The 55,827-nt window shown below is 61.0% G+C and carries 51 protein-coding genes and 5 pseudogenes (1 of these 56 running past the window's edge); 23 read left to right on the top strand and 33 right to left on the bottom strand.

Annotated elements, in window-relative coordinates; all coding sequences use genetic code 11:
• Window positions 1-572, bottom strand: the 5' portion of a protein-coding gene (locus tag ACVW0Y_RS15205) for a nicotinamidase (RefSeq protein WP_457439141.1). The gene continues 76 nt to the left of window position 1, outside the view; only the first 572 of its 648 coding nucleotides appear in the window; its start codon is at window positions 570-572; its stop codon lies beyond the left edge, outside the window.
• Window positions 573-792: 220 nt separating this feature from the next.
• Here ACVW0Y_RS15205 and ACVW0Y_RS15210 point away from each other — a divergent pair, with 220 nt between their 5' ends.
• Window positions 793-1,500 carry an NUDIX hydrolase gene (locus ACVW0Y_RS15210; RefSeq protein ID WP_457439142.1) on the top strand — a complete coding sequence of 236 codons (708 nt, stop codon included), beginning with the start codon at window positions 793-795 and terminating at the stop codon, window positions 1,498-1,500.
• A gap of 9 nt (window positions 1,501-1,509) precedes the next feature.
• Here ACVW0Y_RS15210 and ACVW0Y_RS15215 read toward each other — a convergent pair whose 3' ends face one another.
• From ACVW0Y_RS15215 to ACVW0Y_RS15255, 9 genes are all read right to left on the bottom strand, one after another.
• A complete protein-coding gene (locus tag ACVW0Y_RS15215) occupies window positions 1,510-1,794 on the bottom strand; it encodes a DUF971 domain-containing protein (RefSeq protein ID WP_457439143.1) in 285 nt (94 codons plus the stop codon).
• Window positions 1,794-2,771 (bottom strand): HEAT repeat domain-containing protein, encoded by a 978-nt coding sequence (locus ACVW0Y_RS15220; RefSeq protein WP_457439144.1) that lies wholly within the window; start codon window positions 2,769-2,771, stop codon window positions 1,794-1,796. The genes ACVW0Y_RS15215 and ACVW0Y_RS15220 overlap by 1 nt, the downstream gene beginning before the upstream one ends.
• The gene (locus ACVW0Y_RS15225) at window positions 2,768-3,622 is read right to left on the bottom strand and encodes an ABC transporter ATP-binding protein (protein ID WP_457439145.1); all 855 of its coding nucleotides are present in this window, start codon (window positions 3,620-3,622) and stop codon (window positions 2,768-2,770) included. Before ACVW0Y_RS15225 ends, ACVW0Y_RS15220 begins: the two co-directional genes overlap by 4 nt.
• Window positions 3,622-4,401, bottom strand: a complete 780-nt coding sequence (locus ACVW0Y_RS15230) for an ABC transporter permease (RefSeq protein ID WP_457439146.1) — start codon at window positions 4,399-4,401, stop codon at window positions 3,622-3,624. Before ACVW0Y_RS15230 ends, ACVW0Y_RS15225 begins: the two co-directional genes overlap by 1 nt.
• 100 nt (window positions 4,402-4,501) lie before the next feature.
• Window positions 4,502-5,914, bottom strand: a complete 1,413-nt coding sequence (locus ACVW0Y_RS15235) for an ABC transporter substrate-binding protein (protein ID WP_457439147.1) — start codon at window positions 5,912-5,914, stop codon at window positions 4,502-4,504.
• Window positions 5,915-6,158: 244 nt separating this feature from the next.
• Complete coding sequence (locus tag ACVW0Y_RS15240; protein ID WP_108096737.1) at window positions 6,159-6,404, bottom strand: 4Fe-4S dicluster domain-containing protein; 246 nt, start codon at window positions 6,402-6,404, stop codon at window positions 6,159-6,161.
• Window positions 6,405-6,453: 49 nt separating this feature from the next.
• Entirely contained in the window at window positions 6,454-8,190 is a 1,737-nt protein-coding gene (locus ACVW0Y_RS15245) for a fumarate reductase/succinate dehydrogenase flavoprotein subunit (RefSeq protein ID WP_457439148.1), read from the bottom strand.
• Complete coding sequence (locus tag ACVW0Y_RS15250) at window positions 8,187-8,936, bottom strand: GntR family transcriptional regulator (protein WP_457439149.1); 750 nt, start codon at window positions 8,934-8,936, stop codon at window positions 8,187-8,189. Before ACVW0Y_RS15250 ends, ACVW0Y_RS15245 begins: the two co-directional genes overlap by 4 nt.
• A 177-nt stretch (window positions 8,937-9,113) precedes the next feature.
• Entirely contained in the window at window positions 9,114-10,418 is a 1,305-nt protein-coding gene (locus ACVW0Y_RS15255; RefSeq protein WP_457439150.1) for a dicarboxylate/amino acid:cation symporter, read from the bottom strand.
• A gap of 355 nt (window positions 10,419-10,773) precedes the next feature.
• Here ACVW0Y_RS15255 and ACVW0Y_RS15260 point away from each other — a divergent pair, with 355 nt between their 5' ends.
• Window positions 10,774-11,772, top strand: a complete 999-nt coding sequence (locus tag ACVW0Y_RS15260) for an AraC family transcriptional regulator (protein ID WP_457439151.1) — start codon at window positions 10,774-10,776, stop codon at window positions 11,770-11,772.
• A 142-nt stretch (window positions 11,773-11,914) separates the two neighbouring features.
• Window positions 11,915-12,787, top strand: a complete 873-nt coding sequence (locus ACVW0Y_RS15265) for a pseudouridine synthase (protein WP_457439152.1) — start codon at window positions 11,915-11,917, stop codon at window positions 12,785-12,787.
• A 91-nt stretch (window positions 12,788-12,878) separates the two neighbouring features.
• Here the strand turns inward: ACVW0Y_RS15265 and ACVW0Y_RS15270 are convergent, their stop codons facing one another.
• The 5 genes from ACVW0Y_RS15270 to ACVW0Y_RS15290 form a co-directional block, all read right to left on the bottom strand.
• Entirely contained in the window at window positions 12,879-14,657 is a 1,779-nt protein-coding gene (locus tag ACVW0Y_RS15270) for an ABC transporter ATP-binding protein (protein WP_457439153.1), read from the bottom strand.
• Window positions 14,650-15,285 carry a DsbA family protein gene (locus ACVW0Y_RS15275; protein ID WP_457439154.1) on the bottom strand — a complete coding sequence of 212 codons (636 nt, stop codon included), beginning with the start codon at window positions 15,283-15,285 and terminating at the stop codon, window positions 14,650-14,652. The genes ACVW0Y_RS15270 and ACVW0Y_RS15275 overlap by 8 nt, the downstream gene beginning before the upstream one ends.
• Before the next feature lie 55 nt (window positions 15,286-15,340).
• Entirely contained in the window at window positions 15,341-16,279 is a 939-nt protein-coding gene (trhO, locus tag ACVW0Y_RS15280; RefSeq protein WP_457439155.1) for an oxygen-dependent tRNA uridine(34) hydroxylase TrhO, read from the bottom strand.
• A gap of 283 nt (window positions 16,280-16,562) precedes the next feature.
• Window positions 16,563-16,856: a BolA family protein gene (locus ACVW0Y_RS15285; protein ID WP_457439157.1), complete on the bottom strand. Its 294-nt coding sequence runs from the start codon at window positions 16,854-16,856 to the stop codon at window positions 16,563-16,565.
• A gap of 12 nt (window positions 16,857-16,868) precedes the next feature.
• Window positions 16,869-17,426: a DUF2059 domain-containing protein gene (locus ACVW0Y_RS15290; protein WP_457439159.1), complete on the bottom strand. Its 558-nt coding sequence runs from the start codon at window positions 17,424-17,426 to the stop codon at window positions 16,869-16,871.
• A 331-nt stretch (window positions 17,427-17,757) separates the two neighbouring features.
• Between ACVW0Y_RS15290 and ACVW0Y_RS15295 the strand changes: the two genes are divergently transcribed.
• The 3 genes from ACVW0Y_RS15295 (at window position 17,758) to ACVW0Y_RS15305 (ending at window position 20,878) form a co-directional block, all read left to right on the top strand.
• Window positions 17,758-18,771 (top strand): DUF2804 domain-containing protein, encoded by a 1,014-nt coding sequence (locus tag ACVW0Y_RS15295; RefSeq protein WP_457439161.1) that lies wholly within the window; start codon window positions 17,758-17,760, stop codon window positions 18,769-18,771.
• Window positions 18,772-18,870: 99 nt separating this feature from the next.
• Complete coding sequence (locus ACVW0Y_RS15300) at window positions 18,871-20,265, top strand: class II fumarate hydratase (RefSeq protein ID WP_457439163.1); 1,395 nt, start codon at window positions 18,871-18,873, stop codon at window positions 20,263-20,265.
• Window positions 20,258-20,878 (top strand): NAD(P)H-dependent oxidoreductase, encoded by a 621-nt coding sequence (locus ACVW0Y_RS15305; protein ID WP_457439165.1) that lies wholly within the window; start codon window positions 20,258-20,260, stop codon window positions 20,876-20,878. Before ACVW0Y_RS15300 ends, ACVW0Y_RS15305 begins: the two co-directional genes overlap by 8 nt.
• A 106-nt stretch (window positions 20,879-20,984) precedes the next feature.
• Here ACVW0Y_RS15305 and ACVW0Y_RS15310 read toward each other — a convergent pair whose 3' ends face one another.
• Window positions 20,985-21,938, bottom strand: a complete 954-nt coding sequence (locus tag ACVW0Y_RS15310; RefSeq protein ID WP_457439167.1) for a DMT family transporter — start codon at window positions 21,936-21,938, stop codon at window positions 20,985-20,987.
• 378 nt (window positions 21,939-22,316) lie between these two features.
• On the opposite strand from ACVW0Y_RS15310, the gene ACVW0Y_RS15315 reads away from it, so the two are divergent.
• The gene (locus tag ACVW0Y_RS15315; RefSeq protein ID WP_457439169.1) at window positions 22,317-22,553 is read left to right on the top strand and encodes a DUF6316 family protein; all 237 of its coding nucleotides are present in this window, start codon (window positions 22,317-22,319) and stop codon (window positions 22,551-22,553) included.
• A 134-nt stretch (window positions 22,554-22,687) separates the two neighbouring features.
• Here ACVW0Y_RS15315 and ACVW0Y_RS15320 read toward each other — a convergent pair whose 3' ends face one another.
• A complete protein-coding gene (locus tag ACVW0Y_RS15320) occupies window positions 22,688-23,872 on the bottom strand; it encodes a thiolase family protein (RefSeq protein ID WP_457439171.1) in 1,185 nt (394 codons plus the stop codon).
• Window positions 23,873-24,013: 141 nt separating this feature from the next.
• Window positions 24,014-25,501: a polyphosphate:AMP phosphotransferase gene (gene pap, locus ACVW0Y_RS15325; protein WP_457439173.1), complete on the bottom strand. Its 1,488-nt coding sequence runs from the start codon at window positions 25,499-25,501 to the stop codon at window positions 24,014-24,016.
• A gap of 114 nt (window positions 25,502-25,615) precedes the next feature.
• Between pap and mnmC the strand changes: the two genes are divergently transcribed.
• Window positions 25,616-27,604, top strand: a complete 1,989-nt coding sequence (gene mnmC, locus ACVW0Y_RS15330; RefSeq protein WP_457439174.1) for a bifunctional tRNA (5-methylaminomethyl-2-thiouridine)(34)-methyltransferase MnmD/FAD-dependent 5-carboxymethylaminomethyl-2-thiouridine(34) oxidoreductase MnmC — start codon at window positions 25,616-25,618, stop codon at window positions 27,602-27,604.
• Window positions 27,605-27,725: 121 nt separating this feature from the next.
• On the opposite strand, the gene gstA is transcribed toward mnmC, so the two are convergent.
• On the bottom strand, window positions 27,726-28,331 hold the full coding sequence (gene gstA, locus ACVW0Y_RS15335) for a glutathione transferase GstA (RefSeq protein ID WP_457439176.1): 606 nt from the start codon (window positions 28,329-28,331) through the stop codon (window positions 27,726-27,728).
• 123 nt (window positions 28,332-28,454) lie between these two features.
• Between gstA and ACVW0Y_RS15340 the strand changes: the two genes are divergently transcribed.
• Together ACVW0Y_RS15340 and ACVW0Y_RS15345 are read left to right on the top strand one after the other, a co-directional pair.
• Entirely contained in the window at window positions 28,455-28,850 is a 396-nt protein-coding gene (locus ACVW0Y_RS15340; RefSeq protein ID WP_457439178.1) for a winged helix-turn-helix transcriptional regulator, read from the top strand.
• Window positions 28,851-29,471 (top strand): HD domain-containing protein, encoded by a 621-nt coding sequence (locus ACVW0Y_RS15345; RefSeq protein ID WP_457439180.1) that lies wholly within the window; start codon window positions 28,851-28,853, stop codon window positions 29,469-29,471.
• Between the two features lie 36 nt (window positions 29,472-29,507).
• On the opposite strand, the gene ACVW0Y_RS15350 is transcribed toward ACVW0Y_RS15345, so the two are convergent.
• Window positions 29,508-30,137, bottom strand: coding sequence for a hypothetical protein (locus ACVW0Y_RS15350; RefSeq protein ID WP_457439182.1), 630 nt, complete (start codon window positions 30,135-30,137; stop codon window positions 29,508-29,510).
• Window positions 30,134-30,778 carry a class II aldolase/adducin family protein gene (locus ACVW0Y_RS15355; protein ID WP_457439184.1) on the bottom strand — a complete coding sequence of 215 codons (645 nt, stop codon included), beginning with the start codon at window positions 30,776-30,778 and terminating at the stop codon, window positions 30,134-30,136. Before ACVW0Y_RS15355 ends, ACVW0Y_RS15350 begins: the two co-directional genes overlap by 4 nt.
• A 479-nt stretch (window positions 30,779-31,257) precedes the next feature.
• Here ACVW0Y_RS15355 and ACVW0Y_RS15360 point away from each other — a divergent pair, with 479 nt between their 5' ends.
• The gene (locus ACVW0Y_RS15360) at window positions 31,258-31,980 is read left to right on the top strand and encodes a hypothetical protein (protein ID WP_457439186.1); all 723 of its coding nucleotides are present in this window, start codon (window positions 31,258-31,260) and stop codon (window positions 31,978-31,980) included.
• Between the two features lie 332 nt (window positions 31,981-32,312).
• Here the strand turns inward: ACVW0Y_RS15360 and ACVW0Y_RS15365 are convergent.
• Window positions 32,313-32,778, bottom strand: a pseudogene (locus ACVW0Y_RS15365) (AraC family ligand binding domain-containing protein); the annotation flags it as partial.
• 225 nt (window positions 32,779-33,003) lie between these two features.
• On the opposite strand from ACVW0Y_RS15365, the pseudogene ACVW0Y_RS15370 reads away from it, so the two are divergent.
• Window positions 33,004-33,978: pseudogene (locus ACVW0Y_RS15370) on the top strand (HAMP domain-containing protein); the annotation flags it as partial.
• A 132-nt stretch (window positions 33,979-34,110) separates the two neighbouring features.
• Entirely contained in the window at window positions 34,111-34,836 is a 726-nt protein-coding gene (locus ACVW0Y_RS15375) for a methyl-accepting chemotaxis protein (protein ID WP_457439295.1), read from the top strand.
• On the opposite strand, the gene ACVW0Y_RS15380 is transcribed toward ACVW0Y_RS15375, so the two are convergent.
• Window positions 34,837-35,169, bottom strand: coding sequence for a transposase (locus ACVW0Y_RS15380; RefSeq protein ID WP_457439188.1), 333 nt, complete (start codon window positions 35,167-35,169; stop codon window positions 34,837-34,839).
• Between the two features lie 166 nt (window positions 35,170-35,335).
• Between ACVW0Y_RS15380 and ACVW0Y_RS15385 the strand changes: the two genes are divergently transcribed.
• Entirely contained in the window at window positions 35,336-35,707 is a 372-nt protein-coding gene (locus ACVW0Y_RS15385) for a hypothetical protein (protein ID WP_457439190.1), read from the top strand.
• Window positions 35,708-35,888: 181 nt separating this feature from the next.
• Here ACVW0Y_RS15385 and ACVW0Y_RS15390 read toward each other — a convergent pair whose 3' ends face one another.
• Entirely contained in the window at window positions 35,889-37,940 is a 2,052-nt protein-coding gene (locus ACVW0Y_RS15390; RefSeq protein ID WP_457439192.1) for an autotransporter domain-containing protein, read from the bottom strand.
• 536 nt (window positions 37,941-38,476) lie between these two features.
• Between ACVW0Y_RS15390 and ACVW0Y_RS15395 the strand changes: the two genes are divergently transcribed.
• The 4 genes and pseudogenes from ACVW0Y_RS15395 (at window position 38,477) to ACVW0Y_RS15410 (ending at window position 39,626) form a co-directional block, all read left to right on the top strand.
• Entirely contained in the window at window positions 38,477-39,154 is a 678-nt protein-coding gene (locus ACVW0Y_RS15395) for an Asp/Glu racemase (protein WP_457439194.1), read from the top strand.
• A gap of 53 nt (window positions 39,155-39,207) precedes the next feature.
• A pseudogene (locus tag ACVW0Y_RS15400) lies at window positions 39,208-39,349 on the top strand (hypothetical protein); the annotation flags it as partial.
• A 36-nt stretch (window positions 39,350-39,385) separates the two neighbouring features.
• Window positions 39,386-39,538 carry a hypothetical protein gene (locus ACVW0Y_RS15405; protein WP_457439297.1) on the top strand — a complete coding sequence of 51 codons (153 nt, stop codon included), beginning with the start codon at window positions 39,386-39,388 and terminating at the stop codon, window positions 39,536-39,538.
• On the top strand, window positions 39,525-39,626 hold the full coding sequence (locus ACVW0Y_RS15410; RefSeq protein ID WP_457439196.1) for an SDR family oxidoreductase: 102 nt from the start codon (window positions 39,525-39,527) through the stop codon (window positions 39,624-39,626). Before ACVW0Y_RS15405 ends, ACVW0Y_RS15410 begins: the two co-directional genes overlap by 14 nt.
• 70 nt (window positions 39,627-39,696) lie before the next feature.
• Here the strand turns inward: ACVW0Y_RS15410 and ACVW0Y_RS15415 are convergent, their stop codons facing one another.
• Window positions 39,697-40,401 (bottom strand): MSMEG_1061 family FMN-dependent PPOX-type flavoprotein, encoded by a 705-nt coding sequence (locus ACVW0Y_RS15415; RefSeq protein ID WP_457439198.1) that lies wholly within the window; start codon window positions 40,399-40,401, stop codon window positions 39,697-39,699.
• 99 nt (window positions 40,402-40,500) lie between these two features.
• Here ACVW0Y_RS15415 and ACVW0Y_RS15420 point away from each other — a divergent pair.
• Window positions 40,501-40,755: pseudogene (locus ACVW0Y_RS15420) on the top strand (AraC family ligand binding domain-containing protein); the annotation flags it as partial.
• 150 nt (window positions 40,756-40,905) lie between these two features.
• A complete protein-coding gene (locus tag ACVW0Y_RS15425) occupies window positions 40,906-41,277 on the top strand; it encodes a helix-turn-helix domain-containing protein (protein ID WP_457439299.1) in 372 nt (123 codons plus the stop codon).
• Between the two features lie 150 nt (window positions 41,278-41,427).
• Here ACVW0Y_RS15425 and ACVW0Y_RS15430 read toward each other — a convergent pair whose 3' ends face one another.
• The gene (locus tag ACVW0Y_RS15430; RefSeq protein ID WP_457439200.1) at window positions 41,428-41,886 is read right to left on the bottom strand and encodes a GNAT family N-acetyltransferase; all 459 of its coding nucleotides are present in this window, start codon (window positions 41,884-41,886) and stop codon (window positions 41,428-41,430) included.
• 1,240 nt (window positions 41,887-43,126) lie between these two features.
• On the opposite strand from ACVW0Y_RS15430, the gene ACVW0Y_RS15435 reads away from it, so the two are divergent.
• Window positions 43,127-44,290, top strand: coding sequence for a methyl-accepting chemotaxis protein (locus tag ACVW0Y_RS15435; RefSeq protein WP_457439301.1), 1,164 nt, complete (start codon window positions 43,127-43,129; stop codon window positions 44,288-44,290).
• 1,466 nt (window positions 44,291-45,756) lie between these two features.
• Here ACVW0Y_RS15435 and ACVW0Y_RS15440 read toward each other — a convergent pair.
• Both ACVW0Y_RS15440 and ACVW0Y_RS15445 read right to left on the bottom strand, forming a co-directional pair.
• Window positions 45,757-45,885 (bottom strand): DUF3077 domain-containing protein, encoded by a 129-nt coding sequence (locus tag ACVW0Y_RS15440; RefSeq protein WP_457439202.1) that lies wholly within the window; start codon window positions 45,883-45,885, stop codon window positions 45,757-45,759.
• A gap of 471 nt (window positions 45,886-46,356) precedes the next feature.
• Complete coding sequence (locus tag ACVW0Y_RS15445; protein ID WP_457439204.1) at window positions 46,357-46,752, bottom strand: carboxymuconolactone decarboxylase family protein; 396 nt, start codon at window positions 46,750-46,752, stop codon at window positions 46,357-46,359.
• Window positions 46,753-46,827: 75 nt separating this feature from the next.
• Here ACVW0Y_RS15445 and ACVW0Y_RS15450 point away from each other — a divergent pair, with 75 nt between their 5' ends.
• Entirely contained in the window at window positions 46,828-47,634 is an 807-nt protein-coding gene (locus ACVW0Y_RS15450; RefSeq protein ID WP_457439206.1) for a cyclase family protein, read from the top strand.
• Between the two features lie 255 nt (window positions 47,635-47,889).
• Here ACVW0Y_RS15450 and ACVW0Y_RS15455 read toward each other — a convergent pair whose 3' ends face one another.
• Window positions 47,890-48,675, bottom strand: coding sequence for a substrate-binding periplasmic protein (locus ACVW0Y_RS15455; protein WP_457439207.1), 786 nt, complete (start codon window positions 48,673-48,675; stop codon window positions 47,890-47,892).
• Window positions 48,676-48,762: 87 nt separating this feature from the next.
• The gene (gene arcD / locus ACVW0Y_RS15460; protein WP_457439209.1) at window positions 48,763-50,190 is read right to left on the bottom strand and encodes an arginine-ornithine antiporter; all 1,428 of its coding nucleotides are present in this window, start codon (window positions 50,188-50,190) and stop codon (window positions 48,763-48,765) included.
• A 257-nt stretch (window positions 50,191-50,447) separates the two neighbouring features.
• Here arcD and ACVW0Y_RS15465 point away from each other — a divergent pair, with 257 nt between their 5' ends.
• Window positions 50,448-50,810 (top strand): DUF5064 family protein, encoded by a 363-nt coding sequence (locus ACVW0Y_RS15465; RefSeq protein ID WP_457439211.1) that lies wholly within the window; start codon window positions 50,448-50,450, stop codon window positions 50,808-50,810.
• Here the strand turns inward: ACVW0Y_RS15465 and ACVW0Y_RS15470 are convergent.
• The 3 genes and pseudogenes from ACVW0Y_RS15470 to ACVW0Y_RS15480 all read right to left on the bottom strand — a co-directional run bounded on the left by ACVW0Y_RS15470 (window position 50,788) and on the right by ACVW0Y_RS15480 (window position 55,712).
• A pseudogene (locus tag ACVW0Y_RS15470) lies at window positions 50,788-51,928 on the bottom strand (sigma-54 interaction domain-containing protein). The gene ACVW0Y_RS15465 and the pseudogene ACVW0Y_RS15470 sit on opposite strands and share 23 nt — an antisense overlap.
• 247 nt (window positions 51,929-52,175) lie before the next feature.
• Complete coding sequence (locus ACVW0Y_RS15475; protein ID WP_457439213.1) at window positions 52,176-53,375, bottom strand: LLM class flavin-dependent oxidoreductase; 1,200 nt, start codon at window positions 53,373-53,375, stop codon at window positions 52,176-52,178.
• A 27-nt stretch (window positions 53,376-53,402) separates the two neighbouring features.
• Complete coding sequence (locus ACVW0Y_RS15480; RefSeq protein ID WP_457439215.1) at window positions 53,403-55,712, bottom strand: TonB-dependent receptor; 2,310 nt, start codon at window positions 55,710-55,712, stop codon at window positions 53,403-53,405.
• Window positions 55,713-55,827 lie beyond the last annotated feature (115 nt).

The following is a 55,827-nucleotide window of genomic DNA, read 5'->3' on the forward strand; positions in this document are numbered from 1 at the left end:
GCCTGCGCGGCGCCATCTTCGCTAATTGCGCGGCAGGCGGGAAGCTGAATGATCACCTGAAAACCGGCTTTGGCCAGTTGCAAGGCGGTGGTTTTGACGCAGAAGTCCAATGCCAGCCCGCCGACTATCACCCGTTCCACGCCCCGGCTGCGCAGGTATTCAATAACCCCGGTGGACAGTTTGTCGTGCAGGTCGTGGTAGCAGGCACCGTAGGGATGCAGGTCCGGCTCGACGCCCTTCCACACGAAGTAGTCGTAGTCGTAGGGGGTCGGCAACTCGTCGAGCAAGGTGAAACCCTCGGTGCCCGGTACGCAGTGGCTGACCCAGGTGAGGTCGGCATGTTCGAGTTGCGTCGGTTGCAGCATGTCGGCGTGGGTTTTCACCACCCAGGGTGCTTGCGGGGTATGCGCATCTTTGCTGCCCACCCGCACGCTGGCCAGGCTGGCCATGTAGTTCAGCTCAGCGCCGATCAGTTCGCCGCCGGCCACCGGCAACTCGTCCGGGCACAGCGGCGTGAAGCTTTTCTGCGCATCGACATCGAAGGAAGCGGTTTTCATCGGCGAGCTGTTCATGGCGGTTTCTCCTGTGGACGAGCACAAAGTACACGTCGTGTACTTTTAAATCAACAGGAGAAGTTAAATAAGTCGTTTGCAGGGATCGCGGCTGAAGCCGCTCCTACAGAATCTACGGTTCCGTAGGAGCGGCTTCAGCCGCGATGCTGTTTATTGTTGAAAACAAAGTACACGACATATACCTTGTCAGCCGTTCCCCCAGCAGATTCGATGTTCAGCCATGCCAACACCCAGCGAAGAAAAAAGCGCCTACCTGCACACCGTTGACCTCTGCGTGCTGCGCTATTGCCGTGACGCTCACGAGCTGCAGATTCTGCTGATCCAACGCGACGCCGAACCCTTCGCCGCGCATTGGGCGCTGCCCGGTATCGTGGTCAACGGCAGCACCCTGGACCTCAGCCTGGACGACGCAGTAAAACGTCTGCGCGCCTCGAGCAAGGTTGGTATGCCGCTAGCCTATCTCGAACAAGTGGGCACGGTCGGCGACGCATTCCGCGATCCGCGCTGCTGGTCGTCATCGACCTTCTACCTGGCGATTGCCGGCGACCAGGCGCCGCTGACGGACAGCCAGGCGTTTTTCCCCCTCAGTGAAGTGGCCAGCGCCGCGATCAAACTACCCTTCGACCACAATCAGCTGGTGGCCGCCACCCAGGAGCGGCTGCTGTCCAAATCGACCTACAGCAGCTTGCCGCTGATGTTTCTCGGCACCGAGTTCAGCGCCCCCGAGGCGGTGACGATTTTCTCGCTGGTATTGGGCCGCCCGGTGCTGAAGACCAGCATGCGTCAGCGCTTGCTGAAGATGTGCGAGGCCGGCCATCTGCAAGAGACCGGACGCAAGAAGAATGGTGATGGCGGCCGTCCCCAGGCCACGCTGGAGAACCTGCAGCCGGCCAGCCTCTATCTGTTTGATCGCTGCTTTCTGGACTAGCGCCCTGCCCTACGCAACGCTCAGCTCTTGCAGATAGGCCCAGGGATAAATCCCGCGCTCATGGCCATCGCTGAACACCAGTTGCACACCGTAGCCCTGGGCATGGATGGCGGTCAGTTGCACCTGCTCGTCAACCAGCGCAATACGCCCGCCCAACCGCGCCGCGCGGCACTGCGAGCACGGGCAGGCAGCGCGCAGACGGGCATGGCTGAGTTCGACGCTGGCGCCCGTCGCCCATTCGATCTGCAACTGCCTCTCCTGGCGGCGATTGCGCAAAGCCAGTGGCGCGTCCATCAGTTCAATGCCTGCAGTTGCGCGATGGCGATCCGCACGGCTTTACGCACTTCCGGGTCGCTGTCCTGCTCTGCCGCTTGCAGGGCCGGCAACGCCTCGCGGCTCGCCAGTTCGCCAAGGGCCAGGGCCGCCTCTTTGCGCAGGTTGCTGATGGCGTGGCCGAGCACCTCGATCAAGGCCGCCAGGGCGCCGGCAAAGCGCAGCTTGCCTAGCGCCCGGGCAGCGCGCAGACGCACTTGCCAGTAGTCGTCCTGCAACGCGGTGATCAGCATCGGCCCGGCCTCGCTGAGGCCGACCTTGCCCAAGGTGGTGGCCGCTTCTTCACGCACCTGCCAGGCGCGGTCGGCCAGCGCCGTCTGCAACGCCGGCAGCACGCTGGCATCGCTGGCCAGCCCCAGCGCCCCGGTGGCGGCGCGGCGCACCTCGGCGTCGGGGTCGGCGCTGGCCAGGCGTGCCAGGTCGGGCAAGGCGCTGTGCTGCTTGAGCCAACCCAAAATACCCACCGCCTCGCGACGGACAAAGGCATCGCTGTCGTTCAAGGCGAGCACGGCTGCTGGTGCGCTTTCCGGTAAGCGCAGCTCACGCAGGGCGCGCAAGGCGCTGGCCCGTACAAAGGCATCGGCATGGACAGCCCAAGGCAAGACCACGCGGCCAGCCTCAAGGCTTTTCAGTTCACTCAGACTCTGCGCCGCCGCACCGCGCACCGCTTCATCGGCATCGGCCAGGGCGGCGCACAGGGCGCTGACCACCTCGGCCTCCTCCCAGGCTTCCAGCAAGCGTGCGGCTTCACTGCGCACCTCGGCGGCCGGGTCGTCGGCCAGGGCGCGGATCAGCCAGGGCAAGCCGTCCGGGTCTTCCAGATCGGCCAGGTCGATCAGGGCAATGCGCCGCACGCCGGCATCGGAACTGTCCAGGCGTGGCTGCAGGTCGAGAATCTCGGCATTTTCTGTAGAAAGGTCAGTCGTCAGGTCGGTCATAGGGCTATTCGCAATGGCGGGTGATCGCTGGGCAAACCCAGCGGGGTCAGGCGTGGCAACTCGCGCCCTTCTTCGTGGCGCAGCAGTTCCAGGCAGTGGCGTTTAAGGTGGGTAAAGGCCGGGCTGGTCAGCAGCTCGGCGCGGCGTGGGCGGGGAAAGTCCAGGCGCAGGTCTTCGATAAAACGCCCCGGGCGCGGGCTCATCACCAGAATGCGGTCGGCGAGAAACAGCGCCTCATCGATATCGTGAGTGACAAACACCACCGTGGTGCGGATGCGCCCCCAGATGTCCAGCAGCAACTCCTGCATGCGCCCACGGGTTTGCGCGTCGAGGGCACCGAAGGGTTCGTCCATCAGCAGCAGGCGCGGACGGTTGATCAGCACCCGGGCGATTTCCGCGCGCTGCTGCATGCCGCCGGAAAGCTGGTTGGGCCAGCGGGCGGCGAAATCCTGCAGGCCGACCAGGCCGAGAAATTCACGCGCCTGCTGACGCCGGGCGAGCTTGTTAAGGCCCTGCATCTTCAGGCCGAAGGCGACGTTGTCGAGCACGCTGCGCCAGGGCAGCAGGGTGTGGTGCTGAAACACCATGCCGCGCGCCGGCGATGGCCCGGCGACCACCTCGCCATCCACCCGCAGCACACCGGCACTGGGTTGCAGATGACCGGCCAGGGCACCCAGCAAGGTCGATTTGCCGCAGCCCGACGGGCCGAGAATGCACACAAATTCACCGGCGGCAATGCTGAAGTCCAGCGCCTGCACGGCTTCGAACGCCTGCGCGCCCTCGCCCAGGCGTATGGTCAGGCGCTCCACCTCGATACGCCCGGCCGACAGAAAACTCTCATGGCTGGTCATCAACCTCTCCCCCGGTACCAAGGCGTCAGCAGGCCGCCCAGGTGTTTGACCAGGGCGCTGCTGCCCATACCCAGCACGCCGATCAACAGCATGCCGACGATAATGTCCGGGTAGTTCTGAATGGTGTACGACTCCCAGGTGTAATAACCGATGCCGAACTGGCCGGAGATCATCTCCGCGGTCACCAGGCAAAACCACGAGGTGCCCATGCCAATGGCCAGACCGGTGACGATGCTCGGCGCTGCGCCAGGCAACACCACTTCGCGCAGAATCGCCCAACGCCCGGCACCGAGGCTGCGCGCTGAAGCGATCAGCCGTGGGTCGACGCCTTCCACGCCGTGCACGGTGTTAAGCAACACCGGAAACAGCGCGCCGGTGAAGGTGATAAACACCATCGACAGCTCGGACGAGGGAAACATCAGAATCGCCAGGGGAATCCAGGCCACCGCCGGAATCGGCCGCAGCACTTCCAGTGGCGGCAACAGCGTGTCTTCAGCCCACTTCCAGCGGCCGATAGCGACGCCCAGCACGACACCGAACAGCGCCGCTGCGAGGTAACCGGCGAACACCCGCAGCAGGCTGCTGGACAGGTGCGCCCAGAGCTTGCTGCTTTCCATCAACGCGACGGCAGCCTGGGCTACCGCGCTTGGAGTCGGCACGTAAGTAAAGGTCAGCAGGCCGAAGTCCAGACGCTGGCTGGCGGCCACCTGCCAGAACAGCAGGCAGAGGGCGAGCGAGGTCAGGCGCAGGGGCCAGCGCAAGAAAGTGGAACGGGGCATCGCGTACTCCTGCATGACTCTGGATCCCTGCCTGCGCAGGGATAACGGAGGTTTGGGGCAAGAACTCCGTCGCCCCAGCGCAGGCTGGGGCCCAGATTAGTTAAAGCCCTACAACTGCCTGCTGGTTAACGCTAACGAAATCCAGCGTTGTACCACCATGCTGCTGGGCGAACTGTTCAGCCTGGTCCTTGAGCAGGAACGCGCTGACCTCACCCTTGCCGTTACGCACAAACCACGCCTGGCTCGCCAGCAACTTGATCCCGCTGTCGGCCGCCTGGGCGTAGATGGCGCGGATGTCCTTGCCTTCTTTTTCCAGGTCCGCCAGGGCTTTCAGCGCCTCTTCCGGCGAGCTGTAGTGGCGCACTTTGTCTTCGCCGCGCACCCAGATCTGCGCCAGGCGCTTGAAGTCGGTGATCGGTTTGCCGGTGATCGCGTCGTTGGCCTTGAGCGATGCCGGCGCGTAGTTGGCCAGGGCCTTGTCGTAGTCCAGACCGGACTGTTGGAAGGCTGCGCGGATGTACTGGTCGTCAACGAATTGTTCGACGTCCAGGCCCTTGTCAGTCTTCTTCAGCAGCTTGAGGGTGTCGATGGCGGTGGCCACGGCTTTGCGGTACTCGGGCTTCCAGGTCAGGTCGCGGGTTTGCAGGCCCAGTGGGCCGTGGAACAGGTAATTGACCTCGGCTTCGACGCCGGTGACCTTCTCGATCAGCTCGCTGTATTTTTCCGGTTCAGCGGCGATCAGTTGGTCCGCTTCAAGGCTGGCGCGCAGGTAGGCGGTGACGATTTCCGGGTACTGCTTGGCATAGTCGCCAGCCACCAGGGCACCGTGGAAGGTCGGTGCGTTGGCTTGTGAGCCGTCGTAGATCTTGCGAGCGAAGCCGCGGTTGGGGAACAGCTCGGCGAACGGCACGAAGTCGGCGTGGGCTTCGATGCGGTTGCTGCGCAGCGCCGAACCGGCGATCTCCGGGGCCTGGGCGATGATCTTCACGTCCTTCTCCGGGTCCCAACCTTGCGCAGCGACAGCGCGCAGCAGCATGCCGTGGGCGGTGGAGGCGAACGGTACCGAGATGGTCTTGCCCTTCAACTGCGCCAGCGACTGCACCGCAGACGAAGCCGGCACCACAATGCCGTTGCCGCTACCGCTGGTGCTGCCCGACAGCACGCTGATAAACAGGCTCTGCTTGCCGGCATCACGGAACGCCACGCCGTTAAAGGAGCCAGGGAAGTCGGCCATGGCACCGAAATCCAGCTTGCCGGCGACCATCTCATTGGTCAGCGGCGCGCCGCTGGTGAAGTTTTTCCACTCGACCTGGTACTTGGCGTCCTTGTACTTGCCGTCGTGGGGCAGGTACTTGTCCAGCAAGCCCAGTTCACGGATCAACAGGCCACCGGTGGCGCAGTTGATGGTGGTGTCCTGGGTGCCGATGGCGATGCGGATGGTGTCGGCGGATGCCTGGGTTGACGCCAGGCCGACGGCCAGCGCGAGGCCGGCGAGTTTGCTACGCAAGTGCATGGGTGGTGCCCCTCGAATCATGGTTATTTGAATCGTCTCCGCCACGGTTCTGGTGGTGGGAAACGAGGGGTGTTGCAGGCAAGGCGTCCGTGGTTTGCGGATGGCGTTTTTTTTAATCCACCGTCATTCCTGCGCAGGCAGGAATCCAGAATCTCGCGTCTTGCATCGCTTTGCGTAACGCTGAAGATTCTGGGTCCCAGCCTTCGCCGGGACGACCTGTGTTTCTACGTATTAAGTTAGCGACTTAGCGCAGCAGATACGGAATCTCAACCTTCACCGCCCCCGTCGGGCAGTCCTTTTCGCAGGGCATGCAGTACCAGCATTCGTCGAAGGCCATATAGGCCTTCTGGGTGGCCGGGTTGATGGCCAGCAGGTCCATGGGGCAGACCTCGACGCAGACGGTGCAGCCCTTTTCGGCGATGCATTTGTCTTCGTCGATGGTCACCGGCGCATTGCTGCGGAAGAAGATTTCCTGGGGCTGATAGGCCATGACACGGTGTCCTCGGAGCCTCTGGCTCTCTCGTTTTCGCTACTGAAAATCAAGCGGCCGCTTCGGCCTTTACCCGCAGGCGGTTGTAGGCCTGCTGTTCTTCGTCATCGAGGGCGATCAGGTACGGCTCCACCGCCTTTTTGAAGCTGGTCATACGGCCATCGGCGCCTTTGTGCAGGTGGCAGTGGAAGAACCACTCGGCGTCGTTGCGCAGCGGGTAGTCGACGCGGTGGTGGTACAGCCCCCAGCGGCTTTCGGTGCGGAACAGCGAGGCACGCGCGGCCATTTCGGCGCAGTCGCGAATCACGCTGACTTCCAGGGCGCGCATCAGTTCGTGGGCGTTGTTGGCTTTGAGCTGATCGAGGTCGTGCTCGATGGCGGCAAAGCGGTCCAGGCCCAGTTGCATTTTCTTGGTCACTTTCGGCGGCTGCAGGTAGTCATTCACGAAACGGCGCAGCTTGTATTCCACCTGCGCCGGCGGCAGGCCGTGCTCGCGCAGCAGCGGCGCATAAACACGGGCGCGCTCGCGTTCGATCTGCCCGGCATCGAGCTCGGTGAATTCACGCTCGGCCACGTAGTCCGCCGAGTTGGTGCCGGCGAACCAGCCGTAGGTAAAGGCCCCGAGCATGTAGTTGTGCGGCACGGCGGCCATGTCCCCGGCCGAATACAGGCCTTTCACCGAGGTCTCGGCTTTCTCGTTGACCCACACGCCAGACGCGCTATGCCCGGAGCAGAAGCCGATCTCGGAGATATGCATCTCCACCATGCTTTGGCGGTAGTCAGTGCCGCGGTTGGCGTGGAACTGCCCGCGGCTGGGGCGCTCGTTGCTGTGCAGGATTTCTTCGATGTTCTGGATGGTTTCCTCGGCCAGGTGATCGAGCTTGAGGAACACCGGGCCGTTGCCGCTTTCCAGCTCCTGGTGGAACTCCCACATCATCTGCCCGCTCCAGTAGTCGCACTCGATAAAGCGCTCGCCCTTGTTGTTGGCGGTGTAGCCGCCCAGGGGACCGGTGACATAGGCGCAGGCCGGACCGTTGTAGTCCTTGATCAGCGGGTTGATCTGAAAGCACTCGAGGTTCGCCAGCTCGGCACCGGCGTGGTAGGCCATGGCATAGCCATCACCAGCATTGGTCGGGTTCTCGTAGGTACCCATCAGGTAACCGGAGGCCGGCAAACCCAGGCGTCCCGCCGCGCCGCAGCAGAGGATCACCGCCTTGGCTTTGATTACATGGAAGTCGGCGGTGCGGCTGTCAAAGCCCATCACGCCATTCACCGTACCCTCGGCGTCGGTGAGCAAACGGGTGGCGATCACCCGGTTGGTGATTTCCACCCGTGCACGTTTGAGCTGGCGGTACAGCACCTTCTTGATGTCGTGGCCTTCGGGCATCGGCAGCACGTAGGCACCCATGTGGTGGACCTTTTTCACCGCGTAGTCGCCGGTTTCATCCTTCTCGAACTTCACCCCCCAGCGATCCAGCTGTTCGATGGTTTCGAAACTGTGGGTGGCATAGGCGTACACCGCGGCCTGGTTGACGATGCCGTCGTTGGCCACGGTGATTTCCTTGGTGTACTGCTCGGGCGTGGCGTGGCCGGGAATGATCGCGTTGTTCAGGCCGTCCATGCCCATGCTGATGGCGCCGCTGCGTTTGACGTTGGCCTTGTCCAACAGCAACACGCGCAGGTTCTTGTTGCGCTCTTTTGCCTTGATCGCCGCCATGGGCCCGGCCGTGCCGCCGCCGATGATGACGATGTCGTACTCACGGTCGATGGTTGGGTACTGGCTCATACGTGGTGCCCCTTGTGACGGTCACTGCGCAGGCGGTACTGGAAGGCATCGCCGCGGTAGTAGAGGTATTCGAAATCCAGCGGGGTGCCGTCGGCGTCGTGGGTTAGGCGCTCGATACGCATAATCGGCGCGCCCTCTTGTACGTGCAGGGCGCGGGTCAGATCGGCGTCGGCAAGAATCGCGTCGATGGCCAGGTCGGCATGGCCCAAGGCGATGCCGCAGTCGTTTTCCAGAATCAGAAAGATGTCGCGGGTCACCAGATCAGCCTTTTCCAGGCGCAGCCCCAGGTGCTCCGGCACATAGGTGACCTCCAGGGAAATCGGCTCGCGGTTGACCAGGCGCACGCGCTTGATCTCGGTAACCGGCGCGCCCTCCTCCAGCTGCAAACGCTCGGCCACCCGCGGTGAAGCTGGCAGGTGCTTGACGCTGGTGAGGCGGTTGAGCACTTCGTAGCCCATCTGCGTCATCGACTCGGCCAGGCCCTGCAAGGTGCTGACGTTCTGGAAGGCCTTGGGCTTGGCCACGAAGGTGCCCTTGCCATGAATCTTGAAAATCAGCCCTTCCTTCTGCAAATCACCCAGCGCCTGGCGCACGGTGATGCGGCTGACCGCAAAGGCAGTGCCCAGCTCGCTTTCCGAGGGCATGCGGGTCAATGCCGGGTAAGTGCCATCGAGGATGCGGGCGCGCAGCACGTCCTTGAGTTGGGTGTAGAGCGGAACGGGGGACAGCGGGATCAATTCGGCCATGACAGCTCTCGTCAATTTCTACTTGTTATAACAAGTTGTGACGAGAAGATACGAGCATAAGCGCCGTCCGCCAAGAATTTTTATTGCATAAGCATATGGGCAAAAAAAAGCCCGCATTAAGCGGGCTGTAAGGAGCCGCCCCTCTCGTGAAGGGGCAGTAAAACGGTACGCAGATTTTTAACCGTGGGCGGGTTTGTTCTCGCCTTCTACGACTACATCTGCGGTGGCACCCTGGTTCAACTCACGCTGCAGCGTTTCGTTGTCCAGCTGACCACACCATTTGCCGACCACGATGGTGGCCACGCCGTTACCCACCAGGTTGGTCAGGGCGCGGGCTTCGGACATAAAGCGGTCGATACCCAGAATCAGCGCCAGGCCGGCAACCGGCAGGTGGCCAACGGCAGACAGCGTGGCTGCCAGCACGATAAAGCCGCTGCCAGTCACGCCTGCTGCGCCTTTGGAGGCGATCAGCAGCACCAGGATCAGGGCGATCTGATGGGAGATGTCCATGTGCGTGTCGGTTGCCTGGGCAATGAACACCGCGGCCATGGTCAGGTAGATGGAGGTACCGTCGAGGTTGAACGAGTAGCCAGTCGGGATGACCAGACCGACCACCGACTTGTTCACACCGAGTTTCTGCATCTTGTCGATCATGCGCGGCAGCGCGGTTTCGGAAGACGACGTACCCAGCACAATCAGCAGTTCTTCACGGATATAGCGCACGAACTTGAGGATGCTGAAACCGTGGAAACGGGCGATACCACCGAGCACCACCAGCACGAACAACAGGCAGGTGATGTAGAAGCAGGCCATCAGGTAACCCAGTTGCACCAGCGAACCGACACCGTATTTACCGATGGTGAAGGCCATGGCACCCAGAGCACCCAACGGAGCGACTTTCATGATCACGCCGATGATGCCGAAGAACACCTGGGAGATGCGCTCGATAAACTCGAACACCGGGCGACCGTAGTCGCCAGCGCGGTGCAGGGCGTAGCCGAACAGTACCGAGAAGAACAGCACTTGCAGAATGTCGCCACCGGCAAACGCACCGACCACGGTGGCCGGAATCACGTTCATGATGAACTCGATGGTGCTCTGCTTGGCGCCGGCATCGGCGTAAGCGGCGATACCCGAGGTATCCAGGGAAGCCGGGTCGATATGCATGCCGGCACCTGGCTGCACGATATTGACCACGAACAAGCCGATCAGCAGGGCGATGGTGGACACGATTTCGAAGTAGAGCAGCGCGTAGCCGCCGGTCTTGCCGACCGCCTTCATGCTTTGCATACCGGCGATACCGGTGACCACGGTGCAGAAAATGATGGGGGCGATGATCATTTTGATCAGTTTGACGAACCCGTCGCCGAGCGGCTTGAGGGCAACAGCAGTGTCTGGGTAGAAATGCCCAAGCAATACACCGATAGCAATCGCTACCAGCACTTGAACATAAAGAACCTTATAGAACGGTTTGCGGGTCATGGCATGTTCCTCAACGACCGCACGGCATCATTCCGGATGCGCGCGCTGCCTGTGCGCTAACCCTCCTGAGCCGGAGGGATTTTTGTTGTTGGCCTAGCCTGCTGGTGTGTGCGTGCAGGCCTGCGTCGCCTATTGCAGAGGTCATGCCATCCTGTGAAAACTCGCTAAAGCCCTTTAAATACAGGGCCTTGCCTACAAAACCCGCGCAATATCGGGGTGAAATTGGCGGCTTTCCGCCAACCACTGGCGGATATCCCCCAGGCACCCACTAAAAAGCATAGCCTTGGCCGCGATGGTTGTTCCCGGCGCGGTGCCTGCTTACCATCGACCCGCCCTTCCCTGCCGAGCCCAGCCCATGCGTGAACGCACCATCGCCAGCCATTTCGTCCGCGCCGCGTTGCGTGGTGCCGAACGCCAGGGCGTCGATTGTTCGGCCTTGCTGCGTGAGGTGAATATCCAGCCGGCGCTGCTCGACGAACCCCGCGCCCGGGTGGCCCCCGAACAGTTCGCCCGATTGATGCAGCTGCTCTGGGAACAACTCGCCGACGAGTACATGGGCTTTGGCCGCGGGCGCAGCAAGCCCGGCACCTTCGCGATGATGTGTTACGCCCTGATCCACTGCCACACCCTGGAAAAGGCCCTGATCCGCGGCACCCTGTTCTACAGCCTGTTCGAGGAAGCGCCGAAGATCAGCCTGAGCCGCGAAGGCGACTGGGCGCGGCTGACGGTGGATGACAGCAACCTGCTGGACCCCGATCACTTTCTGGTGGAGAGCCTGCTGGTGATCTGGCATCGCCTGGCCAGCTGGCTGATTGGCCAACGCATCCGCCTGCAGGAAGCCACCTTCCGCCACGCCGAGCCGGAGCACAGCGGCGAATACGACCTGCTGTTTCCCAACCCGCGACGCTTTAATGCGGATAGCACCAGCCTGCTGTTCCAGGCGCGCTACCTGGCCATGCCACTGCTGCAAGACGAACGCACCCTCAAGCATTTTCTCCAACACTCCCCCGCCGACCTGCTGGCCCGTCCGGACGGCGGCGACAGCCTGATCAGCCAGATCCGCCGCCTGCTCGGCCGCGATTGCGCCGATTGGCCGGACCTCGAAGCCGTGGCCCAGCAACTGCACCTCAGCCCGCAAACCCTGCGCCGGCATTTGCGTGAAGAAGGCTCGAGCTTTCAGGAACTCAAAGACCACTTGCGCCGGGATCTGGCGATCTACCATCTGGGGCGGGATAACCTGGCGATTCAGGATATTGCCGAGCAGTTGGGGTTCTCCGAACCTTCCGCCTTTCACCGCGCGTTCAAGAAGTGGACCGGGCTGACGCCAGGTGCGTATCGCGCTCAGGAAAACTGATCTTCGTTTCCAGGGATCGCGGCTAAAGCCGCTCCTACAGACCGGTATTCCAGGTAGGAACGGCTTCAGCCGCGATCCCTGGAACGACAAACCCAAACCAAACCCGGTTAAAATCCCCGCCTCTTTTCCCGGTCCCCAGCCCATGCCCCTCCCCACCCGCCGCAGCACCCTCTACCTCCCCGCCGGCCCCTGGCCCACGGTGTTGGATTGCCTGTGCGCGCACTTCTCGGCCATCAGCCGCGATACCTGGCTGGAGCGCATGGCGAGCGGCAAGGTGCTGGATCAACACGAACACCCCGTCGGCCCCGAGCACCCGTACAAACAAGGCCTGCGCATTCACTATTTCCGTGAAGTGCCGAACGAGACCCCGGTGCCCTTCGAGGAAAGCGTGCTGTACGCCGACGAGCACTTGATAGTCGCCGACAAGCCGCATTTTCTGTCCGTGACCCCGGCCGGCGAGTACGTCGAACAAACCCTGCTGGCGCGCCTGAGCAAACGCTTTGGCAGCCATGACCTGGTGCCGCTGCACCGCATCGACCGCCTGACCGCCGGCCTGGTGTTGTTCTCCGTACAGCCGCACACCCGCGCCGCCTACCAGCGCATGTTTGCCGAGCGGACCATGCACAAAACCTACGAAGCCATCGCCCCAGCGCTGCCCCAGGTGCAGTTCCCCCATCTGCACAAGAGCCGCATGGTGGCCGGCGAGCCGTTCTTTTTGATGAAGGAAGGCGAAGGCACGCCCAACAGCGAGACGCTGATGGAGGTGCGCGAACGTAATGGCGAGTTATGGCGTTATGGGCTGTACCCGGTGACCGGCAAAAAGCACCAGCTGCGCCTGCACCTGGCCGCGCTGGGCGCGGGAATCTGCAATGACCCGTTTTACCCACAGTTGGAAAAAGACGCGGTGGATGACTACAGCAAACCGCTGAAGCTGCTGGCGCAACGCCTGCGCTTTATCGACCCGCTGAGTGGGGTTGAGCGCGAGTTTCATAGTCAATTGAAGCTGGATTGGTAAGGCTTAAAAGCATCGCGGCTGAAGCCGCTCCTACGGATCGCACGATATTGTAGGAGCGGCTTCAGCCGCGATTGGCCAGACCTGGAAACGACTAGTGCTGAAGATGCCCGTAAAGCTTGGCATACAACCCACCCTCGGCAATCAACTCCTGATGCCCGCCGTCTTCGGCAATCTTGCCGCCGTCAAATACCAGCACCCGGTCCGCCTGTTTAACCGCAGATAGACGATGGGCAATGATCAACGTGGTGCGGCCTTGCAGGAATTGGCCAAGGGCCTGGTGCAATGCGTATTCAGTGGCGGCATCCAGGGCTGAGGTGGCTTCGTCGAGGATCACCACGCTCGGTTCGGCCAGCACCATTCGCGCTATCGCCAGACGCTGGCGCTGACCGCCGGACAGACGTACGCCGGAGCGGCCGACGATGCTGTCCAGGCCCTTTGGCAAGGCCTGAATGGTGTGCGCCAATTGGGCGATTTCCAGGGCGCGCCAGCAGGCTTCGTCACTGCGTTCGCGGCCCATGGTCAGGTTGGCGCGCACGCTGTCGTTAAATAGCGCCGGGTGTTGCAGCACCACTGCCACGTGTTCACGCACAGTTTCCAGACCGATCTCTTCCAGGCTCTTACCGCCATAGCGGATGCTCCCGCTCTGGGCGGTGTACAGCCCCAGCAGCAGTTGCACCAGGGTGCTTTTGCCGCCGCCGCTGGCACCGACAATGGCGACCTTCTCACCCGGCGCAATCACCAGGTCGAGGCCATCGAGCACCGGCTCGTCGTTGTAGGCAAAGCTCAACCCACGCACTTCGACGCCCACGGTCGGCTGCCCCACGAACGGGTTGGCACCACCGGCGTATTGCGGCTCATCGGCGCGGGCCAGTAACTGGTTGATACGGGTCAGCGCACCGCCGGCGGCGTAGTAGGCGTATTGCAGGTTCAGCAGCTGCTCGACCGGGCCGATCATAAACCACAGGTAGCTGAACACCGCGAGCATCTGGCCGATCGACAGGTCGGAGAACAGCACGGTAAGCATGGCCGCGGCGCGGAAGATATCGATACCGAACTGGAACAGCAGGCCACTGGCACGGCTGGAGGCATCGCTTTTCCATTGCGAAGCCACGGCGTAGTCACGCACTTCCTGAGCACGCAGGCCCAGGCGGCCAAGGAAAAAGCCCTGGCGGTTGCCAGCGCGCACTTCCTGAATGGCGTCCAGGGTTTCGGTCAGCGCCTGGGTAAAGCGCGAGGTGCTGTCGTTTTCCAGTTTCTTGAGGTTTTTAACCCGCTTGCCGAGCTGCACCGTGGCGTACACCACCACCGGATTGAACAGCAGAATCAGCAGCGCCAGCTTCCAATGCATCCACAGCAGAATGCCGGCGGTGCCGGTCAGGGTGAGCATGGCCACCAGAAAGCGGCTGAGGGTTTCGCCGACGAATTTGTCCAGGGTGTCGAGGTCGGTGACCAGGTGGGTGGTCACGGTGCCGCTGCCCAGGCTTTCGTATTCGCCGAGGGAAATACGCTTGAGGCGCTCGATCAGACGCACCCGTATGCGGTACACGATATCTTTCGACAACCGCGCAAACAGCCGCGCCTGCAGCACATTGAAGACCAGGGCCGAACCACGCAGCAGCAGGGTCAGCGCCACCATCAGGCCGATATAGCCGACAGCGCTCTGCCAAGCGGCGGGCAGGAAGTTGTCCATCACCTTGAGCGCGGCATCGCCCTGCTTGAGCAGCACTTCGTCCACCAGCAACGGCAGCAGCAAGGGAATCGGCACGCTGCACAGGGTGGCCAGGACGGCCACCAGATTGGCGAGGATCAGCGATTTCTTGTGGCGCAGGGCCAGGCGGCGGATTTCTTCCCAGCTCAGGCGATCAAGCATGGGCGCTGTGCTCCAGCCAGCGCGCCAGCAGCGGCGAAAGTTGTTCCAGGGGTTGGTAGCCATTGGTGAGCAAGGCCAGCTGGCCATTGTGCTCGGCCAGCACGGTGGGGAAACCGGCAATGCCGAGGTTCTGTGCCCACGCGAAATCGGCGGCGGTGGCGGCCAGATCGGCAGCACTGTCGAAGGCAGCAGCAAACTCGATGCGCGGCAGCCCGGCCCGTTCGGCCAACTCCACCAGCACACCGGCCTGGGTCACGTCGCGACCCTCGACATAAAACGCCTGCTGAATCAGCTTTACCAACGGCCAGGCGCTGTCGGCATCCAGCCGGCGCGCAGCCACCAGGGCACGGCAGGCGGGCTCGGTGTCGTAGACAAAACCATCCGCCAGCGCCCCCTCGAAGGTAAACGGCTGGCCGGTGCTGTCCTGCACCGAGTGCCAGTGTTCGAGGATATAACGCTTGGTGGTCGGCTCCAGCGCGGCAACCGTACCGGCACGCAAACCGCCGGCCACCAGATGGCTGCTGACACCGGCCGCCTGGGCCTGTTGCGCCAGAGCATCGAATACCGGAGCGAAGCCCCAGCACCAGGAACACATCGGGTCCATCACATAGATCAGACGCGCTTGCATGCTTAGGCTCCAGTGGCCGGGACAGCGGGAAATGGCAAAGGCTTGGGCGGCGAGCTCAATCGCGGCCTTTGTCCCGGGCGTTGTAACCCAAAGGATGGGGTTGGTTACGGGCTTTGGCCAGTTCGATCTGCTTTTGCCGCTCGCGCGCGCCGGCACGGGTTTTCTCGCTGAGGCTGTCCCAGCAATGCGGGCAGCTGACGCCGGCGACATAGTGCGGCGACTCACGGTCAGCAATGGAAATCGGAATGCGGCACGCGTGGCACTGGTCGTACTCGCCTTCGCTGAGGTCGTGGCGCACGGTGACGCGGTTGTCGAAGACAAAGCAATCGCCCTTCCACAGGGTTTGTTCCTGCGGCACTTCTTCCAGGTACTTGAGAATGCCGCCCTTGAGGTGGAACACCTCGTCGAAACCCTGGCCGAGCATAAAGCTCGAGGCTTTCTCGCAGCGGATGCCGCCGGTGCAGAACATCGCCACTTTCTTGTGCTTGGCCGGATCGAAGTTGGCTTTGATGTACTCGGGGAAGTCGCGGAAGCTTTTGGTTTTCGGGTCTTGCGCGCCTTCGAAGGTGCCGATGGCCACTTCGTAGTCGTTGCGGGTGTCGATCAGCAGCACTTCGGGGTCGGAGATCAGCGCATTCCAATCCTGCGGCTCGACATAGGTGCCCACCTGCAGATTGGGGTCCACGCCGGCAACGCCGAGGGTGACGATCTCTTTCTTCAGCTTGACCTTGGTGCGGTAGAACGGCTGCTCATCGCAGAACGATTCTTTGTGGTCGATATCAACGAAACGCGCATCGCGCTTGAGCCAGGCCAACAGGCCGTCGATGCCCTGACGGCTACCGGAAACAGTGCCGTTGATACCCTCGAGGGCGATCAGCAGGGTGCCTTTGATGCCGTTGTCGAGCATGGCTTGCAACAACGGTTCGCGCAGCGCTTCGTAGTCGGTCAGGGTGACGAACTTATACAGCGCCGCCACGACGATGGATTGTGTCATGGGGTAGTTCTCCAGGTGGTCGCCCTCGCAAAGGGCGGACCGGGGTGCTTTGTAGAAAATGGCGCCGGCTGGCGCGGCGCGCATTTTATGCGATCTTCTGGTCGTCGGCCATGCTGCGTTGCGTCCTCGCTTTTAATGCTCACGTACGTAAGGCGCATATCCGCCGCAACGATCGCAATGGCGGATATGACCTGCGGCCATATTCGCCCTACACCGGAAACAAAAAAGCCGCCGCTTGATCACTCAAGCGGCGGCTTCTGGTTCCGGGAGCTAGGGCAGCGGCTTAATGCCCACCTGCACAGGTCGGCGAGGCCGGGGCGGCTCCGGTGGCAGCCCACTCTTCCGGGGTGTAGGTGTGCAGGGCCAGGGCATGCATTTGCCCCATCAGGTCACCCAAAGTGGCGTAGACCTTCTGATGGCGTTTGACCGCATTGAGGCCGGCGAATGCCGGTGTCACTACCACGGCCTTGAAGTGCGTTTCCAGACCACGGCTGTGCATGTGGCTTTCGTCCTGCACATCGATGAACTCGGGCGCAAGGGCCGTCAGGGTAGTTTGAATGCGTTCACGCATGCTCATGGAAGGCTCCGATTACGGCTTTTTGGCTGGGGCTGGGGCTGCGGCTGGGGCGGCAGCTTTGCCGTCACCTTTGGCATCGGCCGGGGCCAGTTCTTTGGTCATGTCAGCCAGCAGATTGTTGACTTCAGGTACCGCGGCTTCCAGTTTGCCCTGGGCCATCTGTGCCGATTCAGCGGTAACGCGAGGCATGGTTTCCTGGACTTTCTTGCCCAGTGGCGACTGGTAGAAGGCGATCAGGTCTTTGAGTTCCTGTTCGCTGAAGCTGGAGGTGTAGAGCTTGACCATCTCTGGTTTGAGTTTGTCCCAGCCCACTGCTTTGTCCAGGGAAGCCTTGGCTTTGGCCTGGTAGGTTTCCAGTTTGGCTTTTTTCGATTCCGGGGCTTGGGTCTGGGCGAAGCGTTGTGCGAAGAGTTGATCGACTTGGGCGTAGATCGGGGCGGTGAGTTTGTCAGCGTGGGCCAGTTTCAGGAAGGTTTCGGCGTTGGCAGCGTGGCTGGCGGCGTCGGCGAAGACCTGGCCGCTGAGGCAGATCATAAAGGCAGCAGCGAAAAGGGTACGAATCGGGGTCATGGTATTTCCTTGGTATGGGTAAGGATGAAATCTACAGGTAAAGGCGAATCCCGGAGGCTGGGCATTCTGCGCGTTGCTTGGACCCGGCTCAACCCACGGGGTTGCACCACCGAGGCATATAAGAAAATACCTACACGTTATGCAGGCTCCCCGTTGGTCCACAAGCCATTTGCCAGCACTTGCCGAGCGCCCCCCAGGAAGGGCATTCTTCGCGCCAACAATTTGGCAGACACCCGGTGCCGCTTGGCAAGCGCTAGAAAACCAGCGCGAGCCGTCTAGCGCGCCGCTCGCCCTCCCGCCGCCCCCATTCAGCAACACACGGACGTGTTCGATGAGCAACCTCAGCAACGCCTTCGCCACTGATCCCTGGCAGCCTTTGTGCGATGCCAAGGGTCAATTGCTGGCACCGGCGATTGGCTGGTCCAGCCGCCCCCATATCCATTGCGCCATGCCCGGCAACTATGGGCGTCGCAAGCGCTGGAACCACTGGTGCATCACCACCCCGGACTGGATGCTGTCGCTGACCGTCGCCGATCTCGACTACCTGGGATATGGCGCCGTCTACTTTCTCGACCTGAAAACCGGCCATGCCGTCGCCCACACCCAGTTACGGCCTTTTGCCCGTGGCTGTCAGCTGCCGGATACGCCGCTGCAAGGGCACTATTTCCAGCACCCACGGCTGCAGATCCGCGTCGATGAGCAGCCCGGCCGGGCACGGCTGTTGGCCACCGTGCCGGATATTGGCGGGCAGACGCTGCAGGTTTCTCTGGATGTACAACGCCCTGCCCACCTCGACTCGGTCAATCTGGTGGTGCCCTTTGCCCAAGGCGGCTTTCACGCCACCTCGCGGCATGTTGGCCTGCCGGTGAGTGGCGAAGTGCAGCTGGGCCACACCCACTACCGCTGTCAGCCCGGGCAGAGCTTTGCCGCCCTGGACTTTGGCCGCGGTGTCTGGCCCCTGCATACCCACTGGACCCGTGCGGCATTCGCCGCCCCTGGCGGCATCGCCGGTAACTTTGGCTCGGGCTGGACCGACGGCAGCGAGCTGTCGGAAAACGCCCTGTGGTTCGGCGGCGAGCTGCTGCATGTGACCAGCCCGCTGGGCATCACCGGCAACCCGCAAAACCCCTCCGCGCCCTGGCACCTCAATAGCGAAGATGAACGCCTGACGCTGGTATTCACCCCCCGCCAGCAGCATATCGCCCGCCCGCAGGTTGGCCCCTTCTACGCCGAAACCCGCCAGTGGTTCGGCCAGTTCGACGGCGTGCTGCGCGGCCCCAAGGGCGAGCGGGTGCCGGTCGATGGTGCCCTCGGCTGGCTCGGCACCACCAACGCCCGCTGGTGATCGCCACACGCCAAGCGCGGTAACGATTTATCCGCCACGGATGGAACCAGCCCGCCGGCACAACGCCTAAACTGCCGGAACAGTCCGCGGAGAGAAAGCATGAATCGCATCGAAACCGACAGCATCGGCGCCATCGACGTTCCTGAGCAGGCCTATTGGGGCGCGCAGACACAACGCTCCCTGATCAACTTCGCCATCGGCCAGGAACGTATGCCGCTGGCCGTGCTGCATGCCCTGGCACTGATCAAGAAAGCCGCCGCACGGGTCAATGACCGCATCGGCGACCTGCCACCGGAAATCGCCCGCCTGATCGAACAAGCCGCCGACGAAGTCCTCGCCGGCCAACACGACGACCAGTTTCCCCTGGTGGTGTGGCAAACCGGCAGCGGCACGCAAAGCAATATGAACGTCAACGAGGTGATTGCCGGGCGCGCCAACGAGCTGGCCGGCAAGGGGCGCGGCGGCAAGCTGCCGGTGCACCCCAACGATCACGTCAACCGCGCGCAGAGCTCCAACGACGCCTTCCCCACCGCCATGCATATCGCCACCGCCCAGGCGGTGCTGCACGATCTGCTGCCGGCGATTGCCGAACTGTCTGGCGGCCTGGCCGAACAGGCGGCGCGGCATATGAGCCTGGTGAAAACCGGCCGCACGCACATGATGGATGCCACCCCAGTAACCTTCGGCCAGGAGCTGTCGGCCTTCGTCGCCCAGCTGGGCTACGCCGAGCGTGCCCTGCGTGCCGCCCTTCCCGCCGTCTGTGAACTGGCCCAGGGCGGCACCGCCGTCGGCACCGGACTCAACTCGCCGCACGGCTTTGCCGAAGCGATTGCCGCCGAACTGACGGCGCTATCCGGTCTGCCGCTGGTATCGGCACCGAACAAATTTGCCGCCCTGGCCGGCCACGAGCCGCTGGTGACCCTGGCCGGGGCCCTGAAAACCCTCGCCGTGGCGCTGATGAAAATCGCCAACGACCTGCGTCTGCTGGGCTCCGGCCCGCGCGCCGGGCTGGCCGAAGTGCGTCTGCCGGCCAACGAGCCAGGCAGCTCGATCATGCCCGGCAAGGTCAACCCGACCCAATGCGAAGCCCTGTCGATGCTCGCCTGCCAGGTGATGGGCAACGACACCACCATCACCTTCGCCGCCAGCCAGGGCCATCTGCAGCTCAATGTGTTCAAGCCGGTGATCATCCATAACCTGCTGCAATCCATCCGCCTGCTCGCCGATGGCTGCCGCAACTTCCAGAAGCACTGCGTGGAAGGCATGCAGCCGGACGCGCAAAAGATGGGCGAACATCTGGAGCGCGGGCTGATGCTGGTGACCGCCCTCAACCCGCATATCGGCTACGACAACGCGGCGAAAATCGCCAAGAAGGCCTACGCCGAAGGCACCACCCTGCGCGAGGCCGCATTGGAACTGCAGCTGTTGACCAACGAGCAGTTCGACGAATGGGTACGTCCGGAACATATGCTCGAGGCCGGCAGCCATGAGTGATGAGGTGAAGAGCGGGGCGACGCCACTGGAAGGCGACGGCAAACGTATTCTGCTGATCCTCGGCACGCCTAAAGGCAGCAGTTTTTGCAACGCCCTGGCCGAGGCCTACACCCTCGGCGCTCGCAACCAGGGCCATGTGGTGCGGCAATTGAAACTGGGCGAACTGCAGTTCGACCCGATCCTGCGTGACGGCTACGACCAGAGCCAGACCCTGGAAGCCGACCTGCTGGAAGCGCAACGGCAGATCCACTGGGCCGAGCATCTGGTGTTCGTCTACCCCGTCTGGTGGGGCGGCATTCCCGCGCTGCTCAAAGGCTTTTTCGACCGCACCTTTCTGCCCGGCTTCGCCTTCAAATACCGCAACCGCTCGCAACTGTGGGACAAGCTGCTGACCGGGCGCACTGCCGACCTGCTGGTGACCATGGACACCCCGGCCTGGTACTTCCGCTGGATCTACGGTGCCCCCGCGCACCGGCAGATGACCCGCACCATCCTCGGTTTCTGCGGGATCAAGACGCGGCGACTGGCGCAGTTCTCACCGATTCGCCCGTCCAACGAAACCCAGCGCCAGGCGTGGTTGCGCAAGGCAGAGGCACTCGGCGCAGGCGTGTGAGCCAAGCACCAAGCTTTAGGAGCGGCTTTAGCCGCGATGTTTCTTCAGATCAAGAGCATCGCGGCTGACCGGAGCGCCGGAGCGGCCGCTCCTACAGGGTGTGCGGTTACTCCCCAGTTGCGCGGCGGGCACGCAGATTGGCCATCAACGATGGCCCAATCGCGGTCACCGCCGAGCCCAGCACCACCAACACTGCCCCCACATACGCCAGCCAGTTGATCTGCTCCGGGTGTACATATTCAGGCCACAACTGCGCCGCCAGGGCCACCGAGGCAAAGGTCACCAGGGGCGTGATCGCCAGAGTGGCGCTGACCCGCGAGCCTTCCCAGTGCGCCAGGGCTTCGGCAAAGGCACCGTAGGCGACCAGGGTATTCAGGCAGCAGGCCAGCAACAGCCAGAATTGCAGCGCACTCAGTTGCAGCACTTGCGCCGGCTGCGCCCAAGGGCTCAGCAAGGCGGCGCAGGCCAGGTAGATCACCATCATCACTTGCATGGAATTCCAGCGCGTTAACAACTGCTTCTGCGCCAGGCCGTAAAAGGTCCAGACAAAGGCCGCCAGCAATACGGTCAACACCCCCACCGTGTAAGTGCCCAGCGAGGTCAGCAGCTCATGCAGGCGCTGATTGAAGAACAGCCCGAAGCCGAAGATCAGCACCGCCAGCCCGATGGCCTGGCCAAGGCTGAAGCGCTCATGGAACAGCCACACGCTACCCAGCAGAAACAGAATCGGCGCGACCTGGATCACCAGCTGCGTGGTGCCCGGACTCAGCACTTTCAAGCCCAGCAGGTACAACACGTAATTGCCGATCAAGCCCAACACGGCAACACCCAACAGCACCTGACCGTTGCCGCCGAGCAGGCGAAAATCCGGCAAGCGCCGGCTCAGCGCCAGGTAGATCAGCAACAGGGAACCGGAAACGATCAGCCGATACCAGGTGACCGTGATCGGGTCCATCACCTTCAGCACCTCTTTCAGCTGAATCGGTAACACGCCCCACAGCACTGCGGTCAGCAGCGCGAGTACCAAGCCGTAAACCCAACGGCCGGAAGAGATATGCATGGCAGCCTCAATCGAGCAAAACGCGCAGCAGATGCTGGCAAAGCCGCCATTCTAGGCAGCGGGGCATTTATATACACCGCACAGTTGTGGGGTTGAACTGTATGGCTGCCTTATCACCGTCGTCCCAGCGCAGGCTGGGACCCAGAATTTCGGCTGTGAGGACTAGCTATCCTCCCCTGCAACAGCCTGGATCCCAGCCTGCGCTGGGATGACGGAGTTTGCACACGAACCCCGTCAGCACCTTGACGCCAAATAAGCTTAAATTCAGCCAACAGGCGGCTATCCACGGCGAACTATCGACCATCTATCGCCATCCAGAGCAGATTTGACCAAGCTGATTAGACTCAAATCAGCCAACTCGCCTGTGGAGCTATTTCTATGTTCAGCCAACGCACCCAAGACCCAGCAGCCGGCACCCATTACCGCAGCGAGCGCGTCAGTGCGGTGAATGGCCAATACTTCTTCGCCACCCGCGAAGGCACCCTGGAAGGCCCGTATTTCACCCGGGTGGATGCCGAACGGGAAATCGCCCTGTATGTACGCCGGCAGATGCAAGGCGACGACATCCTCGACAGTCATACCTTTGCCGAACGGCATGGGGTGATTGGGCATTGATGATGCGCACGCCCCCGTAGCCGCGATTCCCTGGAAAAGGCAAAGCCAAGAGCATCGCGGCTGAAGCCGCTCCTACAGGGTCGAGGGCATAAAAAAACCGCGCCGAGGCGCGGTTTTTTGTTCAGCCGAAAGGCTTATTTGTAGACTTCGAACAGGCCAGTAGCACCCATCCCGCCGCCTACACACATGGTCACCACGCCATAGCGCTTGCCCTGCCGACGCAGCTCACGCACCAGGTGGCCCACCTGACGCGAGCCGGTCATGCCGAACGGGTGGCCGATGGAAATAGAGCCGCCGTTGACGTTGTACTTCTCGTTGTCGATCTTGAGGAAGTCACGGGCATACAGGCACTGGGAAGCGAAGGCTTCGTTCAGTTCCCACAGGTCGATATCGTCCACTTCCAGGCCACGGGCCTTGAGCAGCTTGGGCACCGAGTACACCGGGCCGATGCCCATTTCGTCAGGCTCGCAGCCGGCCACGGTGAAACCACGGAAGTACGCCAGCGGCTCCAGGCCCAGCTCCTTGGCTTTGTCCAGGCTCATCACCAGGGTCATCGAGGCACCGTCCGACAGCTGCGAGGCGTTACCAGCGGTCACCGAACCATCTTCGGCGAACACTGGCTTGAGGCCTTGCAGGCTGGCCAGGGTGGTGTCGGCACGGTTGCAGTCGTCGCGATCAACCACGCCTTCCACAATGGATTTCTCACCAGTGGCTTTGTCTTCCACCTGGTATTTCACTGCCATCGGCACGATTTCGTCGTCGAACAGGCCTTCGGCCTGCGCACGCGCGGTGCGTTGCTGGCTTTGCAGGGCGTAGGTGTCCTGCTGCTCGCGGGTGACGTTGTAGCGACGGGCAACTACCTCAGCGGTCTGCCCCATCGGGAAGTAGATGCCGGGTACGTTGGCTTTCAGCAGCGGGTTGATCAGGTTATCGGTGTTGACGCTTTTCATCGTCAGGGTGATCGACTCGACACCGCCGGCGACGATGATGTCGCTGCAACCGGAGGCGATCTGGTTGGCGGCGATGGCGATGGCCTGCAGGCCCGAGGAGCAGAAACGGTTGAGGGTCATGCCCGCCACCTGAGTACCCAGGCCCGATAGCACGGCTACGTTGCGGCCGATGTTGTAGCCCTGCGCGCCTTCGTTGGAGCCAGCACCGACGATGCAGTCTTCCACCGACGCCGGGTCGATCTTGTTGCGTTCCAGCAGAGCATTGACGCAATGCGCGGCCATATCGTCCGGACGGGTCATATTGAACTTGCCACGGAAGGACTTGGCCAGGCCAGTCCGCACGCTGTCGACGATCACTACTTCACGCATCACGCACCTCATTTTTTGTTCGGTTGTTCAAGGGGGCTGGAGTGCAGCTGGTGCCTAGAATAAAACCGCCCCAACCGGCAGGGCGATGATTATTCATCCCGTGTATGCGCACCGATCCCCGCTTAACCGCGAGTGCCGCCGCTAGTCCTTATTGATCACCCGTTCCAGCGCATCGTTGATGGTGCGCAGCACTTTCACCCGGGCGAAGCGTTTGTCGTTGGCTTCCACCAGGGTCCAGGGGGCCAGCTCGGTGCTGGTGCGATCGACCATGTCTTCCACGGCATTGGCGTATTGCGGCCACTTCTCGCGGTTGCGCCAGTCTTCCTCGGTGATCTTGAAGCGCTTGAAGGCGATTTCTTCCCGCTCCTGAAAACGCTCCAGCTGGGTTTGCGAGTCAATCGACAGCCAGAACTTCACCACCACCACGCCGGCACGGGTCAGTTGCTCTTCGAAGTCGTTGATTTCGCCATAGGCGCGCAACCAGTCGGCCGGGCTGCAGAAGCCTTCCACCCGCTCCACCAGCACGCGGCCATACCAGGAGCGGTCGAACACGGTGAACTTGCCATGGGCGGGTATATGCCGCCAGAACCGCCATAGGTACGGCTGCGCCCGCTCCTCTTCAGTGGGTGCGGCAATCGGCACGATGCGGTACTGCCGTGGGTCCAGCGCCGCCGCCACACGGCGGATCGCGCCGCCCTTGCCGGCGGCGTCGTTGCCCTCGAACACCGTTACCAGCGAATGCTTGCGAAAGCGCTTGTCGCGCATCAGCCCGGCCAGGCGCGCCTGCTCACTGGCCAGTTGTTTCTGGTATTGCTCTTTGTCCAGGCGCTGGCTGAGATCAAGGCTGCCCAACAGGCTGCGGTTGTCGATGCTCACCGACGCTGGCCCGGCGTGGGGGTTACGCTGCTCGTTTTTTTTCGCTTTGAGCGCCACCTGCAGGCCTTCGAGCAGAATCTTCGCCACGGTGAGGTTGCGGTAGTTTTCGTCGGCACCTTCCACCACATACCAGGGCGCGTAATCGCGGCTGGAGCGATGCAACACGCGCTCGCCGAAGCGTACAAAACGGTCGTAGGTTTCCGATTGCTGCCAATCCAGCGGGCTCAGGCGCCAACTGCGCTCGGGGTCGTCTTTAAGGTTTTTGAGGCGGGCCTTCATCTGCTTCTTGGACAGGTGGAACCAGAACTTGAAGATCAGCGCGCCTTCGTCGCAGAGCATGCGCTCAAGGTCGACCGCACCAATGATCGCCTGGTCCAGCACGGCATCCTTGAAATGGCCATGCACCCGACCCTGGATCATCTGGCTGTACCAGTTGCCGAAAAAAATCCCCATGCGGCCCTTGGGCGGCAGCTGACGCCAGTAGCGCCAGGCCGGCGGATGGGCGAGTTCTTCGTCGCTCTGCTGGTCGAAGGTGCTGACCTGAATCAGCCGCGGGTCCATCCATTCATTGAGCAGCTTCACCGTTTCGCCCTTGCCGGCGCCTTCGATGCCGTTGATCAACACGATCACCGGAAAGCGCGCCTGTTGCTGCAATTCGAATTGCGCATCCAGCAGCGCCTCGCGCAGCGCGGGAATCTCGGCCTCGTAGGCGTCATCATCAATGGCATGACCAATTTCGGCGGACTCAAACATAAAAACTCGCTCCATTCCCTGACTGTTTGCCACAGCCTAGCGGATTGCGCCGCGCAAGCCATGCGGCGCGTCAGGATCAGCTAGAATGCGCGCCTTGCCGCGCCAGAACCGACCATGTCCGACACCCGCCCAAACGCTCCGCCCACCAACGCCCAACTTGACTGGGACGACCTCGGCCAACCGCACTCGCGGGCCTATGACGACGTGTACTTTTCCAACAGCGCCGGACTGACCGAACCGCGCTACGTGTTTCTCGACAACAACGACCTGCCCGCGCGCTTCGCCGCCCTGCCCGCCCACGGCAAGTTGGTGATCGGTGAAACCGGCTTTGGCACCGGGCTGAATTTTCTCTGCGCCTGGGAGTTGTTTGCCCGCACTGCGCCCGCCGGCACCCAGCTGCATTTTGTCAGCGTGGAAAAATACCCTCTGAGTCATACCGACCTGCAACGGGCGCTGAGCCTGTGGCCGGAACTGCAGCCATTGGCCGAGCCGCTGCTGGCGCAATACGTAGCCTTGCACCCGGGTTTTCAGCGCCTGCTTTTCGATGACGGGCGGGTGGTGCTGACCCTGTTGATTGGCGATGTGATGGAGCTGCTGCCGCAACTGGACGGCGAAATCGACGCCTGGTTTCTCGACGGTTTTGCCCCGGCAAAAAACCCGGAGATGTGGAGCGCCGAGCTGTTCGCCGAGCTCGCGCGCTTATCCACCCCACGCACCACCCTCGGCACCTTTACCACCAAGGGTGACGTGCGGCGCGCTTTGAAAGCCGTCGGCTTCAAACTCAAACGGGTACCCGGCCTGGGGCATAAGTGGGAAGTGCTCAAAGGCCACTTTATTGGCCTGCAAGACGCGCCCAAGCCAGAGCGCAGCAAAGCCTGGTACGCCCGCCCCGCGCCGCTCGATGGGCCGCGCACCGCCCTGGTGATCGGTGCCGGGCTGGCCGGTTGTGCCACGGCTGCCAGCCTGGGCGCCCGCGGTTGGCAGGTGACGCTGCTGGAGCGCCACGGCGAAATTGCCCAGGAAGGCTCCGGCAATCCGCAGGGGGTGCTGTACCTCAAACTCTCGGCCCATGGCACCAGTCTGTCGCGCCTGATCGTGGCTGGCTTTGGCCATACCCGCCGGCAGATCCAGCGCCTGCAACGCGGTCGCGACTGGGATGCCTGCGGCGTGCTGCAACTGGCCTTCGACGCTAAGGAAGACGAACGCCAAGCCAAGCTGGCAACAGCGTTTGCCGCCGATCTGGTGCAACCACTGACCCACGCCGAAGCGGAGCAGCAGGCCGGCGTCGCCCTGGCCAGCGGGGGGCTGTTCTACCCGCAAGGTGGCTGGGTGCATCCGCCAGCGCTGTGCCAGGTGCTGGCTGAACAAGCCAATGTGCGCCTGCAACTGCACCAACAGGTGCTGCAACTGCGTCAGCACGAGGGGCAGTGGCAGGCCTGGGATGGCGAGCAGTTGCTTGCCAGCGCCAGCGTCGCGGTACTGGCAACCGCCGCCGATGTGCAGGGCTTTGCCGCCACCGCGCATCTGCCGCTCAAGCGTATTCGCGGGCAAATCACCCGGCTGCCACAAACCGCGGCCAGCAGCGCTTTGCGTACCGTGGTATGCGCCGAAGGTTACGTGGCCCCGGCCCGCGAAGGCGAACACACCCTGGGGGCCAGCTTCGACTTTCACAGCCAGGACCTGAGCCTCAAAGCCGCCGAGCACGCGAGCAATCTGCAATTGCTCAAGGAGATCTCCACCGACCTGGCCCAGCGTCTGAATGCCGACGCCTTGCCCGTTGCCGAGCTGCAAGGCCGCGCCGCGTTTCGCTGCACCAGCCCCGACTACCTGCCCATCGTCGGCCCGGTGGCGGATGCCGAAGCCTTCGCCGAGGCCTATGGCGTGTTGCGCAAGGATGCCCGGCAAAATCCGGACACCCCGTGCCCCTGGTTGCCCGGCCTGTACGTGAACAGTGGCCATGGTTCGCGCGGGCTGATCACCGCGCCCCTGGCCGGCGAGCTGCTGGCCGCCTGGCTGGACAACGAACTGTTGCCCCTGCCCCGCGATGTAGCCGAAGCCTGTCACCCCAACCGTTTCGCCCTGCGCAAACTGGTGCGCGGATAGCGTTATTCGCTGGCGGAAAAAAGCAAAAGCTCAAGGCTGAATCGGATCGCCGCGCCACTCTCCCACGTCCCACTGTGGGAGAGACGGATTCAGCGCTGTACCTGAGTGCTTACCCCTCAGCTCAAACCAAGCCTTCGCCCTGCAACGCTTCCACCACCTTCGGCCGCGCGGCAACACGCGCCGAGAAGGCTTGCACCACCGGCCAGGGTGCCATCGAAAAACCGACGAAGTTGGCCCAGTTGAGCACGGTAAACAGGTAGGCGTCGGCCACGCTGAACTGGTTGTTAAGCAGGTAATCCTTGCCCGCCAGTTGGGCGTTCAGCCAATCCAGGCGCTTGGTCAGGGTGGCGGTCACGGCGGCTTTCCAATCCGCCGATTGCGCCGGATTGAACATCGAGCCCATGGGCTTGTGGATTTCCGAGGAAATAAAGGTCAACCACTCTTGCAGCTGATAACGGGCCAGGGTACCGGCGGCGGGGGCCAGGCCGGAGTCGGGTTTCAGGTCGGCAATGTACTGCAGCACCGCCGCGCCTTCGGTCAGCAACTGGCCGTTGTCCAGCACCAGCGCCGGCACATAGCCCTTGCTGTTGATCGCGGTGAAATCGGCACCGCTGGCGGTCAGCTTGGCCTTCAGATCGACCTTCTCCAGCTCGAACGGTACGCCGGCTTCCAGCAGCGCGATATGCGGGGCCAATGAGCAGGCACCGGAGGAGAAATACAGTTTCATAAGCAGTCCTTGAACAGGTGGCAGAAGCGCGTGAAGCACGCGAGCCATGAGCTTAGCGATTGCTTTCCAGGGCACAAGTACCTACCTTTTGGTAAGTATGAATTCAGCCACCCGGGAACCCCCATGCTCGACGACCAAGACCACGCCGCCTGCCGCGCCGGCAATGTATTCAGCGTCACCTGCCCGGCGCGTTATGTGCTCGATGTGCTGGCAGACAAATGGGCCCTGCTGCTGATTCACACCCTGGCCCATGGCACCCATCGCACCGCCGAGCTGCGCCGCCAGGTGGACGGTATTTCGGAAAAAATGCTGATCCAGACCCTGCGTCGCCTCGAGCGTTTCGGCCTGGTTACCCGCCAGGCCTACGCCGAAGTGCCGCCACGGGTGGAGTATTCCCTCACCGCCCTGGGCCTGTCCCTGAGCACGCCGATTCGCGCCCTGGACCACTGGGTGGAAGCCAATATCGACGAACTCAACCAGGCCCAGCTGGCCTTTGAAGACAAGCGGGTGGAAGCCTGAATGCCGCACTTATCCGCCTCACGCTGGGACACACTCTGGCGTGCCCTGGGCGCCACGCCGCCAGCCAACAGCTTTGCCGAACTGACCGCGCACTACAGCGAGCCGCAGCGCCACTACCACAACGGGGCCCATATCGACGCCTGCCTCAAGCATCTGGACACGCTTCAGCACCTGGCCAACGACCTGCCAGCGGTGGAGTTCGCCCTGTGGACCCACGACGCCATCTACAACACCCAACGCCAGGACAACGAAGCCCTGAGCGCCGATCTGGCGGAACAGCTGCTGACCCGTGCCGGCATTCCCCAGCGGGTTGCCGAAGTGCGCCGGCATATCCTCGCCACCGCCCATAGCGAACCGGCCGACGCCGACGATGCCGGTCTGGTGGTGGATATCGATCTATCGGTGCTGGCCCTGCCCGAGCAGGCCTATCACGCCTACACCCAGGCCATCCGGGCGGAATTCGCCTGGGTGCCGGAGCCGCTGTTCAACGCCGGCCGCGCCAAGGTGCTGAGCACCCTGCTGCAGATGCCGCACCTGTACAGCCATCAGCAAACGCAGCAGCTCTGGGAAGCGCGTGCCCGGGCCAATCTGCAGCGGGAACTGCAACAACTGCAGGCCTGAATCACAGCCTGGGCAAACACAGCGCCAGCAAGGCTCTCAATACCCCTTGCTCTCCTCCGCCAACAGGCCCTGCGCCATTCGCGCCGTCGCCCGCCGCTGATCCTTGCGCAGGCGGCGGGTGGCCAAGTAGCGGACGGTCCATGGCAACTGCGCAATGCGTTTGCCGGTGGCGGCAGCCAGCACATAAGCGTGGGCGCATTTTTCGAATAGCTCGGCATTGAGCATCAGCCGCGCGCCGGTCATGCCGAGCACCAACAGTTCGCCGTTATGGCTGAGGACATTGCTGCCGCTGGCGAGCTGGGTTTTCCAGGGGGTGGTGCCGGGCATCAACTTGCTGAGATGACGCACCTGCTCGTCAAAGACATTCGGCAACTCGCCGGTGACCTCCAACAGATGCCGCCCGTAACGGCCGCAGCCCGATGCAATGGCACCGATATCGGCACGGGCGGCGTACACCTGGGCATGCAGCTGTTGAATCGCGCTGGCACCATCGGCCCCCAGCGTGACCAGGTTGGGCATCGCCGCCTCACTGGCAGCAAACCAGAACTGCTCAGTCCCCGGTACACGGGTGGAAATCGCCGCACTGCTCTGCGCCTGCAAGTGCTTGCTGCCCAGTCGTTCGCGGATGCTGTGCCACATCGCCCGCTGTTGCTCCTGCACGCTCATACCGCGCCACCCAGCGAACCGAGCAAACGCGCCAACACCGAAGCACGCGCCGGCTGTTGTGCCTGCTGCTGGCTGATCAGCTGCTGCAGATGAGCCCGGCAAAACGCTTCCAGCTGATCCAGCACCGCCACGGCGTGCGCACTGTCGCGACCGAGACAGATCACGCCATGATTTTTCATCAGATAGGCCTGGGTATCCGCTGTCACCGCCTGCGCCACCTTATTGGCCAGGGCCGTGGTGCCCGAGTAGCGATAGGCCACCGCTGGAATCCGCGCCCCGAGAAGCGCCGCCTGTGGCTGCGGCACCGGCAACGCTTGGCCAATCAACGCGCAGGCACTGGCCACCGGTTGATGGGTATGCAGGCTGCAACCGACATCGGCACGCCGCTTGAGAATGCCGGCGTGCATGGCGGTTTCCACCGAGGGTTTGCGCTCGCCGTCCACCTGCTGCAGATCGTCCAGACGCAGCACGCAGATGTCGGCCGGAGTCATGCTCAGGTAATCCAGCGCCGAAGGCGTGACCAGCACATGGGTGGCGTCCACCCGCAGCATCAGGTTGCCGCCGGTACCGGCGAAATAGCCTTTATAGGAAAGCTGCACACAAAGCTCCACCACCTGGCGGCGCTGGCTTTCAAACAACATGGTCACCCTCCCCGGCAACGGCCGGCGCGCGGTTAAGCGCCCGCCAGCTCTGCTGATAACGCTCCACCGCACAGGGCCAATGGCCGTTGCACTAGCTCCCTGATCCTCGGTAGCCACGAAGCCCCCGCCCTGCTCCAGCCACAGACCAATTCGGGGGCGGATCATCCCGATAACGCAACGCTTTATGGGCTGCACACCAAGGTAGTTCAAAGCAGAAGGTTTAGGTGCCGTGAGCGAACAAGGGGCGGTTTTTTTGCTCGGCTAATTTTCGGATTGGGGGGAATTTAGAGAACGGAAAATAAATCGGTGCCCCTTTTCCTGGAAGTAAAAGCACCCGTTGATGCGCTTAAGCAAGCAATAGCCCAAGCGCAGCGCCTTTTGCCTGTCCCGCGTTCCGCCGCTATACCTGAAGGGCTTGCCAGCTGCCCGATACACCAGCAGCCCCTGTCCGATGATGGCCAACAACGGAGGTTCGGCCCATGCCCAAGGTCACCACTCAACAGCTCGAAGACATGCGCGAACTCCTGCAGAGCGGTCCACTGATCATCGGCGAGGACCATACGCTGAAGCTCGGCCGGCAGGCCATCAAGAAACTGCTGCGGATGTCGGCGATCCGCTTTCTGTCCCTGGAAACCCCGGTCGGCCCGGAAAGCATCCTGAATCCTCAAAACAACTCCGTGGGAGAGGCATTCTTCGACCGCTATTTCAGCGAACAGCTGACCCTGAACAGCTCGATCACGCTGAAAGACCTGGCCCGATACGCCGCGGCCGACGGCTTTGACGGCAAGCAAGGAAAATATGACGCCGGAGCCAAGCAAGCGGTACCGGTCTACTTCCACGATGCTCCGCACCAGAGAAACAACGTGGCGTTTGCCGGGCTGGCCGGTGACGACCGCTATGACCCAGACAAGATGCGCACATCCAAACAAGCCTACTTGCAGCAAGCTGTGGCATTCCTGCCAGTAGGCGTTAGCAAGTTACCCGTCACAGATACTCCGCTGGCCACGGTTCCCTGGGTGGTTATACGCAACCATTTCGCCAAAAACGCCCTGACCCATATGCTCGGCGCGAACCCTGGCCAGCTAATCGGCCTACTGATACTGGCCGGCAATGATCATATGAGCGCCACGGTCTGTGGCAACGGTACCCTGCAGCAGGTGCTGGGCATCCCCCAGGATCGGGTCTACGACTTCAGCCAGTGAGCCAGGCACCGCGGCCCGCCCCTGAGGCGAAGTTCATTGTTTAGTGGGGACGGAATTATTTTTCTTGCTCTATACGGCTGAAATCGGCCCAGGGTGTGTAAAAAAAATAACCCAAGCAAGCCGCAAATAGGGGTCGATAACAGCGCAACCAGCGCCTCGATAAAATCCCATGTACCAGCGCCCAGGCCGCAGAAATTGTCCCGACGGTAAAGCCACCGATAAATCGAAATAGTTAATAAGTATCTCCGGTGTTGGTACCAACGCCGGATTGCCCCTCGTGCCGAGGCAAGACTAGACAATGATTCGCGAGGGACTACGCTGGGTCAGTGAAGTCTCGGCTTCCCTGCCACCGCACGCAGCCCCATTGCGAGGTCGAACAAAGCGTCCTGCTCTTCCAGGGAGTCGAGCGCATGATCCATTGCCTGCACGAAAGGTTGGCTGGCGTTACAAAGGCGTGCGTCGTCGGACAGCCCGCCCACAACGGTAGGGCAGTGATTCTCCGCCCAGTATTTGCTGAATCATGACGGGTTCCACATAGGCCATCCGGTAACGGAAACCCGCTTCAGTCCTGGCCATACCGTCGTGCAACTCGTCTGGATGCAGCACTAGCGTATTCCTCGGTATCCCGTGGCGTAGCATGCCTTTGAAATGGGAGCTCTGTATGCCCGACGGTGTCCGGCCCATGAGTAGGTGTCGTGGCGGTGTGTGTCGTAGCCATGACCACCGAAATTCTATTCGCCCTGGTTCGGCATTTCGCAGAACCCAGGCCGTCTTGGAGGATGATGTATTTCGATCCATGAATGACAGTCCTGCAGCTCTGTGTCTAGCACTGACCGTAACCGATCATAAATGGAAAACCATACCTTCCCTTTTATCCGGGTAGTTCTTCAGTCATGAGTGCTTATGCCGACATTGTGCCAACGACTCCTGATGCGTTCCGTGTCCATGTCGCATTGCTACGCGAGGTACTTTATGAAGTTGACTCTAGGAAAAAAGCTGGCCTTGTCAGCCAGCGTCGCGCTAATGCTCGTTGGCTGCAGCCTGACCGTCCTCCACTACGTAGAAAGCCGAAACAATATCGAAACGGACATTTCTCAGCAGGTGAGCAATACCGGTAAGGTATTCGCCGCGAACGTTAGTTATTGGTTAACCAGTAAACAGATGGCCTTGGCCTCGGTGGTCGCTGGTGCCAGCGATGACACTCTGTTGGCGCAGCTACAGCAGGCCAAGGTTTCGGGTGGCTTTGACAACGTGTTCCTGGCCCGCCCCGATGGCAGCCAGATCAATGCCAACGGGGCCACTCTGCCGGCCGACAACAACGACCCGCGCAGGTGGAAATGGTACCAGCAGGCACTGCTGGCCCCTAACGAGGTGTACTTTTCTACGCCGACGCTGGCCGCCGCCACTCAGAGCTACGTGCTGTCGCTGGGCAAGGTACTCAGCCGCAACGGCGTCACCTTGGGCGTGCTGGGTGCTGACGTAAGCATGAACGAGATCCTCGCGCAGCTTAAACAGATCAAGCTGCCAGGCAACGGTTCGGCGTTCTTCGTCGACCATGACGGGATCATCCTTGGTCATAACGACAAGAACGCCCTGGACAAGGTGGTGGCCAGCCTATATCCGGCGCTCACGAGCGCTACACTGCAATCGCTGGCTGCCAGCGAAGGAGCGCAATTCCTGCTCAATGACCAAGGCCAACGCCTGTACGTGATCCCTATCGATCACCAGCATGAAAAACTTGTGCTGGTACTCGATAACGAACTGTTACTCGCGCCTTTGCACCATAGCCTGTGGGTGGCCCTAGGTACGTTGATGGCTATATTGGTGCTATCGCTGCTAATCGTGAACGCTCTGTGCGTATGGTTACTGCGCCCGCTGGGTGCCATGTCCCATGGTTTGCAGGTTATTGCCAGCGGCGATGGCGACTTGACCCAGCGGATCGCCCAGCAATCCGATGACGAAGTGGGTGAACTGGGCCGTCATTTCAACCAGTTCGTTGGCAGCTTGCACACCCTGATCAGTCACGTGCGCCAGCAGGCTGTTGAGATCGGCCAGGAGTCCACAATTGTCCTGCACGGCAGCAGTAACTCGGCGCAGAGCCTGGAACGTCTGCAACAGGAACTGACCTTGGTGGCCACCGCCGTCACCGAAATGGCCTCAGCCACCCAGGAAATCGCCGGTAACGCCGAGCGCACTGCGGTCTCGGCGCAGCAGTCTTCGGTTAGTAGCCTCCAAGGTTTGGAGCTGGTGCGCAAAACTCAAAGCTCAATCGTCGACCTGTCCAGCGAAATCAATGCCGCCACCCAAGTGGTTCACGAACTGAGCCAATACTCTCAGTCCATCAGCAACGTATTGACCAGCATTCAAGATGTCGCCGAGCAAACGAACCTGTTGGCTCTCAACGCCGCCATCGAAGCCGCCCGCGCTGGTGAGCATGGTCGTGGCTTCGCCGTCGTTGCCGACGAGGTGCGCATGTTGTCGCAGCGTACTCAGGAATCAACCAAATCAATCCAGGCCACCGTCAGCAATATTCAGCGAATCACCCGCGATGCGGTGGAACGCATGGACAACAGCACCGGCCTTGCGGAGCGCAGCGTCGCTGACGCGCAGCAGGCCTATACCTCGCTGGAGGAAATCAGCGAAGCGGCGAGCGCAATCTCCGATATGTCCCATCAGATTGCCTCGGCCGCCGAAGAGCAATCCTCTGTCACCGAGGAAATCACCCGTAACGTCATTACCATCAAGACCTTGGGCGAAGATTTGGTGGAAGGCTCGCTGGCCGCCGAGAAGCAGACGCGCTCCCTTCAGGAGCATGCCAGCGATCTAAACGGCAAGGTGGCGCGCTTCATCCTCTGATCACGCCCGCCGGGATGCAACCTGCGGCAGCCGACTCGGTGAATAGTAAATGACCCTGCTGGTGATTTCGCCGGACCCATGACGACTTGCGCGCAACCAGAGCCGCGCGTTCTCGCGCTTCAACGCACTTAGCTCATCGCTGCTGGCTTTCGGACGACCACTGCCTTGGAATGCTTGATCGCCCTTGTCCTGCATGTCTTGGGCCCATTTGTAGAGCCGATTTCGTGGGATGCCTAACTCGCGAGCGACGACGACGGCTGGCTTGCCGGATGTCTTCAGAAGACGGACAGCTTCGCGCTTGAACTCTGCTGTAAACCGATTACGTTGTTCCACCAAACACCTCCTCGGGGATTGCCCCCTTTCATGGGTGTCCGAAATATCGGGGGTGGTTCAATCCGTCCCCTTTGAGCTCCAAAGGTCAAGGGATGGATTGCGCACTAATTGCCGTACGATCCTTTAGGAAGCGCGGCTCCGTAGGAATGGATAAGGATGTCTGAAGATGCAATGGAAGTGGCTTACGGTTCTATTTGCCGGCTTTGCTCTTGCCGCATGCGGTGAACCAAACCGCTTCGGAGAAGGCTGGAATAAAGGCGGAACCTTGCATGACGCAAACATGCGTGAGTGGGCCTTGGCCACAGATTCCAACCGGCTCGCCACTAGCGCTGATTTAATCCTTGAGCAGGTACCTGCTCTACCTGCCGACGCACTTGATCTAGCCAGCGAGCTTTTTGAAAAATGCTTAACGGACTCTGCAATGAGAGGGCCGTATGAGTACCGCAAAGTTCGCGACAACATAGACTCCTGCTTGGAAGATGTTCTCTATGAAGCGCAGCGGATTGAGGCTGCTGCCGGAAAGAGAGGCGCGAAATAATGTGGAGAGAAAATTCGAAAAGTCCGTTCGCCAATATGTGAGTCAAGGAATACTTTTGCCTAGGAAGGGTCTGCCATGCACATCAAATTCACCATCGCCCTACTATCCGTGTATCTCTCATTTAGGCGTGCAATGTGACAATGCCCAACGATGCCCCTCGGTCGCGGATGTCGAAACACTATTAGAAGATTACCCGCAACAACCCCGTAAGACCGTTCTCATGGGCGTCGCTGGCAAACTGGCCGTTGTAGGTCAGGCTCAGGTTGGTACTGGCTGTCAGGGCTGCTTGGAATCCGAAGTTGACGACCGCCACATCCTCGGCCAGTGGCACACCGGGTATCGTGGATGTGCCCGGGGCGCTGGCGAAGGCGATGGTGTCGGACGGTTCGAGATCGCCGAATGTGTGTCGCCAGCCCAACCCGCCCTTCACCCGCATTGGCATGTTGTCGGTGCCAAACTTATAGCTGGGCCTTATCCCCAGAGTGCTATACGTCACGTCGTTGTCGCTGCTGCTCACCCTGAGGGCGGCAGGTCCACCGTGTTCAGTGAAACCGTCAGCGTTGACGTTGACCCAGGCGATGTTCGCGTAAGGCTCCAGCACTATCGGTCCGGTAATAAACCTGTACGCGGCATCGCCGAAGACCTGGGCGGTATTAGCTGAGTAATCGGCGCTGGGGGAGTCGCTGAAATAGCCGAAGTTCACCGTCCGGCTGGTATCGATCTCGTTGAACGTGTAGCTCGTGCCCGCCTTGAGCGACCACGCCCCGAGCAGCTCGCCGATGTAGGCGCCGATGGTGTAGTTGTCACCGGTGGCAGAGCTGTACGGCGTGTCCACATCCGACCGCGTGTAGCCGAAGAGAACACCCACTGTTGTGGTATCGGTGATGCGCGAGTCGATCCCCAGGAACGTCCCGCCGGTGTCAATCGATACGTCACCTTGCTCCCGGTCTGCGCCGACGCCTTGTACCCAGGCTGTCAGGTTCGGGGCAAGTTGCACCGAGTGCTCCGATTGCAGCACGGTGGTGATCGGCCCATCCAGTTGCCCATCAAGACGGTCGAAGACGGCGTCCCGCACAAAGTGGCTGTCTTCCAGCATGACGGTCATGTGCGACGGGTAGATCTGTCCGGACAATTGATCAAGTGCAGCCCGGATTTCGCCCAGGGTAGGCAACAGGACAATTCCGCCGAAGATCGGGTTGGTCGGCGGCAACCCCTCTATCGGAGGCAGTGGTGTTCCGCCGATGGGAACGTCATTGCGGGCGACGAGGAAGTAAGCGTTGTTCTGGTCGTAAACGATGCTTAAGGTCGACAGCGGCAGTTGTTGGCTCGGATAGGTGAATGTGCCGTTCAGGCCGCCGTCGGCGGTGAGAATCGCGTACCGCTGATTCACCACCGGGATAAAGCCATTCAGTACGGTGGTGGCGTTGGCGTTGTTCAACGTCGCGGTCCCGCTGGCGTGAATCAGGTCGTTCGCGCCGCTGGAACTGAAGTTAACGATGTAACTGGCGGTGGGTTGAGTGTTCAGGTTTCCGGCGATACTCAGGGTGCCGGTTGTATCGCGGGCGGGGCCTGGTGAAATGCCACCGCCGATGGTGCTGCCCGGTAGCGTGCCGGTGCCGCCGAGGAAGGTTCCCGGGTTGGTGGTCAACTGGCTGGAGTTTGCAATCGAACCATTGACGAACAGCAACCCGCTGTTCAGGTTGGTCGCACCGGTGTAGGTGTTGCCGGCATTAAGGGTTACCAGCCCGCCAGGGCCGCCGTCACCGTCCAGAGCCAGAGAACCGGGGCCACTGATCACGCCGTTCAGGGTCAAGCCGGTGCCGACAGCTTGCGTGAGCGAGGCGTTGCCGGTCAGGGTTATCAGGCGGCTGGTCGCAAACGTCTGCTTGGTGTTGAGTCTGCCATTGCCGATGCTGAACGGCCCGCTGGAGGCCCCGAGGTTGTTGTCTGCATTGACTGAAAGCGTGCCGGCGTTGAGGTTGGTGCCGCCGGTGTAAGTGTTGTCGCCGTTCAGCACCAGCGTCCCTGCGCCGTTCTGGGTGACCCCCCCGTCACCGGCGATAACATTACCGATAACGATCAGTTCGGAGGAGTCGCTGATCAGGCCGGGGCCGTCGAAGTAAATGGGTGAGCCGATGATCACGTAATCTTGACCGTTGGCTGCGAACACCCAGGAGGATGGACCAATCGGCAGTAACACTGAAACCGTGTCAGCGCCGAATTCGCGAAACACAGCGTCCTCTCCCGGACCATCGGGGGGACCTTGAGGCGACCAGGACCCCGGGCACGTATAACATCGAAACCCCACCCAGTCGAAACTCGCGGCGAATGCCGAGGACACAGGCGTCAGACCGATTGTGAGCAACAGGATAGGTAGATAACGTGCCACGCTGCTCTTCTCCATTAGCACCGGGCAGCTGATCGCGTCATACGCAGTGCAGCAATTCGCCTGTCCGAGTTTTCACCCTTCGCGAAGAGGGCAGGGAACAGGTTAGTCGTGATGCCTCAGACTTACCATGAACCAACGGCGCAGAGTTTTTACAGCTTGGGTCGCGAGCAGCTCCTCGTCAGAGGCCGAAGTCGACCCGAAGCGGTTAATCCCCTTCGTCAACGGTGCGTCATAAATGTCTGCATAGGGTCGGTCTCTGCCCTTTACGAAGGGCAGCTATTGGCTGATAGCACTCGCTCACGACAGGCTGTTCGCGGCCCAGAGTGTGTAAAAACGAGTGACTAAGTTCAGATATGTTTTTGAGAGGATAAGAGTGGCTCATGCGAATCGCCTGCTTACATACAGCTGAAAGCAACGTAGCGGTCTTCAACTCGGCTGCGAAGGCGCTCGGTATTGGGCTAAATATTTTGCTGCATGAGGTTCGTGCTGATCTCCTAGAGGCGGTCGAGCGCTCAGGCGGACTGACTGCGGATGTATCGAATGCTACGCAGCAAGCGCTTCTTTCACTCGCTCACCATGCTGATGCGGTCTTGCTGACGTGTTCAACTTTAGGTCCCTCCATCGAAGGCCTTGCAAAAAGCACCTCACCCAAAATTATGAGAGCGGATGAAGCTCTAGCCTGCGCTGCAGTTCATGCATGTTCTGTAGGTCGTAAAATCGTAGTTTTGTGTGCCGTCGAGACCACTGTCGAACCTACATCTCGTCTTTTCATGCGCGCAGCGCAGAGATCCCAAGCGTTGATTGATATACGACTTGTTTCCGGGGCTTGGGCACTATTTAAATCCGGTGACTTCAGGGGGTATTTAGCAGCTGTTGCTAAGGCGGTGGACCATGCATACCTCGACGGCGCGACAGTAGTCGCCTTGGGACAGGCTTCAATGAGTGAAGCGGCATCGCTCGTGACGACTGGCCCTTCTCCATTCACCAGTGCAACAGAAGGCTTAAAGGCATCAGTGGAAGCCGCAGCAAGTCACGTAAAATTAAACAGACCCGCGTAACGCCTGCTTGAGGTTCAGGGTGATTCCTGAGCAATTCATCGCAAGGGAAACCCATAAAACGGTTTATCCAAGGTGAACACCGAGGGTCAAAGCACCTTGCTTCCCGAGAGCCTCGATGATTACGTCAGCGATACCAATCCAGTGCGTGTGGTCGACGTTTTCGTCGATGAACTCGACCTGGCCTCGCTGGGTTATACGGCCAGCAAAAGCGCAGTGGAAGCCATCAGCGCAGTGCTGGCTAAAGAACTGGGAAGCTCGAAAATACGTGTTGATACGCTTAACCCAGGACCGATCTCTATTAGAGAGCACGCAACGCATGATGGGCTCTGCGATGAGCCAGGTGCCAATCGAACACATACCCTTAGGCCGGATGGGAACACCTAACGGCATAGCGACGGCGGCCCTGTTCCTTGCTTCCGATGACGCGGCCTGGATTACAGGTGCTAGCATCCTCGCAAGCGGCGGCCTGTAGTGATCATCAACGCTTCGGGGGACCGCATCGGCGACAAAGCTGTCTTGCAATCGCGTTTGCAGGCACGTCATCAATACAAGTCATTGCGTACCGCATGCTCGTAGTGCTCATTGACTTGCTGAATTTGAGCGTCATCCATACGCTCTTGTTCATCCCCCAAGCTCGCCAGTTCCGACTTTATTTTTCCAATGGAAGGCAGGCTGTTGCGGTCGATGCGTGAGCCGTCGTGCCAAAGCTTTGCTCGGTTTACAGCCTTGCCGCAGTGCAATAGCACTTCATCGATTAGTACGACAGTTGCAGTTTTCGGTTCACGGCCACCCTCACTTAGGCTGGACAGCAATTCAGGGGCCGTGGAGATTCGGCCGCGGCCATTGATGCGTAGAAATATTTCTAGCCCTGGGAAGAGAAATACCATCCCTAAACGGTCATCGCTTTCCAAGTTACGCAAGGACTCTATCCGGTTGTTACCCGGCCAATCGGCATACGCAACCGTGTGTTTATCTAGAACGTGGACAAAGCCTGGAGGTCCCCCACGCGGAGAGGCATCCATCCCGCGTTCCGAAGCGGTAGCGAGGCAGAAAAAAGTGGCGAGCTTTAGATACTCCTCGTGAAAACCAACTAGGTGGCTGAGCACAGCCTTCTGAATTCGCTCAGAAGGCTGCTCATATAGCGCGTTCAGATCCAGCCCTGAATCAGGTATCTGCACCTCGCCAGATTCATTCGGCGTTAACGCTTCTTCACCCTTGCCATCTTCAAACTTGCTGCTCTCACCCATCGCTCGATCCCCATCGCATTTGATCTCCGATGAGGCACGATAGCGCGCCACGCCTGGCGGCTATAAAGTAATGCGGACAACCTATATCAGAATTCAGCCATGCCTCCTTTTAACCTGGATGTACGCGCCACAGACTTATCTGAAGGCCCAGTTCTTTTTGCGGTGGCTGGAAGCGAGGATCAAGGTCTTTCCTCAGAGCCGCATCGCCACGCTCGCGGACAACTCTTTGGCTCGTTGCGTGGGCTGCTAACCATCTGCCTGGAGGACGGCGTATGGATTGTTCCCCCCTCTCAGGCCGTTTGGCTCCCTCCACATTGCCTACATTCCGGGAAGACACACGGGCCTTTTAACGGCTGGAGCGCTTATGTCTCGGAGCACGCGTGCCAAGACCTACCCAGCAATGCTTGCACGCTCAGAACGTCAGGTCTTTTGCGCGAGGCGGTATTGCGCGCAAGCACTTGGAGCGCAGGCCCGCTTGATCCTTCTCAGGCGCGAGTGGCCGGCGTGATTCTTGATGAAGTCCGCTCCTTGCCGGTAGAACCGCTTGGGCTGATGCTGCCCCGCGATCCTCGCCTGCTGAAGATCGCCAAAGCACTGATTGCCAACCCTGCCGACGACCGCGACCTGGAGAGCTGGTCGCGCTGGGTGTGCGCAAGCTCACGCACCTTAAGCCGTCGTTTCGTGGCCGAGACCGGCTTCAATTTTACGACTTGGCGCCAGAGAGCCCGTTTGATGCGCGCTCTCGAAATGCTAGCCGAAGGCAGGCCAATAACGGCTATTGCGCTTGATCTGGGTTATTCCACCGCAAGCGCATTTATAGAGCTCTTTAGACGCACATTCGGCGAAACGCCTGCGGTCTATAGATCACGCTTATAGTTAACCGTCAGCAGCCACATACGTCGTGTAACAAGCAGCAGTTGATGTTTTTACACGCTCTGGACCGGCAGTGGCCAGCGATGAACCGCCAAAATCAGGCGTACAGAGTAGGTAAGGTAACCCGTCCCTTTTGCAGTCGAGCGCGTCCTGCTAGAGATCACGCGCCATCAGCACCTGCGGTTTACCCCAACGTTCAAACTGCTCCACCACCACCCAGCCGCGTTTGGCGTAGTAGTCGGCGCGGTCCTGGGTGTGCAGGTACAGACGCGTCTCCTTCTGCTGCCGCGCACGTGCACAAACACCTTCGATCAGCGCCTCGGCCACACCTCGGCCCCGCGCAGGCGGAGTGACAAACACACACGCCAGCCATGGCCCTAACGCTTCACGACCGGGCAAGTCGGCCTTGGCCAGCGCCGCGCCACCGAGTAACTGGCCGTCATCGACCGCCACCAGGCTGGGCCAGTCACCGTTGCTTTGCCCGGCGGCAAACTCCGCCTGCCAGTCGCTTAACGACTGATCGGCGTATTCATAATGAAACTGCTCGTACAGCCAGGTGGCCATGGTGCTGCAGTGCGGGGCATCGGGTGAAAGCCAGATAAAGTGCGGCATAAAAATCCTTTTCTGGGGTGCACCCCCGGAGCGATCACAGCTGTTGGCTGCACCCTACATTGAAATACCGGGCTTTCTCAAAGGGCCGCCAAGCGGAATTCGCCCCTTGGCTCTCCCACTGTGTCTTTCGGTGACGCAAAACAGTGCTCCACCACAAACCTGCGGCGAGCGCCCGCACCAAACAAAGGCTCTAACACACCATCCTGTGGTATATCCGGTCCACCACGCGCCAAAAACAGCCACGGTCCAGAACTTGCTTCCAAAATGGCTCATTGCCAGCACCGGCAGCCACAACAGCGTTCTGTACAACGGAGCGCTGGCAAGATCCTTTGAGGAGTCGTCGTTCATGCAGTCCGTGTTATCCCCTGGGATCCGTCTTCTAAGCCGTTTTGGCTTTGCCCGTAAGTTTCAGTTGTTGTTCCTGCTTTTCGCCCTGCCCCTGGCCGGCAGCCTGTGGATGGTGGGGCAAACCTTTCAAGCGAAAATAGCGGTGATCGCCAAGGAGCACAGCGGCGTACGTCAGCTGCTGGCGCTTGACCGCGTCGACGCCCAGCTGTCCAGCCGACGCAATCTGGCCGCCCGCTGGAAGGCGGTGGACACCGCTCGCGTACCCGGCCCCGAGGCGCAACAAGCCATCACCCAACTGGACAATTCGATTCCGGCGCTGCGCCAGACCATCGACGAGTTCGCCGCCGTGCTGAGCAGCGAAGGTGCCAGCGAGGATGTGCAGAAACGCCTGCAAGACTTGCAAGCCGCCGTGCCGCAACTGGAGTTGGCCAGCCTGCGCAGTGTCGGCTGGTGGCCGGATGCGCTGGATCGCTTCACCGCCCTGAAAGCCAATCTGCAAGGCCTGCGCGATCAGATATCGATGGAGCGCGGCTTGACCTTGGAGCCTTCGCTGGAAGGCTATCTACTGATGCAGATCGCCACCCAGCAGGCGCCGGATATGTTCGAGCGCGTCGGCCGTCTGGCCAGCATGGGTGAGGCCTCGGTGGCGGCCGGTCAGTTCAGCCTGCAAAGCCGTCTGCAATTGCGCGACCTGCGTAGCCGCATCAACGATGCGCGCAGCCAGCTGGATAAAACCGGTGCCGCCCTGCAAGCCAAGCTGCCCGCTCAACTCAGCACCTGGGCCAGCCTTTACGCGAGCACCCAGCAACAGCTCAACAGTGACCTCAAGGCTCTGGACGACGGCCTGTTCGGCGACACCATCACGATGAAAGCGCCGGCCTTCCAGCACACCATGGACAGCCTGCTGCAAACCCTCAGCGAGCTGCGCCTGCAGTCGCTGAATGCCCTGGACACACGCCTGGACTACTACCACGACCGCGCCATCGCTCAGGCCATTCCGGTGGGCGTGGCCTTTGCCATCCTGCTGCTAGCAGCGATCTACCTGTTTGTCTGTCTGCAAAGCTCGATTGAGCGCAGTGCCAGTGGCATCACCACCCTGGCCCAGTCCCTGCGCGACGGCAATTTGTGTGTGGAAGTGGCCGTGCAGGGCCGCGATGAACTGGCCGCCATCAGCACCGCGCTGAACGCCGCCGTGGTGCAACTGCGCACCAGCCTGCTGGGCGTCAACCACGAGAGTGACCAGCTCAGCGATGCGGTGGTCACTCTTAACTCGCACTCCACCGGTACCCTCGGCGAAGTAGAAGCCCAACAACACCAGATCAGCCAGATCGCCACTGCGGCCACGGAGCTGGCCGCCACTTCGCTGGGCGTATCGAAAAGCTGTGAACTGGCCTCTGCCAGCGTGCAGCAAACCCGCGCCATCGCCGAAACCAGCAGCCGCGACAGCCAACGCACCACCGCCAGCATTCAGGAACTCAACCAGCGCCTGGGCGAAACCGCCGAAGCACTGGGCCGGGTCAGCGACCAAGGGCAACAGATTCAATCGGTGGTCGACAGTATTCGCGGCATCGCCGAACAGACCAATTTACTAGCCCTTAACGCCGCCATCGAAGCCGCCCGCGCCGGCGACCAGGGCCGTGGTTTTGCCGTAGTGGCGGATGAAGTGCGCAGCCTGTCGCAACGCACCCAGGCCTCCACCCTGCAGATCGCCACCACCGTGGAAAGCCTGCGCAGCACCGTGCGCCAGGCCGTGGAACTGATGGAAGCCGCCTGCGGCCAGGCGCAAAGCGACGCCACCGCCGTGACCGGGCTGGGCGTCAGCCTCAGCGAAATCGCCAGCGCCGTGCAGGGCGTCAGCGACACCCTGGCGCAGATCGCCACCGCTGTAGAAGAACAAGCCACCACCGCCGACGCCGTCAGCGGCAGCATCCAGCAAGTAGACCAAGCCGCCATCCGTTTGCTCGATGGCGCACGGGCGGTGAACCAGGCGGCGGATCGCTTGAGCAAAGGCAGCAAAGCGTTGAACGACAACACCGCGCGGTTCAACCTCGGTTAACCCGGCAGCGGCCTGGATGATGAGGTCAGTGCCCGGTCAACTGCTCCAGCATCAAGCCGGCCTCGCCGACTACGGCGCTGCACCGTGATCGGTAGCCCCGCCCGCATGACGCCGCTGTCCTGCAGGTTATGCAATTAAAAAGGTGGGTTTTATTAGCAGCGAAGGTTTCAGTTTGCTTCAAGAGCCTGGGTCCCGGCCTGCGCTGGGACGACGGTGGCGGAGGTAAAAACTCCGTCGTCCCAGCGCAGGCTGGGACCCAGAATTTCGGATGCAACGATACTAGCGGCCACGGTGCCAGGGGCTGAGCTGTTGTTGCATAAGCCTTGATTCAACCTAGTTGATCCAGCAAGGGCCTGCGACAGCGGGCTTTGGTTTGTCCGGGGTTTTATTAGCAGCGAAGGTTTCAGTTTGCTTCAAGAGCCTGGGTCCCAGCCTGCGCTGGAACGACGGTGGTGGCGGTAAAAACTCCGTTGTCCCAGCGCAGGCTGGGACCCAGAGTTTCGGATGTAACGAGACTAGCGGCCATGGCGTCAGGGGCTGAGCTGTTGTTGCATAAGCCTTGATTCAACTAGCAAGGGCCCGCGACAGCGGGCTTTGGTTTGTCTGGGGTTTTAGTAGCAGCGAAGGTTTCAGTTTGCTTCAAGAGTCTGGGTCCCGGCCTTCGCTGGGACGACGGTGGCGGAGGTAAAAACTCCGTCGTCCCAGCGCAGGCTGGGACCCAGAATTTCGGATGCAATGAGACTAGCGGCCACGGTGCCAGGGGCTGAGCTGTTGTTGCATAAGCCTTGATTCAACCTAGTTGATCCAGCAAGGGCCTGCGACAGCGGGCTTTTGTCTGGGGTTTTATTAGCAGCGAAGGTTTCAGTTTGCTTCAAGAGTCTGGGTCCCAGCCTTCGCTGGGACGACGGTGGTGGCGGTAAAAACTCCGTCGTCCCAGCGCAGGCTGGGACCCGGAGTTTCGGATGCAACGAGACTAGCCGCCACGGTGCCAGGGGCTGAGCTGTTGTTGCATGAGTCTTGATTCAACTAGCAAGGGCCCGCGACAGCGGGCTTTGGTTTGTCTGGGGTTTTATTAGCAGCGAAGGTTTCAGTTTGCTTCAAGAGCCTGGCTCCCAACCTGCGCTGGAACGACGGTAGTGGAGGTAAAAACTCCGTCGTCCCAGCGCAGGCTGGGACCCAGAGTTTCGGATGCAACGAGACTAGCGGCCATGGTGCCAGGGGCTGAGCTGTTGTTGCATAAGCCTTGATTCAACTAGCAAGGACCCGCGACAGCGGGCTTTAAAAAGGGGACTTAGTCCCCTTCATTGCACGCACGGCACTGCGCACTACGCATTTATTACGCCCTCTCCCTTCGAGCCATAACGGCAGGCCTTGTTGAGCGCCCTGGCCATTTCGCTGAGGTATTGGATAACGGCGGATTCCACCGCTTTATCCACAAACGCCTCCGCTGCCGCGATGCGCTCTACCTACAGCATCAGCTTGCTCGCCAGTTCCAGCGCATCGTCGATAGGCACGCCGGCGTTTACCGATAACAGCGGGATGCTGTCGATTTGGCAGAAGGGTTCGAGGGTGGTGACTTTTGATTTATCAGACATTGGTGAAACTCCTTAGATTTGAGGAGCCGCCACTTGCTGTCGCCAAACGATGGGGGGCAGCTGTACGCAGGTTGGCGAACCGGTCTAAGGCACCCGGCATACCCGAAGGTATCCCACGCACAGCCGCCATAGACCAATCTTACGGGCAAAAAAAAGCGCATGCACGATTGGATGGGGCGCTGCACGCGCCTTAGATCTGGGTCGCCAAACCCGGCCGCGGATTTTGCCGCGACGGTTGGACTATAGGTTTGGCCATTCACCGATAACAGCCCGTTAAATGGCCTGCGGGAAAGGTCATACCAACATCTGGGGATTACGACGACTGCGCACCGCGGCTACGGCGATTTGCCCGCCAGCAAGCGAGCCGTTGCGGCTCTGGCCTCTGCTAGCAACTGGTGCCAATCGAGGCCATGCCTTGCTCCGTCGGGTGAATACAGCCTTGGCTGTATCCGCCGATCCCCCTCGCGGCCCTCAGTCCTTAAACGCCTCATCCAACGGCACCCGGTAGCCGGTGGCCAGGCGATTGGTCTCATTGGCCATGCCGACCACGGCCTGCAATTCGCCAAACATTTCCTCGGTCATGCCAGCCTTGCGTGCGCTGGCGATATGCGAGCCGATGCAGTATGGGCAGTTGTTGGTCACGCTGACGGCGACGTAGATCAGCTCTTTGGTCAGGGCATCCAGAGCGCCGGGAGCCATCACTTGCTTGATGCTCTGCCAGGTCCGTTCGAGGTTGTCGGGGTGCGCGGCCAGGCATTTCCAGAAGTTGTTTACCTGGTCGACCTGACGCGTTTGCATGATGTCGTCGTAGACGGCACGTACACGCGGATTGGCATTTTCATATTCGATTAAGTGCTTGGACGCCATGTTCTTATCCCTAATAGTTTTGCGTTAGCTGAGCTGAAATCACCGACGTATCAACGCTACCAAGGAGAGGAACAGATGTCATTGCGCACCCTGGCCATTGCCGCCACCGTTTTATTGCCGCTTTACACCGCTACTGCCAGTGCTGCCGAACCCGGCCTGTGGAAGGTGTACGACTCGTTGAAAGCGAAACAGTGGGTGGACCTGACCCACAGTTACAACGAGCAGATTCCGCACTGGAAAGGTTTCGAGCCGGCCCAGCGTAAAACCCTCTATACCATCGAGAAAGACGGCTTTCAGGTCGACCTTTACTCCCACGTGGGCCAGTGGGGCACCCATGTCGATCCACCCGCCCACTTCCATGCCGGCCTGCGCACCGTGGACCAGATTCCGGTGAAGGAGCAGCTGCTGCCGCTGGTGGTGCTGGATATCCATAGCCAGGTGGAAAAGAACCCTGACTACACCGTCACCCTGGCCGATGTGAAGGCCTGGGAAAAACGCCATGGCAGCATTCCCGCAGGTGCCTTTGTAGCCCTGCGCAGCGACTGGTCAAAACGCTGGCCGAGCCAGGACAAGATCCAGAACCAGGATGCCCAGGGCGTGGCCCACTACCCGGGCTGGAGCAAAGAGGTGCTGGTGTATTTGTACGAGGAACGCAAGATCACCGCCTCTGGCCATGAAACCACCGATACCGATCCGGGCATTGCCACCAGCAAAGACGACTACTCGCTGGAGTCGTACATCCTCAGCAAAAACCATTACCAGATCGAGCTGCTGACCAATCTGGATCAGCTGCCAGAGGCCGGCGCATTGGCGGTGGTGAGCTTTCCCAAAATCGAAAAAGGCAGCGGCTTTCCGGCGCGGGTGTTTGCGATTTTGCCGTGAGGCTTGGCGGTAGCCGCCAAGCGCGGCTGAAGCGCCTACCGATGGTGGTGTAGGCACTTCAGCCGCGATGTTTTTTTAACGAGCTACAGCCCTGCGGTCACCGGGGAACTACCCGCACAACGCCGCTCCCCACCTCAGGCAACAGCCGTCCGGCAAAGCTTGCTGCGTAAACCTCCATCGCCCAAACCGCGCTCTTCATCCACCCGAGCAGCGTCGAGCCATGGGCTTGGTTGCTGCGCGATTGAGCCGTGCAGTTCACTGTACGGCGGGGCGCTCGTAGCGTTGGCGAATACGCTGCAACTCGCCGGATTGGCGCAGCTGTTCCAGGGCGCTGGCCCAGGCGGCGACGAGGGTATCGTCACTGTCGCGGCTAAAGGCGATATACAGCGCCGAGCGATGAATCTCGACGGGAATCTGCCGCAGCACGCCAGGGGCAATATTCAGCTCGCGGCTGTAGTACTCCACCCCGGCTGGGGTGTCGCCAACAATCACATCGGTGCGCCCGGCCAGCAGCATGCGATACAGCTGGCGGCTTTGGTTGGCACTTCTGTCGAGGTTGCTGAAGCCCAACGCGAGCATCCGCTCGGGGACCAGACCGGCATGCCGGGTGGTGATCTTCGCCACACGCTGCAGCTGCTCCATGGAATACACCGGCGGCCGCCCCTGCGCCAACTGGTAGGGGAAGATGGACTCCTCCACTATCGGCCCCACCCACTTGTACAACGGCTCGCGCTGCCGGGTGCGGAACAGAGAATACATGATGGTTTTGGGCCGGTTCTGCAGCGCCAGGGTGGCGCGCATGCTGGGTAATACCAGCACCTCGAAGTCATCGCCGGTGAGGGCCATGATGGCCCGCACGATATCCGTGGCCATGCCGGTGAGCTGCTGGTTTTCCAGGTAGTTGTAAGGTGCCCACTCTTCGGTCACGACCTGATACGGCTCGGCCTTCACAAGGGTGCCAAACAGCAGGCAAAACAACGCGGCAGTGATCGTCGAAAGCTTCACGTGTTCTATGGGATGCTCGGTGGGTGGTTCAACCATGGCGCGGCGCATACCAGCCAGATCAAGGGTAGACCCTGAAAGCCGCCGACGCTCAGGGCAACCCTCGCCGATGGCTCAAGCCCGGGCTTATAACGACAGTAGCCCACTGTACAAACCGTAGGCCGCCGCGCCCGCACCGAGCAACACGCAAACAAAGATGCCCTTTTCGATAGTGGTAAACAGCGGCTCGCCCTGTTCGCGCTTGGCCTTGGCAAACAGCAACACCCCGGGGGCGTAGAGCAGGGCCGAGAGCAGCAGGTACTTCACCCCGCCGGCATACAACAGCCAGACCGCATACGTCAGGGCGATGGCGCTGATCAGCAGATCCTTGCCCCGCTCGCTGCGGGCCAGCTCGTAGGTTTCGCCCCGCTGGCTAAGCAGGAATGCGTAAGCCGCTGACCACAGATACGGCACCAGAATCATCGACGAGGCCAGGTAGATCAGGCTGGTATAGGTGCCGGCGGAAAACAGGGTGATCAGCAGAAACAGCTGAATCATCCCGTTGGTCAGCCACAGCGCATTGACCGGCACATGGTTGGCGTTTTCCTTTCTCAGGAAGGCCGGCATGGTGTTGTCCTTGGCGGTGGCAAAGAGGATTTCCGCACACAGCAACGCCCAGGACAACAAAGCGCCGAGCAGCGAAATGGCCAGGCCGACGCTGATCAACAGCGCCCCCCAGGGGCCGACGATATGTTCCAGCACCACCGCCAGCGAGGGGTTCTGCAAGCCTGCCAGCTCCGGCTGACTCATGATCCCCAACGACAACAGGTTGACCAGCACCAGCAGCGCCAGCACGCCCAGAAACCCGATCACCGTGGCACGCCCCACGTCTGCGCGCTTCTCGGCTCTGGCCGAATAGACACTGGCACCTTCGATGCCGATAAACACGAATACCGTCACCAGCATCATGTTGCGCACCTGGTCCATCACGCTGCCGAAGTTGGGGTTGCTGTGCCCCCAGATATCCCGGGTAAAGATGCCGGCATCGAAGGCCACCGCGGCGATCACGACAAACAGAAGCAGCGGCACCACTTTGGCGACCGTGGTCAGCTGGTTGATCAACGCCGCTTCCTTGATCCCGCGCAGCACCAGAAAGTGCACCGACCACAGCAACAGCGAGGCACAGCCGATGGCAATCGGCGTGTTGCCCTGGCCAAACACCGGAAAGAAATAGCCCAGGGTGCTGAACAGCAGCACGAAATAACCGACATTGCCCAGCCAGGCGCTGATCCAGTAACCCCAGGCCGAAGAGAAGCCCATATAGTCACCAAAACCGGCCTTGGCGTAGGCGTACACCCCGGAGTTCAGCTCCGGCTTGCGATTGGCCAGGGTCTGGAACACCAACGCCAGGGTCAACATGCCCACTGCCGTAATGGCCCAGCCGATCAGTACCGCGCCGGCATCCGCCCGTTCGGCCATATTCTGTGGCAAGGAGAAGATCCCACCGCCAATCATCGAGCCCACCACCAATGCAATCAGGGCACCCAAGTGAAGCTTCTGCGTCGGTTGCGACATTTACCTGGAGCTCCTTACTGCTATAAGCCTCGACACGAGAGCGTTTGCACAGGGATATATAGCGCACCCCTGCCGGTTATCGAAAAAAACTAGCGCCAGCCTGCCTGGCGAACTGACAAATTCCGCTTAAAAGTGCAGGCTGGTGGCGCACAGGGCTTTACAAATCAGGGAAAAAAACTAGCGTTCAACCCCAACAGACCAGCCCAGACGGACCACGTGGGTGGCGCTGGTTAAACGGGTTACTCAGGAGAGAAGACATGGCTACATTCACGCCCGGACATTTGCATATCGAGCGGCACGCACTGACCCCCAACGATGTCAGCTACAACCTGCATATCGACTACGAAGTGACGAAAGACCCCAAACAAGGCAAAGGCATGCTGTTCACCATGCACGGCAGCATTCAGGGCAAAGACCTGCGCGAAACCTTCTTCCTGCCCAAAGACGAAGCGCACAACTTCGCCAGCAACGTGACCAAGATCGCCGAAAAATACGGCGTCCCCAAAGCCATGAGTGCCATCGGCTCGGTCCATAAACACTACGACGCGATGTTCGCCGACGTGCGCGAACAACTGGCGATCAAGCCGGGCGACTCGGTCAATCTCGAGCATTTCGAGTGAAGTGAGCGGCGCCTGGTTGGTTACCGACCAGGCCCAGCGCATTGCGGTTATCGACTCGCCTCAAGCTCGCCGATTTTCTCCAGACGGCCACGTACCACATTGCGGCTGATGCCCAGTAACCTGCCGGTGCGCAGTTGATTGCCTTGGCAGAAGGTATAGGCGCTGCGAAACACCGTTTCCTCAATATGCTCGTAAAGCGCGCGGTGGTTGCGTTCGAACAACGCCATCAGCGCGCTTTCCAGCTGGGCGTCTGCAGCGGCCACGGTGGCGCTGCGTTGCATTTGGAACTGCTGGTCGAGACGCACCCCGGCGCTGCGCATTTCCACCAGGTGCAGGTCTTCGGGTTCCACCAACTGCCGGCCACAGACCAGCAGGGCATGGTGAATGGCGTTTTCCAGCTCGCGAATATTGCCCGGCCAGTTGTGTCGTAGCAGCTTCTGCGCCGCCTCGGCGGTCAATACGGCGCGCTCGTAGCCCAACCGCTGGCAATGCTCTTCCAGGAAAAACTCGGCCAGCGGCAGGATATCCCCTGGCCGCTCGCGCAGCGGCGGCAAGCGGATAGCGGCCACATGCAGACGGTAAAACAGGTCTTCGCGAAAATGCCCGGCCACCACCGCATCGGCCAGGTTGACGTTGGTTGCGGCCACCACCCGCACATCGATGGGCACCGGAGTGCGCGAGCCCAGGCGCACCACCTCGCGCTCCTGCAGCACGCGCAGCAGTTTCACCTGCATGCTCAGCGGCAAGTCGCCAATTTCATCGAGAAACAAGGTGCCGCCATTGGCCGCTTCAAACCATCCGGCCTTGGCGGTACGCGCGCCGGTAAAGGCGCCTTTTTCATGGCCGAACAACTCGCTATCCACCAGATTCTCCGGGAAGGCACCGCAGTTGACGGCAACAAAGGGGGCCATGCCGCGCTTGCTCAGCTGGTGAATATGGCGCGCCACCAGCTCCTTGCCGGTGCCGGTTTCGCCAATGATCAAGGCATTGGCTTCACTGGGCGCCAGGCGCTCGATGCGGGTGAGCAGTTCCTCGGAGCGCGGGTCTTTGAACACCAGCACACTGGCACGCACGGACTTGGTCAGCTCGCGGGCATGAGGGTGGGTAATTACAGTCATCAGCGGCACATCCATGCGGACAGCGATGGCCGCATATTGCAGTAAATTTTTAAGTTCAATTAATCATCAATGCTGATTTAGATATTCCATTTAGAGCTATATGACGATTTTCCCAAAACCCCGGCAAAGCCTCGCCACTACTGGGCTGCAAGGGAGCTGAAAACTGTTGCGCAGGCAGCAGCGCAGGCGCAATTCGCTGCTTGCGCAACAGTCTTGAAAGCACACCGACCAGTACCTCACCCGGGTGCTAAGCAGCCCGCTCCGCCCGTACCCGCAGGATCGCACTGTCCACCAGCGGCAGCACTTCCTCGCCCACGCGGTAAGCTTCTTCCAGATGGGGCTTGGCCGAGAGAATGAAGCTGGTCACGCCGATTTCCACATACTCGGCCAAGCGCTCTGCCACCTGGGCGTAGCTACCGACCAGCAGCGGTACCGGGCCGGTGCCGGAAAACGCCGCCCCCGCCCACAGGTTGGGGGCGATAAACAACGACTCGAAGCTATTCGAATTGCCCGCCGACAGCGCTTGCTGGCGCTGCCGCCCCACCGACTCCGACTCGCCGCCCTGGCGGGCGCGACGTTGTTCGATAAAGGCCGGATCACTGGTTACGGCGTCGAAGTAACGACGCAGATCGGCTTGGGCCAGCTCTTCGGTTTCCCGGGCAAAAATATCGATGCGCATGCCGTAGCGAATCTGCTCAGCACGGCCGATTTTGTCGGCCTCGTGCTGTACCCGCTGGATCTTTTCGCGAATCCCCGCCAACGGCTCGGCCCAGGACAGATACACGTCCGAGTGCTTGGCCGCCACCGCCAGGGCCGGTTCCGATGAGCCGGCAAAATAGACCCCAGGCAGCGGCGCGTCTTTCAAGGGTGCGCGCAGGCCGCCTTCCTCGAAACGGTACAGCTCGCCCTGATAGTTGAACGGTGCACCCTTCCAATAGCCTTTGTAGGCGTCGAGAAACTCATCGGTGCGGGCGTAGCGCGAATCGTGAGGCTGAAAATCACCGTAGGCACGCTGGTCGGCACCACTGCCGCCGGTGATCACGTTGAGGTCCAGGCGGCCATGGCTGATGCGCTGCAGGGTGGCACTGGTCTGCGCCAGGTAGGACGGCTGAAAGAACGCCGGCTGGAACGCCACCAGAAAACGCAGGTGACGGGTCTCCCGGGCCAAGGCAGCCGATAGCGTCCAGGGGTCTTCGCTTTGCCGGAAGCTGGGCACCAGCACGCTGCGAAAGCCGTTGATGTCGGCGGCCTGCGCCACCTGCACCAGGTAGTCCACGTAGTTGTGGCCGTGGTAACCGTCATCACCGAAGCTGGCGGCCAGGGCCAATGGCGTGCGCTCACCAGTACGGGATGCCGCAGCCCCCCATTCACCCCGGGAACTCTGCCGGCCCTTGTGCAGTTTGCCGTCGCCGGAATGGGGAATACGCCAGAGAAATTCAACGCTCATATCTATGCCCTCGTGCAACCTTTCAGGTTAGAAGTTGATGGTGGTCTGCACGCCAAAGGTGCGCGGCGCGATATAGCCGGTGGGGTAAACGCCGCGCGTGGTAACGATCTGCGACAGCACCTTCTCCGACTCATCGGTCCAGTTGTTTACAAAGGCGGCGACCTGCCACTTTCTGTCGTTGGGTTGATAGCTGACCCGCGCATTACCCAGCCAGTAGCCAGGGGTTTCCTGCACCTTGTCGTTCTGCACCGTGGCGTTGTGGTAGATGTGGCTGCGGTAGGACCAGTCGGTGCCGAGAATCACCGAGCCACCCAGGGCCGCCACCGGAATGCGGTAATCGGTGTCCAGGCGGAACGAGGTTTCCGGGGTGCGGTAGAACTCGTTGCCGCTGGCATCCAGGTCTACGCCACCGATGTTGTATTTGAAGTTGGTGTATTCAGTGCGCAGCAGCCCCAGGCTGGAGGTCACTCGCCAGAACTCGGTGGGCAGCGCTTCCACTTCGAACTCCAGGCCCTTCACATTGCCATCCGAAGCGCCGGCGGTACTGGTGATGGTGGTGCCCGGCACCTGCTGCTGAATGTTCAGTTGCAGGTCTTTGATGTCGTAGTAGAAGGCGTTGGCGTTGGCCGTCAGGCGCCCGTCCAGCCAGGTGGATTTCACCCCCACTTCGTAGTCGATCAGGGTTTCCGGTTCGGTCTGAATGATGTCGCCACGCACGATCGACTGGTTGAAACCGCCGGAGCGGAAACCGCTGGCGATCCGCCCATACACCATCACATCCGGGGTGATGAAGTACTCCGGGGTGATATCCCAGGTGGTCTTGTTCCAGTCCGCGTCTTTGCTCAGTTGTGCCGGCGCGACCACGCCGCTGCCGGTCACCGAATCCGGACTGCCGCCTGGCTGCACGACAACGATGTTCTGGTTGCCGGCGGTGTCGGTGGCGGTCAAGGTGGTTTCGGTGATGTCCTTGGACTCCCACGTCTGGCGCAGGCCAAGGGTAAGCGCGGCCTTTTCGGTAAAGCGGTACTTGGTATTCCCGAAGATGGCGAAGCTCTTGGCATCCTGATCCCAGGAACTCTGGGTGTATTGCTCCTGGGTGGTACCCACCTTGTAGCGAATGGCGTTGGATTTACTGTCGGCCTGCAAGTCGTAGTAGTAAGCGCCGACCAGCCAGGTCAGCGCCTGATCCTGGGCAGAGCTCAAACGCAGTTCCTGGGTGAACTGGTGCGATGAGGTGTCGCCCAGGGTGCTGTTCTGGTCCAGGGTGGTGCCCGCCGGTGTGCCGGCCTTGGCCTCGCTGTCACCGTCGCTGTAGTTCAACGCGGTAATCGAGGTGACGGTGTTTTCGCCGACGTACCAGTTCAGCTTGAAGCTGCCGGCATACAGGGTGTTTTCCGCCGAGCTGTCGCCGTTCCAGAAGTCGCTGCGGTTATCCGGATCGTCGCCGTAGGGCGGGATATAGCTCTTGCCGCCCTGGTTGATGGCACCACCGGGATTGGGCGTGGTCACGTTGTTGACGCTGGTGGCACCGACCACGTAGCTGGGAATATTGCCGGTGCGGTATTTGCGCACGTTGAAGTTGAGCAAACCGTCCAGCTGATCGGAGAAGTTGGCCAGCAACTGGAAGCGGCCGTTGAAGTCTTCCAACTGCGGGCCGTCGTCACCGGTGACGATGTTCTGCGCCCAACCATCGCCCTTCTCGTAATAGACCGCCGCACGGCCGGCCAGCTTCTCATCCACCAGACCACCGCCGCTGGCGGCTTCAAAGGTCTGTTTGCCAAAACTGCCAGCCCCCAGACGGGCGTAACCGCTGTTTTCGAAGGTCGGTTTTTTCGAAATAAAGTGCAGCGCACCACCGGTATTGTTCTTGCCCCACAGCGTGCCTTGCGGCCCGCGCAGCACCTCAACGCGCTCCAGGTCGAACAGCGGGAAGCTCTGATCGCCCTGCAGGCCGACCACCACTTCGTCGACATACACCGACAGCGGCCCTTCCTGGTTGGCGTTTGGATCATTGGTACCGATACCCCGCAGGAACCAGCGCGGCTTACCGGTACGGCCACCGGTGTTGCCGCTGGACTGACCGGAGAGGTTGGGTGCCAGGCGCTCCACATCGGATGAGGTGACGATGTTTTTATCGCGGATCGCCGTGCCGGAAATGGCCGTGATCGGGATGGGCACATCCTTGAGTTTTTCCTCGCGTTTTTGCGCGGTAACCACCACGGTGTCCAACAGCCCGTCCTGGCTGGAGTCTTCGCTGCTCTCGGCTTTCTCCGCCGCGAGCACTTTGCTTTCCGCCTCCGCGGCCTGAACGCCACCGGCCAGCAGGCTCGCAGTCAACCCGACGACGCACGCATGAGAAACCGATTGAGCCAACACTTTCCTTAAATAACTCGCTGACTCCGGTACTGGCAAAGCGACTTTTGCAGAACTCCTTTGTCTCTTTAAATGCGCC

The sequence above is a fragment of the Pseudomonas sp. TE3786 genome (assembly GCF_054057335.1).

Excerpts from the sequence above, each read along its gene's own strand:
- ACVW0Y_RS15355 (WP_457439184.1), bottom strand. The coding sequence starts at position 30,778 with ATGTTGTTTGAAAGCCAGCGCCGCCAGGTGGTGGAGCTTTGTGTGCAG.
- arcD (WP_457439209.1), bottom strand. The coding sequence starts at position 50,190 with ATGTCGCAACCGACGCAGAAGCTTCACTTGGGTGCCCTGATTGCATTG.
- ACVW0Y_RS15210 (WP_457439142.1), top strand. The coding sequence starts at position 793 with ATGCCAACACCCAGCGAAGAAAAAAGCGCCTACCTGCACACCGTTGAC.
- ACVW0Y_RS15475 (WP_457439213.1), bottom strand. The coding sequence starts at position 53,375 with ATGAGCGTTGAATTTCTCTGGCGTATTCCCCATTCCGGCGACGGCAAA.
- ACVW0Y_RS15435 (WP_457439301.1), top strand. The coding sequence starts at position 43,127 with ATGGACAGCCTGCTGCAAACCCTCAGCGAGCTGCGCCTGCAGTCGCTG.
- ACVW0Y_RS15265 (WP_457439152.1), top strand. The coding sequence starts at position 11,915 with ATGCCCCTCCCCACCCGCCGCAGCACCCTCTACCTCCCCGCCGGCCCC.
- ACVW0Y_RS15415 (WP_457439198.1), bottom strand. The coding sequence starts at position 40,401 with ATGGGTGAGAGCAGCAAGTTTGAAGATGGCAAGGGTGAAGAAGCGTTA.
- ACVW0Y_RS15385 (WP_457439190.1), top strand. The coding sequence starts at position 35,336 with ATGCAATGGAAGTGGCTTACGGTTCTATTTGCCGGCTTTGCTCTTGCC.
- ACVW0Y_RS15260 (WP_457439151.1), top strand. The coding sequence starts at position 10,774 with ATGCGTGAACGCACCATCGCCAGCCATTTCGTCCGCGCCGCGTTGCGT.
- ACVW0Y_RS15220 (WP_457439144.1), bottom strand. The coding sequence starts at position 2,771 with ATGACCGACCTGACGACTGACCTTTCTACAGAAAATGCCGAGATTCTC.
- ACVW0Y_RS15235 (WP_457439147.1), bottom strand. The coding sequence starts at position 5,914 with ATGCACTTGCGTAGCAAACTCGCCGGCCTCGCGCTGGCCGTCGGCCTG.
- ACVW0Y_RS15465 (WP_457439211.1), top strand. The coding sequence starts at position 50,448 with ATGGCTACATTCACGCCCGGACATTTGCATATCGAGCGGCACGCACTG.
- ACVW0Y_RS15395 (WP_457439194.1), top strand. The coding sequence starts at position 38,477 with ATGCGAATCGCCTGCTTACATACAGCTGAAAGCAACGTAGCGGTCTTC.
- ACVW0Y_RS15290 (WP_457439159.1), bottom strand. The coding sequence starts at position 17,426 with ATGACCCCGATTCGTACCCTTTTCGCTGCTGCCTTTATGATCTGCCTC.
- ACVW0Y_RS15275 (WP_457439154.1), bottom strand. The coding sequence starts at position 15,285 with ATGCAAGCGCGTCTGATCTATGTGATGGACCCGATGTGTTCCTGGTGC.
- ACVW0Y_RS15255 (WP_457439150.1), bottom strand. The coding sequence starts at position 10,418 with ATGACCCGCAAACCGTTCTATAAGGTTCTTTATGTTCAAGTGCTGGTA.
- pap (WP_457439173.1), bottom strand. The coding sequence starts at position 25,501 with ATGTTTGAGTCCGCCGAAATTGGTCATGCCATTGATGATGACGCCTAC.
- ACVW0Y_RS15300 (WP_457439163.1), top strand. The coding sequence starts at position 18,871 with ATGAATCGCATCGAAACCGACAGCATCGGCGCCATCGACGTTCCTGAG.
- ACVW0Y_RS15230 (WP_457439146.1), bottom strand. The coding sequence starts at position 4,401 with ATGCCCCGTTCCACTTTCTTGCGCTGGCCCCTGCGCCTGACCTCGCTC.
- ACVW0Y_RS15430 (WP_457439200.1), bottom strand. The coding sequence starts at position 41,886 with ATGCCGCACTTTATCTGGCTTTCACCCGATGCCCCGCACTGCAGCACC.
- ACVW0Y_RS15225 (WP_457439145.1), bottom strand. The coding sequence starts at position 3,622 with ATGACCAGCCATGAGAGTTTTCTGTCGGCCGGGCGTATCGAGGTGGAG.
- ACVW0Y_RS15340 (WP_457439178.1), top strand. The coding sequence starts at position 28,455 with ATGCTCGACGACCAAGACCACGCCGCCTGCCGCGCCGGCAATGTATTC.
- ACVW0Y_RS15360 (WP_457439186.1), top strand. The coding sequence starts at position 31,258 with ATGCCCAAGGTCACCACTCAACAGCTCGAAGACATGCGCGAACTCCTG.
- ACVW0Y_RS15305 (WP_457439165.1), top strand. The coding sequence starts at position 20,258 with ATGAGTGATGAGGTGAAGAGCGGGGCGACGCCACTGGAAGGCGACGGC.
- ACVW0Y_RS15215 (WP_457439143.1), bottom strand. The coding sequence starts at position 1,794 with ATGGACGCGCCACTGGCTTTGCGCAATCGCCGCCAGGAGAGGCAGTTG.
- ACVW0Y_RS15240 (WP_108096737.1), bottom strand. The coding sequence starts at position 6,404 with ATGGCCTATCAGCCCCAGGAAATCTTCTTCCGCAGCAATGCGCCGGTG.
- ACVW0Y_RS15245 (WP_457439148.1), bottom strand. The coding sequence starts at position 8,190 with ATGAGCCAGTACCCAACCATCGACCGTGAGTACGACATCGTCATCATC.
- gstA (WP_457439176.1), bottom strand. The coding sequence starts at position 28,331 with ATGAAACTGTATTTCTCCTCCGGTGCCTGCTCATTGGCCCCGCATATC.
- ACVW0Y_RS15450 (WP_457439206.1), top strand. The coding sequence starts at position 46,828 with ATGTCATTGCGCACCCTGGCCATTGCCGCCACCGTTTTATTGCCGCTT.
- trhO (WP_457439155.1), bottom strand. The coding sequence starts at position 16,279 with ATGACACAATCCATCGTCGTGGCGGCGCTGTATAAGTTCGTCACCCTG.
- ACVW0Y_RS15455 (WP_457439207.1), bottom strand. The coding sequence starts at position 48,675 with ATGGTTGAACCACCCACCGAGCATCCCATAGAACACGTGAAGCTTTCG.
- ACVW0Y_RS15270 (WP_457439153.1), bottom strand. The coding sequence starts at position 14,657 with ATGCTTGATCGCCTGAGCTGGGAAGAAATCCGCCGCCTGGCCCTGCGC.
- ACVW0Y_RS15250 (WP_457439149.1), bottom strand. The coding sequence starts at position 8,936 with ATGGCCGAATTGATCCCGCTGTCCCCCGTTCCGCTCTACACCCAACTC.
- ACVW0Y_RS15345 (WP_457439180.1), top strand. The coding sequence starts at position 28,851 with ATGCCGCACTTATCCGCCTCACGCTGGGACACACTCTGGCGTGCCCTG.
- mnmC (WP_457439174.1), top strand. The coding sequence starts at position 25,616 with ATGTCCGACACCCGCCCAAACGCTCCGCCCACCAACGCCCAACTTGAC.
- ACVW0Y_RS15320 (WP_457439171.1), bottom strand. The coding sequence starts at position 23,872 with ATGCGTGAAGTAGTGATCGTCGACAGCGTGCGGACTGGCCTGGCCAAG.
- ACVW0Y_RS15410 (WP_457439196.1), top strand. The coding sequence starts at position 39,525 with ATGGGAACACCTAACGGCATAGCGACGGCGGCCCTGTTCCTTGCTTCC.
- ACVW0Y_RS15445 (WP_457439204.1), bottom strand. The coding sequence starts at position 46,752 with ATGGCGTCCAAGCACTTAATCGAATATGAAAATGCCAATCCGCGTGTA.
- ACVW0Y_RS15310 (WP_457439167.1), bottom strand. The coding sequence starts at position 21,938 with ATGCATATCTCTTCCGGCCGTTGGGTTTACGGCTTGGTACTCGCGCTG.
- ACVW0Y_RS15315 (WP_457439169.1), top strand. The coding sequence starts at position 22,317 with ATGTTCAGCCAACGCACCCAAGACCCAGCAGCCGGCACCCATTACCGC.
- ACVW0Y_RS15350 (WP_457439182.1), bottom strand. The coding sequence starts at position 30,137 with ATGAGCGTGCAGGAGCAACAGCGGGCGATGTGGCACAGCATCCGCGAA.
- ACVW0Y_RS15285 (WP_457439157.1), bottom strand. The coding sequence starts at position 16,856 with ATGAGCATGCGTGAACGCATTCAAACTACCCTGACGGCCCTTGCGCCC.
- ACVW0Y_RS15295 (WP_457439161.1), top strand. The coding sequence starts at position 17,758 with ATGAGCAACCTCAGCAACGCCTTCGCCACTGATCCCTGGCAGCCTTTG.
- ACVW0Y_RS15440 (WP_457439202.1), bottom strand. The coding sequence starts at position 45,885 with ATGTCTGATAAATCAAAAGTCACCACCCTCGAACCCTTCTGCCAAATC.